Source organism: Azospirillum oleiclasticum, from assembly GCF_013423485.1.
GTDB classification, from domain to species: Bacteria; Pseudomonadota; Alphaproteobacteria; order Azospirillales; family Azospirillaceae; genus Azospirillum; species Azospirillum oleiclasticum.
Window position 1 is genome coordinate 1 of the sequence record NZ_JABFFR010000033.1, and the last position, 56,350, is coordinate 56,350.

The 56,350-nt window shown below is 68.9% G+C and carries 52 protein-coding genes (1 of these 52 cut by a window edge); 30 read left to right on the forward strand and 22 right to left on the reverse strand.

From position 1 onward, the window contains the following. Positions 1-745 (reverse strand): PAS domain-containing protein (locus tag HL658_RS27635; RefSeq protein WP_246337958.1); only part of this gene is annotated, 745 nt, incomplete at its 3' end. A gap of 349 nt (positions 746-1,094) precedes the next feature. After that, positions 1,095-2,045 (reverse strand): aldo/keto reductase, encoded by a 951-nt coding sequence (locus HL658_RS27640; RefSeq protein ID WP_180285719.1) that lies wholly within the window; start codon positions 2,043-2,045, stop codon positions 1,095-1,097. A 134-nt stretch (positions 2,046-2,179) separates the two neighbouring features. On the opposite strand from HL658_RS27640, the gene HL658_RS27645 reads away from it, so the two are divergent. Further along, the gene (locus tag HL658_RS27645; RefSeq protein WP_180285718.1) at positions 2,180-3,205 is read left to right on the forward strand and encodes an LLM class flavin-dependent oxidoreductase; all 1,026 of its coding nucleotides are present in this window, start codon (positions 2,180-2,182) and stop codon (positions 3,203-3,205) included. A gap of 127 nt (positions 3,206-3,332) precedes the next feature. Here HL658_RS27645 and HL658_RS27650 read toward each other — a convergent pair whose 3' ends face one another. The 3 genes from HL658_RS27650 to HL658_RS27660 form a co-directional block, all read right to left on the reverse strand. Then, on the reverse strand, positions 3,333-4,181 hold the full coding sequence (locus tag HL658_RS27650; RefSeq protein ID WP_180285717.1) for a ParB/RepB/Spo0J family partition protein: 849 nt from the start codon (positions 4,179-4,181) through the stop codon (positions 3,333-3,335). Further along, a complete protein-coding gene (locus tag HL658_RS27655; protein WP_180285716.1) occupies positions 4,171-5,193 on the reverse strand; it encodes an AAA family ATPase in 1,023 nt (340 codons plus the stop codon). Before HL658_RS27655 ends, HL658_RS27650 begins: the two co-directional genes overlap by 11 nt. A gap of 114 nt (positions 5,194-5,307) precedes the next feature. Then, on the reverse strand, positions 5,308-5,844 hold the full coding sequence (locus HL658_RS27660; protein ID WP_180285715.1) for a winged helix-turn-helix transcriptional regulator: 537 nt from the start codon (positions 5,842-5,844) through the stop codon (positions 5,308-5,310). A gap of 103 nt (positions 5,845-5,947) precedes the next feature. On the opposite strand from HL658_RS27660, the gene HL658_RS27665 reads away from it, so the two are divergent. From HL658_RS27665 to HL658_RS27690, 6 genes are all read left to right on the forward strand, one after another. Continuing rightward, the gene (locus tag HL658_RS27665) at positions 5,948-6,601 is read left to right on the forward strand and encodes a glutathione S-transferase family protein (protein WP_180285714.1); all 654 of its coding nucleotides are present in this window, start codon (positions 5,948-5,950) and stop codon (positions 6,599-6,601) included. Positions 6,602-6,905: 304 nt separating this feature from the next. Next, positions 6,906-7,838 carry a replication protein RepA gene (locus HL658_RS27670; protein ID WP_180285713.1) on the forward strand — a complete coding sequence of 311 codons (933 nt, stop codon included), beginning with the start codon at positions 6,906-6,908 and terminating at the stop codon, positions 7,836-7,838. A gap of 77 nt (positions 7,839-7,915) precedes the next feature. Continuing rightward, the gene (locus HL658_RS27675; RefSeq protein ID WP_180285712.1) at positions 7,916-8,185 is read left to right on the forward strand and encodes a hypothetical protein; all 270 of its coding nucleotides are present in this window, start codon (positions 7,916-7,918) and stop codon (positions 8,183-8,185) included. 59 nt (positions 8,186-8,244) lie between these two features. Next, positions 8,245-9,663, forward strand: coding sequence for an alanine/glycine:cation symporter family protein (locus HL658_RS27680; protein WP_180285711.1), 1,419 nt, complete (start codon positions 8,245-8,247; stop codon positions 9,661-9,663). 97 nt (positions 9,664-9,760) lie between these two features. Continuing rightward, the gene (locus tag HL658_RS27685) at positions 9,761-10,279 is read left to right on the forward strand and encodes an RNA polymerase sigma factor (RefSeq protein ID WP_180285710.1); all 519 of its coding nucleotides are present in this window, start codon (positions 9,761-9,763) and stop codon (positions 10,277-10,279) included. Then, positions 10,280-11,062, forward strand: a complete 783-nt coding sequence (locus tag HL658_RS27690) for an anti-sigma factor family protein (RefSeq protein ID WP_180285709.1) — start codon at positions 10,280-10,282, stop codon at positions 11,060-11,062. Between the two features lie 4 nt (positions 11,063-11,066). Here the strand turns inward: HL658_RS27690 and HL658_RS27695 are convergent, their stop codons facing one another. The 6 genes from HL658_RS27695 to HL658_RS27720 all read right to left on the reverse strand — a co-directional run bounded on the left by HL658_RS27695 (position 11,067) and on the right by HL658_RS27720 (position 18,189). Beyond that, positions 11,067-11,579, reverse strand: coding sequence for an OsmC family protein (locus HL658_RS27695; protein ID WP_180285708.1), 513 nt, complete (start codon positions 11,577-11,579; stop codon positions 11,067-11,069). Positions 11,580-11,611: 32 nt separating this feature from the next. After that, the gene (locus HL658_RS27700) at positions 11,612-12,409 is read right to left on the reverse strand and encodes an ABC transporter ATP-binding protein (RefSeq protein ID WP_196242385.1); all 798 of its coding nucleotides are present in this window, start codon (positions 12,407-12,409) and stop codon (positions 11,612-11,614) included. Then, positions 12,387-13,226 carry an ABC transporter permease gene (locus HL658_RS27705; RefSeq protein ID WP_180285706.1) on the reverse strand — a complete coding sequence of 280 codons (840 nt, stop codon included), beginning with the start codon at positions 13,224-13,226 and terminating at the stop codon, positions 12,387-12,389. The genes HL658_RS27700 and HL658_RS27705 overlap by 23 nt, the downstream gene beginning before the upstream one ends. Positions 13,227-13,233: 7 nt before the next feature. Beyond that, positions 13,234-14,220: an aliphatic sulfonate ABC transporter substrate-binding protein gene (locus HL658_RS27710; RefSeq protein ID WP_180285705.1), complete on the reverse strand. Its 987-nt coding sequence runs from the start codon at positions 14,218-14,220 to the stop codon at positions 13,234-13,236. A 297-nt stretch (positions 14,221-14,517) separates the two neighbouring features. Beyond that, the gene (locus HL658_RS27715) at positions 14,518-15,243 is read right to left on the reverse strand and encodes a substrate-binding periplasmic protein (RefSeq protein ID WP_180285704.1); all 726 of its coding nucleotides are present in this window, start codon (positions 15,241-15,243) and stop codon (positions 14,518-14,520) included. A gap of 444 nt (positions 15,244-15,687) precedes the next feature. Then, positions 15,688-18,189: a carbohydrate-binding domain-containing protein gene (locus HL658_RS27720; protein WP_246337979.1), complete on the reverse strand. Its 2,502-nt coding sequence runs from the start codon at positions 18,187-18,189 to the stop codon at positions 15,688-15,690. A gap of 362 nt (positions 18,190-18,551) precedes the next feature. Between HL658_RS27720 and HL658_RS27725 the strand changes: the two genes are divergently transcribed. The 7 genes from HL658_RS27725 (at position 18,552) to HL658_RS27755 (ending at position 26,766) form a co-directional block, all read left to right on the forward strand. Beyond that, positions 18,552-19,658, forward strand: coding sequence for an ABC transporter ATP-binding protein (locus tag HL658_RS27725; RefSeq protein WP_180285702.1), 1,107 nt, complete (start codon positions 18,552-18,554; stop codon positions 19,656-19,658). 29 nt (positions 19,659-19,687) lie between these two features. After that, entirely contained in the window at positions 19,688-20,734 is a 1,047-nt protein-coding gene (locus HL658_RS27730) for an ABC transporter substrate-binding protein (RefSeq protein WP_180285701.1), read from the forward strand. Beyond that, positions 20,719-21,987 carry an ABC transporter permease gene (locus HL658_RS27735; RefSeq protein ID WP_343055373.1) on the forward strand — a complete coding sequence of 423 codons (1,269 nt, stop codon included), beginning with the start codon at positions 20,719-20,721 and terminating at the stop codon, positions 21,985-21,987. Before HL658_RS27730 ends, HL658_RS27735 begins: the two co-directional genes overlap by 16 nt. Beyond that, complete coding sequence (locus tag HL658_RS27740) at positions 21,984-22,811, forward strand: ABC transporter permease (RefSeq protein ID WP_180285699.1); 828 nt, start codon at positions 21,984-21,986, stop codon at positions 22,809-22,811. Before HL658_RS27735 ends, HL658_RS27740 begins: the two co-directional genes overlap by 4 nt. A 111-nt stretch (positions 22,812-22,922) precedes the next feature. Next, positions 22,923-24,128 (forward strand): acyl-CoA dehydrogenase, encoded by a 1,206-nt coding sequence (locus HL658_RS27745; RefSeq protein WP_180285698.1) that lies wholly within the window; start codon positions 22,923-22,925, stop codon positions 24,126-24,128. Positions 24,129-24,133: 5 nt separating this feature from the next. Then, on the forward strand, positions 24,134-25,357 hold the full coding sequence (locus HL658_RS27750; protein ID WP_180285697.1) for a CoA transferase: 1,224 nt from the start codon (positions 24,134-24,136) through the stop codon (positions 25,355-25,357). Next, positions 25,354-26,766 (forward strand): MFS transporter, encoded by a 1,413-nt coding sequence (locus HL658_RS27755; protein ID WP_211109865.1) that lies wholly within the window; start codon positions 25,354-25,356, stop codon positions 26,764-26,766. Before HL658_RS27750 ends, HL658_RS27755 begins: the two co-directional genes overlap by 4 nt. Before the next feature lie 58 nt (positions 26,767-26,824). On the opposite strand, the gene HL658_RS27760 is transcribed toward HL658_RS27755, so the two are convergent. Both HL658_RS27760 and HL658_RS27765 read right to left on the reverse strand, forming a co-directional pair. Next, positions 26,825-27,049 carry a hypothetical protein gene (locus HL658_RS27760; RefSeq protein WP_180285696.1) on the reverse strand — a complete coding sequence of 75 codons (225 nt, stop codon included), beginning with the start codon at positions 27,047-27,049 and terminating at the stop codon, positions 26,825-26,827. Positions 27,050-27,192: 143 nt separating this feature from the next. Beyond that, positions 27,193-28,056 carry a LysR substrate-binding domain-containing protein gene (locus HL658_RS27765; RefSeq protein ID WP_211109866.1) on the reverse strand — a complete coding sequence of 288 codons (864 nt, stop codon included), beginning with the start codon at positions 28,054-28,056 and terminating at the stop codon, positions 27,193-27,195. A 107-nt stretch (positions 28,057-28,163) separates the two neighbouring features. Between HL658_RS27765 and HL658_RS27770 the strand changes: the two genes are divergently transcribed. Further along, entirely contained in the window at positions 28,164-29,063 is a 900-nt protein-coding gene (locus HL658_RS27770) for a DMT family transporter (protein ID WP_180285694.1), read from the forward strand. 64 nt (positions 29,064-29,127) lie between these two features. Next, positions 29,128-29,580: a hydrogenase maturation protease gene (locus tag HL658_RS27775; protein WP_180285693.1), complete on the forward strand. Its 453-nt coding sequence runs from the start codon at positions 29,128-29,130 to the stop codon at positions 29,578-29,580. Here HL658_RS27775 and HL658_RS27780 read toward each other — a convergent pair. After that, positions 29,561-30,490, reverse strand: a complete 930-nt coding sequence (locus HL658_RS27780) for an NAD-dependent epimerase/dehydratase family protein (protein ID WP_180285692.1) — start codon at positions 30,488-30,490, stop codon at positions 29,561-29,563. The genes HL658_RS27775 and HL658_RS27780 overlap by 20 nt on opposite strands. Positions 30,491-30,872: 382 nt before the next feature. Between HL658_RS27780 and HL658_RS27785 the strand changes: the two genes are divergently transcribed. Next, a complete protein-coding gene (locus HL658_RS27785; protein WP_180285691.1) occupies positions 30,873-31,106 on the forward strand; it encodes a hypothetical protein in 234 nt (77 codons plus the stop codon). A 49-nt stretch (positions 31,107-31,155) separates the two neighbouring features. On the opposite strand, the gene HL658_RS27790 is transcribed toward HL658_RS27785, so the two are convergent. After that, the gene (locus HL658_RS27790) at positions 31,156-31,995 is read right to left on the reverse strand and encodes a substrate-binding periplasmic protein (RefSeq protein ID WP_180285690.1); all 840 of its coding nucleotides are present in this window, start codon (positions 31,993-31,995) and stop codon (positions 31,156-31,158) included. Between the two features lie 414 nt (positions 31,996-32,409). On the opposite strand from HL658_RS27790, the gene lptF reads away from it, so the two are divergent. From lptF to HL658_RS27805, 3 genes are all read left to right on the forward strand, one after another. Beyond that, positions 32,410-33,528, forward strand: coding sequence for an LPS export ABC transporter permease LptF (gene lptF / locus HL658_RS27795; RefSeq protein ID WP_180285689.1), 1,119 nt, complete (start codon positions 32,410-32,412; stop codon positions 33,526-33,528). A 13-nt stretch (positions 33,529-33,541) separates the two neighbouring features. Next, complete coding sequence (locus HL658_RS27800) at positions 33,542-34,546, forward strand: glycosyltransferase family 9 protein (protein ID WP_180285688.1); 1,005 nt, start codon at positions 33,542-33,544, stop codon at positions 34,544-34,546. Between the two features lie 85 nt (positions 34,547-34,631). Further along, a complete protein-coding gene (locus HL658_RS27805) occupies positions 34,632-35,114 on the forward strand; it encodes a flagellar biosynthesis regulator FlaF (protein WP_180285687.1) in 483 nt (160 codons plus the stop codon). Between the two features lie 68 nt (positions 35,115-35,182). Here HL658_RS27805 and HL658_RS27810 read toward each other — a convergent pair whose 3' ends face one another. The 4 genes from HL658_RS27810 to HL658_RS27825 form a co-directional block, all read right to left on the reverse strand. Next, a complete protein-coding gene (locus HL658_RS27810; RefSeq protein WP_180285686.1) occupies positions 35,183-37,252 on the reverse strand; it encodes a flagellin in 2,070 nt (689 codons plus the stop codon). Further along, a complete protein-coding gene (gene flgK, locus HL658_RS27815; RefSeq protein WP_180285685.1) occupies positions 37,249-38,658 on the reverse strand; it encodes a flagellar hook-associated protein FlgK in 1,410 nt (469 codons plus the stop codon). The genes HL658_RS27810 and flgK overlap by 4 nt, the downstream gene beginning before the upstream one ends. Positions 38,659-38,732: 74 nt before the next feature. Further along, positions 38,733-41,474, reverse strand: a complete 2,742-nt coding sequence (locus HL658_RS27820) for a flagellar hook-basal body complex protein (RefSeq protein WP_180285684.1) — start codon at positions 41,472-41,474, stop codon at positions 38,733-38,735. A 139-nt stretch (positions 41,475-41,613) separates the two neighbouring features. Continuing rightward, on the reverse strand, positions 41,614-43,056 hold the full coding sequence (locus HL658_RS27825; protein ID WP_180285683.1) for a tetratricopeptide repeat protein: 1,443 nt from the start codon (positions 43,054-43,056) through the stop codon (positions 41,614-41,616). A 64-nt stretch (positions 43,057-43,120) separates the two neighbouring features. On the opposite strand from HL658_RS27825, the gene HL658_RS27830 reads away from it, so the two are divergent. The 6 genes from HL658_RS27830 to HL658_RS27855 all read left to right on the forward strand — a co-directional run bounded on the left by HL658_RS27830 (position 43,121) and on the right by HL658_RS27855 (position 47,985). Next, the gene (locus HL658_RS27830; RefSeq protein WP_180285682.1) at positions 43,121-43,453 is read left to right on the forward strand and encodes a DUF1491 family protein; all 333 of its coding nucleotides are present in this window, start codon (positions 43,121-43,123) and stop codon (positions 43,451-43,453) included. A gap of 140 nt (positions 43,454-43,593) precedes the next feature. After that, positions 43,594-44,220, forward strand: coding sequence for a PepSY-associated TM helix domain-containing protein (locus tag HL658_RS27835; protein ID WP_180285681.1), 627 nt, complete (start codon positions 43,594-43,596; stop codon positions 44,218-44,220). Between the two features lie 12 nt (positions 44,221-44,232). Then, complete coding sequence (locus tag HL658_RS27840; RefSeq protein WP_180285680.1) at positions 44,233-44,739, forward strand: DUF2271 domain-containing protein; 507 nt, start codon at positions 44,233-44,235, stop codon at positions 44,737-44,739. Positions 44,740-44,759: 20 nt separating this feature from the next. Further along, positions 44,760-45,566, forward strand: a complete 807-nt coding sequence (locus HL658_RS27845) for a DUF4198 domain-containing protein (RefSeq protein WP_180285679.1) — start codon at positions 44,760-44,762, stop codon at positions 45,564-45,566. Next, entirely contained in the window at positions 45,563-46,588 is a 1,026-nt protein-coding gene (locus tag HL658_RS27850; RefSeq protein WP_211109867.1) for an FAD:protein FMN transferase, read from the forward strand. The genes HL658_RS27845 and HL658_RS27850 overlap by 4 nt, the downstream gene beginning before the upstream one ends. Further along, positions 46,585-47,985: a sulfite reductase subunit alpha gene (locus HL658_RS27855; protein WP_180285678.1), complete on the forward strand. Its 1,401-nt coding sequence runs from the start codon at positions 46,585-46,587 to the stop codon at positions 47,983-47,985. The genes HL658_RS27850 and HL658_RS27855 overlap by 4 nt, the downstream gene beginning before the upstream one ends. 1 nt (position 47,986) lies before the next feature. Here HL658_RS27855 and HL658_RS27860 read toward each other — a convergent pair whose 3' ends face one another. Next, on the reverse strand, positions 47,987-48,616 hold the full coding sequence (locus tag HL658_RS27860; RefSeq protein ID WP_180285677.1) for an MBL fold metallo-hydrolase: 630 nt from the start codon (positions 48,614-48,616) through the stop codon (positions 47,987-47,989). Positions 48,617-48,827: 211 nt separating this feature from the next. On the opposite strand from HL658_RS27860, the gene HL658_RS27865 reads away from it, so the two are divergent. After that, positions 48,828-49,931, forward strand: coding sequence for a coiled-coil domain-containing protein (locus HL658_RS27865; protein WP_180285676.1), 1,104 nt, complete (start codon positions 48,828-48,830; stop codon positions 49,929-49,931). Between the two features lie 105 nt (positions 49,932-50,036). On the opposite strand, the gene HL658_RS27870 is transcribed toward HL658_RS27865, so the two are convergent. Continuing rightward, a complete protein-coding gene (locus tag HL658_RS27870; protein WP_180285675.1) occupies positions 50,037-51,605 on the reverse strand; it encodes a lipopolysaccharide biosynthesis protein in 1,569 nt (522 codons plus the stop codon). Between the two features lie 9 nt (positions 51,606-51,614). After that, the gene (locus HL658_RS37375) at positions 51,615-52,688 is read right to left on the reverse strand and encodes a nitroreductase family protein (RefSeq protein ID WP_246337960.1); all 1,074 of its coding nucleotides are present in this window, start codon (positions 52,686-52,688) and stop codon (positions 51,615-51,617) included. A 328-nt stretch (positions 52,689-53,016) separates the two neighbouring features. Here HL658_RS37375 and HL658_RS27880 point away from each other — a divergent pair, with 328 nt between their 5' ends. The 3 genes from HL658_RS27880 to wecC all read left to right on the forward strand — a co-directional run. Then, complete coding sequence (locus HL658_RS27880; RefSeq protein WP_180285674.1) at positions 53,017-54,327, forward strand: polysaccharide pyruvyl transferase family protein; 1,311 nt, start codon at positions 53,017-53,019, stop codon at positions 54,325-54,327. Between the two features lie 305 nt (positions 54,328-54,632). Beyond that, positions 54,633-55,769, forward strand: a complete 1,137-nt coding sequence (wecB, locus tag HL658_RS27885) for a non-hydrolyzing UDP-N-acetylglucosamine 2-epimerase (RefSeq protein ID WP_180285673.1) — start codon at positions 54,633-54,635, stop codon at positions 55,767-55,769. After that, a protein-coding gene (gene wecC, locus HL658_RS27890) for a UDP-N-acetyl-D-mannosamine dehydrogenase (protein WP_180285672.1) crosses the window boundary here: on the forward strand, positions 55,753-56,350 show its 5' portion. 653 nt of this gene lie beyond the right edge of the window; 598 of the gene's 1,251 nt are visible here — the first part of the coding sequence; it begins with the start codon at positions 55,753-55,755; its stop codon lies off the right edge, out of view. Before wecB ends, wecC begins: the two co-directional genes overlap by 17 nt.

Below are 56,350 nucleotides of genomic sequence, written 5' to 3' on the forward strand. Positions count from 1 at the left end.
CAAGCCGGTATGAACTTTCCGGACAGACTCTCAGCAACCGCATCTGATCCGTCACGTCCGACGCGTATTTGACCACCTTCGTGATCGTGCCGTTCTCGTCGAAGATCGGGTTGTAGGAACCTTCGATCCAGACCGTCCGGCCGTTCTTGCCGACCCGCTTGAACTGTGCCGCCTGGTATTCACCACGGCGCAGGCGATCCCAGAACTCCCTGTACTCGCGGCTTTCGCGGTACTCAGGCTCGACGAACATGCTGTGGTGCCGGCCCTGGACCTCGGCCAGCGAATACCCCATCGAGCGCAGGAAATTGTCGTTGGCGGTCAGGATCGTCCCGTCCGGTTTGAATTCGATCACCGCCTGCGACCGGCCGATGGCCGTGAACTGGGCGGCATAGTCGTGGTTGAGCAGACGTTCGCGGGCATCGGCCCACTCCACGACGAAGCCATTGCGGCGCTGCCCATCCTTGATCGGGGTGACGAGCAGGTCGAACACGCGGCTGCCCACCCGAATGGTGGCGCGGTGCGGCCGATCCAGCGCCGCCAGCATGGCGCGCTGGTGCGCCGGGTTCTTATGGAACACATCGATGCTGCTGCCGACGAGGGTGGCGACGCTGAAGTGGGGCAGCTCCTTGCGAAGCTCGGCCTCCGCCTCCTTCATCAGGGCGGCGGTGGAAGGGTTTATGTAGGTGATCACCATATCCTTGTCGGCGATCATCACATTGGTCCGCAACGCGTCAAGCGCCGCCAAGCGTGCCGCCTCCGCACCCTTCCTCTTTCTTTGCCCAAACATGTCAGCCGCTCGCCGTTTTCCCGCACCTACGCACAGACATTGCAGGGGACAATCTTTACCGATCCCTAAAGAGAGCCATAAATCTGCTGCCATTCCATTGCTTTTTTTGGGTCATTATATTGTCGATTGCAGAGATGCGCCGACCGGTATTAGAAATTTCGGCCCTTCTCTCTTGTTTTTTTGTTGTCACATGCAAGCCACTTACGGACAGGACGGGAATTGGAAGATGATTTTCTCTGAAACGTTGCGTCAGCGGGGTGGACTGCTCGGCCTTGCCGACACCACGTGACCACGGACGGGCTCAGCATCACGCGCTCGCGCTGTCGAGCCAGCGGACCGCGTCGTCATCGAGCCGCAGACGGGCCGCCGTCGTCAGGTCACGAAGCTGCTCGACGCTGGTGGCGCTGGCGATGGGTGCGGTCAGGCCGGGACGGCCGATCAGCCAGGCGAGTGCCGCCTGTGCCGGCGTGGCCTCGTACCGCCCGGCCACCTCGTCGAGTGCCGCCAGGATGTTGCGGCCGCGGTCGTTCAGGTACTTGCCCACGACACCGCCGCCACGGGTGCTCTTGCCAGCATCGTCCGCCGACCGGTACTTGCCGGTGAGAAAGCCGCTGGCGAGCGAGTAGTAGCTGATCACGCCGATGCCGGCGTCCCGGCACAGAGGTTCCAACCGCGCCTCATAGCCATGCCGGTCGTACAGATTGTATTCGGGCTGCAGGCTTTCATAGCGCGGCAGGCCCGTGCGGGCGCTCGTGTCCAGTGCCTCGCGCAGCCGCTCCGGTGTCAGGTTGGAGGCGCCGATGGCACGCACCTTGCCCTGATCCATCAGATCCTTGTAGGCACCCAACGTGTCCTCGAACGGCGTTTCGGGATCGTCCCAGTGAGACTGGTACAGATCAATCACATCGGTCTGGAGCCGACGCAGGGAGTCCTCCACCGCCCGTCGGATGTAAACGGGGGAGAGACCCTTGCGGCCCGGCCCCATCTCCGATCCGACCTTCGTCGCGATGACCACCTTGTCGCGGCTGCCCCGGCTCTTCAGCCAGGTGCCGATGATCGTTTCCGACTCGCCGCCCTGGTTCCCCGGTGCCCAGCGGGAATAGGCATCGGCGGTGTCGATGAAGTTGAACCCCTCATCCAGGAAAGCGTCCAGGAGCCGGTGGGAGGTCGCCTCGTCGGCGGTCCAACCGAACACATTGCCGCCGAAGCAGAGGGGGGCCACACTCAGGCCGGATCGTCCCAGTTGACGCTGTTCCATCACGCTGATCTCCGTTCGGGTCCCGAAATGTTGACAGGTGCCATGCGCGGCCATGGCCGTGCACCGCGGCATCGTCAGACACATATGCATCGTTCGACACTGGCCCCAAGACCGCCATAGGGGATACAAAGCCGATGACGAGCCTCGCCGACACACCCGTTTCGGTCCTCGACCTATCGCCGCTGGTTGAGGGCGGCACACCCGCCGACTCCTACCGCAACACACGGGATTTGGCGCAGCATGCGGAGCGCTGGGGCTTCAACCGCTATTGGCTGGCCGAGCACCACAATCTGCCGGGTGTGGCGAGTTCCGCCACCGCGGTGCTGATCGGCCATGTTGCGGCCGCCACCAGCCGCATCCGCGTGGGCTCTGGCGGGGTGATGCTGCCGAACCACGCGCCGCTGATCGTGGCGGAACAGTTCGGCACGCTGGAATCCCTGTTTCCCGGACGCATCGACCTGGGTCTTGGACGCGCGCCGGGTACCGATCAGGTCACCGCCTATGCGCTGCGCCGTGACCTCGGCACCACGGGGGACGAGTTTCCGGAGCTGCTGACGGAGCTGCGCGGGTTCCTGCAACCGGCAACAGCCGGGCAGGGTGTCGTCGCCATTCCCGGAGCGGGGCTGGACATACCCATCTGGCTGCTGGGCTCCGGCGGCTTCAGCGCCCAGCTTGCCGGCCGGCTCGGCCTTCCCTTCTCCTTTGCACGCCAGTTCTCGCCGGGCAACACGCTGCCGGCGCTCGACCTGTATCGCCGCGCCTTCCGGGCCGTGGGGTCGCTCACGGCCCCCTACGCCATGGTCGGCATCAACGTGGTGGCCGCGGATACCGATGCGGAGGCGTGGCGGCTCTTCACCACCCACCAGCAGAGCTTCCTGAATCTCGCGCGCGGTCGCCCCAGCCGCCTGCCGCCGCCGGTGGACAGCATGGACGCGGTGTGGTCCGAACGCGAGAAGCGGGAGGTGGCGAGCCGGCTGGCGGGCTCAATCGTCGGCAGCCCCCGGACCGTCCGCGCCGGTCTGGAAGCGCTGCTGACTGAAACTGACGCGAATGAACTGATGATCAACGCCATGATCTTCGACCATCGGGCGCGGCTGCGGTCCTACGAGATTGTCGGAGAGATCATGGCCGCAGCACGGACAGGGGATGTGGCATCTTGAGAGGCGGTCCCACGCTGTCGCGCGACAGCGTGGGACCGCGCGCTTGCGACGTCGAAAGCGTTCTAGGATTGAGCAATTCAGGCGTTAGTTCTATTTTTGATTGCTCCCGACGTCGCAAGTCCGGCGATCACCCCAACAACTCGTCGATTTCACGGCGGAGCGCGCGCAAGCGCTCCCGATGCTCCTCCGCCATGTTGTCCTTGAGCTGCCGCATGGCCGCCACGTCCTTGCCGATGCGGGCGAGACTGATGCCCAGCAGGCGCATCGGTTCGACCGTGGGCCGCAGCCGCGGCTTGGAGGCGCGCACCTCCTTCACCGTCATGCCCTGCCGGGCCTTCGCCCACAGGGTGCGCTGCTCGGCCTGCCCTTCGACCGAGGCGATCTCGTACAGCACCGATTTGCTGACGGCACCGGGCTCACGCTGATACTGCTCGATGACGTCCGCCGGCAGGCTTAGCACACTGAGGCGACGCGAGGTATCGGTGTCCGACAGGCCGACGACGGCGCCCGCCTCCGCCTGCGTGTAGCCGTGCGCCTGGATGAGGCGTTCCAACCCGCGTGCCAGGTCGACGGCGTCGAGATCCACGCGCTGTACATTCTCGATCAGCGCGATCTCGTCGGCGCGGCCCTTTGTGATGATGGCGGCGATGGTGCGGCGACCGAGCATCTGATGCGCGCGCAGCCGACGCTCACCGGCCACCAACCGGTAGCGGCCCTTCTCTTCGGTGCTTTGCACGAGGATGGGCTGCTGCAGCCCGTGCGTCTCGATCGACGCCGCCAGCGAGCGCAACGACTCCTCGTCGAAGACGGTGCGGGGCTGGTCCGGATTGACGGCGATGGCATCCAGATCGACCTCGACCAACCGCGGCAGCACGCCGGACAGGCCGAACATGCGGTCGGTCTCGCTGGCGCCACCGGTCTCCTTGGCCTGGAGCACGTTGGCGACGGTGCTGCGGGTCAGCTTCCTAGGCGGCATGGACGGTCTCCGTCAGTCGGCCGGTGGCCTTCAGAAGGGCGGCGGCGATGGCGGCGTAGCTCTCGGCACCCGGCGCTCCGATGTCGGCGTCCAGCGTGATCACGTTGGCCCCCGCGGCCTGGGCGTAGATCGTGGCGCGCGGCACCGGCGGGAAGACGGTGTTCTCCGCACCCCACAGGCGGGTGATGTCGTCCATGGACGACCGGTCCTGCGACAGCCGCCCGTTGAACATGGTGGGCAGGATGCCCAGCACCTCAAGCCGCGGGTTCAGGCGCCGGCGGATCTTGGCGACGGTCTCCAGGAAGGCGGACACACCGAGAATCGCGTGCGGCTCCGTCTGGCAGGGCACCAGCACAAAATCCGCAGCGGTCAGCGCGTTGATCGTAACGGCGCCCAGATTGGGCGCGCAGTCGATGACGATGAAGTCGTAGCCCGTGCGCACCGGGTCCAGCATCTCCGCAAGCGCCGTCTGCGCGTTGGTCAGATTGCCGGGCAGTTCGGTGTCCGCGCTCGCCAGCGCGATGCTGGAGGGGACGAGGTCCAGCCCGCCGACGCTGGTGTTCCGGATCACGTCGGTGAGCGCCGCCTTGCCCATGAGCGCGTGGTAGAGGACGCGACCGCTGTTGGTCAGCTCCACCACCTCCGCCTGCCCGACCCCGACATGGGTGGTGGCGTTGCCCTGTGGATCGGCGTCCACCAGCAGCACGCGGCTGCCGGTGCGGGCGAGCACATAGGCGATGTTGATGCTGGTCGCCGTCTTGGCGGTGCCGCCCTTCTGGAGCCCGACCGCCACCGTCACGCCGCGGCGCGGCGGCTCCGTCGGTGTCTGCTCGATGGACAGCAGCAGCAGCCGGCCGAGGATCTCGCGCGGAATGACCTCCTTGCCGGTCTCCCACTTGCTCAGCCGCTGCTTGTCGTATTTCCGCCCGGTCATCTCATTGACCAGAGCCGCCATCTGGCTCTGGGTCAGGCCGCGCCGCTCGCGCAGCATCCGCAAATCCTCGCCGGTCACCGCCCCCTCCACGGTCGTAAGTAGCGGATACGCTACCAAGTCGATACGACCGTCGCAACGGCTATCTACCGCGGTGCCGTGACGCGGGGAGGGGGCAAGACGGCTCTGCGTCCGTTACCGCGCCTCATCGCAAGACTCCACACCCTCATGGTTGGCCGTCCGTTCCTGCTCCGCCACCACCGCTTCGTAGGCGCGCTGCAATCCGGCCAGGACGGACGGGCCGGAGGGCGAGTCACCCAGATGGATGCTGCGCAATTCCGCCATCAGCCGTCCCCACAGAGGCGGGCCACCCTCCTCCAGTATCTGCGCGCGGATGGACAGCTCCGGCGTTGCCGGTGTGTGGCGGCGGCCCCAGGCGGCTATCTGCACCAGCAGAGGCACCAGCTCGATGGCCGGCGCGGTCAGGCTGTAGATCGCCTTCTGCTGGTGGGTGGGATCGTCGCTGCGTGTCAGCAGCCCGGCGGCGAGGAGCCGTTTCAGCCGGTCCGCCAGGATGTTGGAGGCGATCCGCTCCTCCGACCGGGTCAGCAGCTCGCGGTAATGCCGCCGGTTGCCGAACATGACATCCCGGATGACGATCAGGCTCCAACGGTCGCCGAGCGTCTCCAGCGTCAGGTTGATCGGACACCCGGAGCGGTGCGCGTTGTCCATGCCAGCACCATCCATCATCGAACCGGTTGCAAATTAGGACCGGTTCCTGCACGCTTCAACCGCTTGCATTGCGCAATCGGTATAGGGAAGGGGAGGAACGAGCTTGGAACCCACGCTGTTTGGCCATCCATTCGCGGCCTATTGCCAAAAGGTCCTGATCGCCTTCTACGAGGCCGAGGCACCCTTCCGCTTCCGCGTCCTGACCGATCCGGACACGGCGGCGGAGTTCCGGTCGCTGTGGCCGGTGCAACGCATGCCGATCCTGATCGAGGACGGCCGCACGTTGATGGAGTCCACGGTGATCATCGAGCATCTGGCGCTGACGCGCCCGGCCGCCCGACCGCTGCTTCCGGCGGATCCGCATGACGCGTTGGCGGTGCGAACGATGGACCGGATCTTCGACAACTACATCATGACCCCGATGCAGGCGATCGTCTTCGACCGACTGCGCGAGGAGGGCAACCGCGATCCCTATGGCGTGGCGCAGGCACGACGCCTGCTCGACACCACCTACGCCTGGCTGGACGACACCCTCGCCGGGAAGAGTTGGGCGGCAGGGGAGGGGTTCAGCCTTGCCGACTGCGCCGCGGCACCGTCGCTGTTCTACGCCGACTGGGTGCATCCGATCGATCCCGGCCTGGAACGCCTGCGCGGCTATCGCCAACGCCTGCTGGAACGCTCGTCCTTCGCCCACGTGGTGGACGAGGCGCGGCCATACCGCACGCTGTTCCCAGGCGGTGCGCCCGATCGCGACTGACCGCCACGGGGCAAGCCCATCGCAAGACTCCACGCCGTCCCGAGTCTCTCGCCGATTCGCGTGGAGTCTTGCGATAGCGCCCCTCCGCCGGCCCATGTCCACAAGGGCGGACGTGGCATCTGGCGATGGAAGCTTGGTATCCTGCGATGGCGGAAGCGAGTCGGGAGCGCTTTCCCCGTGGCATCTGGCGAGCAAGCAACTAGAAAGAATCCAACTAACCATCCACTAGCACGCTCGCAAGATTCCAAGTGGACGCCCCCGTCATCTTCCGACACCATCGCCGCGACGATGGGAGATCGCAGCGATGGCAAACATCCACCAGCTGATCGTGCAGCACGGACACCGGCAGGCCCGAGACATGGTCGGCGCTGATGAACGGCGCTATGTCGACCTTGCGGCGGAATGGCTTGCCAACGAGAATCAGGGGCTGGGTATTACCTATTCCGGCTTCTGCCTCACCTGTCTGCCTCACAAGAAGCTTCCCGACGACCAGCATTGGGAACGGCCGGGACCCAAGGTGACGCTGCTCGTCGAGCCCGGACGACTGCGCGACCAGGACGGCAAGACCAAGCTCTACGGCGTTCCCTATGGCTCCCGGGCCCGGCTGATCCTGCTTTATCTCCAGACCCGTGCGGTGCAGTCCGGCAGCCCAGAGGTGGAGCTCGGCCGGTCCATGCGCGACTGGATGAGCCGAATGGGCGTGCCGATCGGTGGCACCAGCTACCGAGAGGTGCGCGACCAGGCCAACCGCATCTCCGCCTGCCATCTGACCTTCCTGTGGGATTCGGAGAAGCAGACCAAGTTCGCCAAGGACAGCATCGTCGACGGTGGCATCCAGCTCTATGAAACCGACGATGACCAGCAGCTTCGGCTGTGGGTCGACACCGTACGGCTCAGTGATCGCTTCTTCAAGGCACTGCGCGAGCACCCTGTGCCGGTGTCGGAGGCGGCGATCAAGCTGATCTCCAACCAGTCGCTGTCGCTCGACGTCTACATCTGGCTCGCCTACCGCCTGCATGTCCTGCAGAAGCCGACGGCGGTGTCCTGGCTGTCGCTGCACCAGCAGTTCGGCTTCGCCTACAAGAACGTCTTCCACTTCAAGCCGCGCTTCATCGAGGCCTTGAAAATGGCGACCATGGTCTATGAGCAGGCACGGGTCGAGGTGGACCAGTCCGGCGTGGTCCTGCACCCCTCGGCCCCGCCGGTCCCGGAACGGAGCATTGGCATCTTGCGATAGGCGTCCATCGCAGGATGCCACAGGAGCGGAAGGCGGAGACGGCTGACCGAGATTGAACCAGAAGGGCCGGAGGTCGGTTGTACCGGGTGATCGCCGATCGGCTCCATCCGTACCCCATGAGCCCTCCCGAATCGATTGAGGCCAAGCCCGACACGCCTCAGCCCGACAGTGCCGACCAGCGCACCCAGCTGCGCTGCCCACCGCACCGTTTTCGCTGCCGAACCGGCTTGGCGGGTCTGGCCAGCGGGGTGGGGTCCAAGAAGCTGTTGGAAGGCGTGGTGCCGGTGTGGGTGATCTGGGCGGTGGATGGCTTTTTGAAGCGCGACCGGAGCCGTTGCAGGCGCTGATGCGTTGCCTCCGGTGTGGCGGCGATCCCGCCCGCCCTGGCATACGCGCGAGGTGACGAATGGACGCGATCATCGATTTCCTGAACACCGTCTTCTGGGGCTACGTCCTGATCTACGGGCTGCTGGCCGTGGGGGTGTACTTCACCATCCGCCTGAAGCTGCTGCAGATCATCCACTTCCCGGAGATGATCCGGGCGGTGCTCGGCTCCAGAACGACAGACAGGGCCGGCATCACGCCTTTCCAGGCGCTGTGCACCAGCCTCGCGTCGCGCGTCGGCACCGGCAACATCGCCGGTGTGGCCGTGGCGCTGCATCTCGGCGGACCGGGGGCGATCTTCTGGATGTGGGTGGTGGCGGTGCTCGGCATGGCGACGGCCTTCGCCGAGAGCACGCTCGCCCAGCTCTACAAGGTGCGGGACGAGGAGGGGCGCTACCGCGGCGGTCCGGCCTTCTACATGGCGAAGGGGCTGAAGGCGCGTTGGGCCGGGGTGCTGTTCTCGGTGTGCCTGATCGTGACGTTCGGGCTCGCCTTCAACGCGGTGCAGGCCAACTCCATCGCCGATGCCATGGACGGGGCGTTCGGCGCATCGAAGCTGTGGACCGGGGTGGTGCTGGCGGCGCTCTCCGGCGTCATCATCTTCGGCGGCATTCCGACCATCGCGCGGGTGGCGGAAGTCGTCGTACCGTTCATGGCCGTCGCATATCTTTCCGTGGCGTTGTACGCCGTCGCCGTGAACATCGCGGAGGTGCCGGGGCTGTTGGCGACGATCGTCGGCAGCGCGTTCGGGTTCGGATCGGCGGCCGGCGGCGTTGCCGGGTCCGTCACCGCGGCGATGCTGAATGGGGTGAAGCGCGGTCTCTTCTCCAACGAGGCCGGCATGGGATCGGCCCCGAACATCGCCGCGGTCGCCGCACCCGACCCGCACCACCCGGTCAGCCAGGGTTTCGTGCAGTCGCTCGGTGTGTTCATCGACACGCTGCTGATCTGCACCGCGACGGCGCTGCTGATCCTGCTGTCGGGCCAGCTCGACCCGGCGTCGGACCTGACGGGCACCCAGCTCACCCAGGCGGCGATGGAGCACCACATCGGCTGGGCGGGTCCGTATTTCGTGGCGCTCGCCATCTTCTTCTTCGCCTTCACCTCGATCATCGGCAACTACGCCTACGCCGAGAACGCGCTGATGTTCCTGGGTGTCGGCGGCCGGAGCGGCCGGATGGTGCTTCGCCTCGGCGTGCTGCTGATGGTCGTGTGGGGCGCACACGAGTCCCTCGCCACCGTCTTCAACGCCGCCGACGCCTCCATGGGGCTGATGGCGACGGTTAATCTGGTGGCCATCCTGGCGTTGTCCGGCCTCGTCGCCCGGCTGACCCGCGACTATCTGGACCAGCGACGCGCCGGGCGCAGCCCGGTCTTCCTCGCGAGCACGATGCCGGAGCTGAAAGGGCAGATCGATCAGGAGATCTGGAGCCGGCCCTGACGGCGCATGATTTTACCGCCGTCGTGGAATATGCGGCGCCGGTCGGCGTCTACCCGTCATATCCTGATGTTGCGGACGGGGGGACGGGCGGCGGAACATGGATGGGGCGGCACCGACGGCGGGTGAGATCGCGGCGATGGTCCCGCGGCTGCGGCGTTACGCCGTGGCGCTGGTGGGCTCCATCCCGGATGCCGACGACCTCGTCCAGGACGTGATGGAACGCGCGCTGGCGAGCCGGGAGGCGCTGCGCGACCCGTCCCGCCTCTACGCGTGGCTGCTGGCGATCCTGCACAACCTGCACGCAAGCGGCCACCGTCGACGGCGCCGCCGCGGGCCGGAGGTGCCGGTCGAGGATCTGGCCGACGCGCTGGCGCTCAGCACCGCGCCGACCGACCGCTCGGCGGTGCGCGATCTGGTGCGCGCCATGGCCCGGCTGCCGGAGGACCAGCGGCGGATCCTGCTGCTCAGCGCGCTGGAGGGGTTGAGTTACCGGGACCTGTCGGAGGTGCTGGAGATACCCATGGGAACGGTCATGTCCCGCCTCGCCCGCGCCCGCGAACGGCTGCGGGTGATGATGGAGGGGGGCGAGCAGCAGGTGGTTCGGAGGATCCGGTAGATGACTGCGTCGGACAACGACTTCGACGACGGCAGCGACGGCCCGGTCACGGAGGCGGAGTTGCACGCCTGGATGGATGGCGAGCTGCCCCCCGGCCGGCGCGCCGCCGTGGAGCGCCATCTGGCCGGGCATCCGGAGGACGCCGCAAGGTTGGGGAGCTACCGTCGCGCGGCGGATCTGATCGCCGACGCCTACGCCCCGCTGGCGACGATGCCCGCGCCCGAGGCGCCGCGCCGCCCAAAGTGGAGCTGGCGGCCGGCCGCCGCGGCGGCGGCGGCGCTGCTGCTGTTCGTGGCCGGCGGGGCGACCGGCTGGGCGGTTCGCGGCGGCGGCCCCGCGGCCGTGGTCGACTCCAACACCCAGGTGGCTCGCGAGGCGGCGGCGGCGCACAGCGTTTTCGCCACCGAGGTGCGGCACCCGGTGGAGGTGGCGGCCGACCAGGAGACCCACCTCGTCACCTGGCTGTCGCGGCGGCTGGGCGAAAAGCTGACGGCACCCCAACTGGCGCCGCTGGGGTTCGAGCTGATGGGCGGGCGTCTGCTGTCGGTGGAGCAGGGGCCGGCGGCCCAACTCATGTACCAGGACCGCAACGGGCGGCGGCTGACCGTCTATCTGCGCCGCTGCCCGGTGTCGTCCGACACCGCCTTCCGCATCGCGGAGGTCGGGCGGGTGACCGCGCTCTACTGGCACGAGCGCGGCGTGACCTGGGCGATTGCCGGCGATGTGGACCGCGGCCTGCTGCAGGACGCCGCGCACCGGGTGTACGCGGCGTTCAACTCCTGAGCGCTCAGCCCCGCGCCGTCTCGATCGCCAGCGTCAGCGGCGGCGGATTGGCCAGCGTCTGGTAGACGACGCAGTAACGCTCGGTCAGCTTGGTCAGCAGGGCGATGCGCTCCTCCGGCTCGTCGGTCTCGAGGTCGAAACGCAGGCGGATGGAGCGGAAGCCGACCGGCGCGTCCTTCGCCACGCCCAGCGTGCCGCGGAAATCCAGATCACCCTCGGCCGAGACGCTGCCACCGTTCAGGCGGAACTCCAGAGCGGTGGCGACGGCTTTCAGCGTCACGCCGGCGCAAGCCACCAGCGCCTCCAGCAGCATGTCGCCGGAGCAGGCCTGGGTGCCGGTGCCGCCGGTGGCCGGGTGCAGGCCCGCTTCCACCAGCGCGCGGCCGGTGTCCACCTTGCAGGCGATGCCCTCCGCCAGGTCGCCCTTGGCGCGCAGGGTCACCACGGCCGAGTCCGGATCCTGCTTGTACTGGTCCTTCAGCGGTGCCTGGATGGCCTTGAGCTGCTGGACGTCCATACCTGTTTCCTCCCCTTATCCTATGCCCGTCGTCAGATGGCGGCGGCGGGGAAGGCCTCCTCGCCGCGCCGGTGGTCGCGGAAGGAGCGGCTCAGCTCCCCCAGCAGCCGGTGTTTCCAGTCCTCGAACAGCGGGTCGGTCCGCTCGCGCGGCCGGGGCAGCGCGGGCGTCGCGACGGTCTGGATGCGTCCGGGACCGGGCTGCATCACCACGACACGGTCGGACAGCACCAGCGCCTCCTCGATGTCGTGGGTCACCAGCACCATGGTCGGCCGTTCGTACGACCACAGCTCCAGCAGGTGATCCTGCAGGTCGTAGCGTGTCAAGGCGTCCAGCGCGCTGAAGGGCTCGTCCAACAGCAACACGGACGGCCGCCCGACCAGCGCGCGGGCAAGGGCGGCGCGCTGCGCCATGCCACCCGACAGCTCGCGCGGCCAGCAGCGGGCGAAGTCGGCCAAGCCGACACGCTGCAGCGCCTCGTCCACCCGCGCCGTCTGCTCGGTCTTGGGCAGGTGGCGGATGCCGAAGGCGACGTTGTCCCGGATGGACAGCCAGGGCATCAGCCGCGGCTCCTGGAAGACGAAGCCGATCTCCTCCCGCGGGCTGGCGATGTCGGTGCCGTTCAGGGTTACGCGCCCGGCGGTCGGCGGCTCCAGACCGGACAGCACGCGCAGCAGCGTGCTCTTGCCGCAGCCCGACCCGCCGACCACGCCCAGGATCTCGCCGGGCCGCACCCGCAGCTCGATCCCGGACAGCGCCAGCAGGCCGTTGGGGTAGCGCTTGGACAGGTTTTCGACCGTCAGCACGTCACGCCTCCGTCTTGAAACCATCCTGCCAGCGCAGCAGGGGCCGGGAGGCGGCGGCCAGCAGGCCGTCGGTGATCTTGCCCAGCACCGCGAAGCCGAGGATGGCGGCCAGGATGGTGGCGGGGTTGCCGGTCATCTGCCCGTCCACCAGCAGGAAGCCCAGCCCCTCGCTGGCGCCCATGAACTCCGCCGCCACCACGAACATCCAGCCGAGCCCCAGCCCGGCGCGCAGCGCCAGCACATAGCTGGGCAGGGTGGCCGGCAGCAGCACCCGCCACACGAGTTGCGGCCCGGAGAGCCGGAACATACGCCCGACCTCCACCAGCTTGCGGTCGACGTCCATGATGGCGCCGGACAGCGCCAGATAGATCGGGAAGAAGACGCCGACCGCGATCAGGATCACCTTCGACGTCTCGAAGATGCCGAACCACAGGATGAACAGCGGCACCCAGGCGATGGAGGGGATGCTGCGCAGCGCCTGGAGCGTCGGGTCGAACAGCCGGCGGGCGACGGTCAGGTATCCCGTCAACGCCCCCAGCAGCGTGCCCGCCAGCACCCCACACAGGAAGCCGGCCCCCACCCGCCACAGCGTCGCCAGCACATGGGTGACCAGATCGCCCGATGCGTACAGGGCGTACAGGGTGGCGAGCACACGGCTCGGCGGGGGCAGCAGGCGGCCATCGCCCCAACCGGTGGCGACCGCCGCCTCCCATCCCAGCGCCAGCACCGCCGGGACGATCAGCCCGACGGCGCGGCCCAGTCCCGGACGCCGGCGAGGACCGCCCGCCAGGGAGGGGAGGGCGTCCGCCGTCGGCTCGTAAAGGCGTTCCGTGGCGGTCATGGTCCGCTCACTGCCCCAGCGCCTTGGTGAAGGAGGCATCGAACAGGCTGGCCGCGACCGCTTTCACATCGACAGTGGCGGCGAGCACGCCCGCCTCCTGCAGCGCCAGCCCCGCCTCGATGATCGTGCGCTCCTGAGCCGGGCCAATGGCGGCGTGGGTCAGGTCGGTGCGTTCGAGCTGGCGGGCGATGACGGTGTCCGGCTGCTTGGCCGCGGCGGCCAGGATCTTGCGCAGCTCCGCCGGGTTGGCCAGCGCGTGCTTGCGGGCGCGCTCGTAGACGGCGAGGACGCGGGTCACCAGGGCCGGATTCTCGGCCGCGAAGGCCTCGCGCACGTTCAGGATGCCCCAGGTGTTGGCATCGGGGTTGCGGTAGAACAGCTTGGCGCCGTTCTCCAGCTCCGCCTGCGCCATCATCGGGTCGAGGCCCGCCCAGGCGTCCACGTCGCCCTTCTCCAGCGCCAGCCGTCCGTCCTGGTGCTGGAGCAGCACCAGCTTGGCGTCCTTGTCGGTCAGCCCGGCCCCGGCGAGCGCGCGGACCAGGAAGATGTGCGGGTCGGTGCCGCGGGTGACGGCGATGCGCTTGCCCTTCAGGTCGGCGACCTTGGTGATGCCGCTGTCCCCGCGCGTCACCAGCGCCGTCCATTCCGGCTTGGAGTAGACGTACACCGACTTGATGGGGTTGCCGTTGACCTTCGCCACCAGCGCCGCCGCCCCGGCGGTCGACCCGAAATCGAGGCCGCGGGCGTTGAGGAACTCCAGCGCCTTGTTGGAGCCGAGGCTGAGCACCCAGCGCACGCCGATGCCGTCCTTCTTCAACTCCTCCTCCAGCCAGCCGTTCTCCTTCAGCAGCAGGCTGACCGGGTTGTAGTAGGCGTAGTCGAGCCGGATCTCCGACGGCTTGTCGGCGGCCGAAACGGGGAAGGGCAGGGACGAGGCCAGGGGTGCGGCGACGGCGGCGGCGAGGACGGCGCGGCGCGAGACCTGGAACGACATGCGTAACCTCCTGTGTTCCCGCCCTTTCATTGATGGGCGGGTTGACGTGGACCGGAGGCGGGCAAAAAACACCCGCCACAGCCGTGCGACTGGGCGGGTAGACCCATACGCTTAGCTGAATTTTTTACGCGCCCGCAAGCTGTTGGCTCAAATCGGCGCTGTGGGGTTAGTTTATGTTTTACATGGAGACTCGTCAATCAATGAAAAAACACAAAAAATACTCGTTATAATCGGCGGCGCATGGAATGGATGGAGGGTGCCGGCCCGCCGTACGCGGCGAACCATCGGGGTCCGCAGTCACTCCAGATAGCTGTCGATGATCCGCTGCGCCGTGCCATCGGCGACCAGTGTCAAGACGGCGGTCCGCAGCCTGTCCACGATCAGCGGGTCGCACTTCGGCGAGCAGGCGAGATAGATGTCGTTGGCGTCGATCGGCTTGCCGATCACCAAAGCCTCCGTACGGCCGGACTGCCTCCATTTCCACCGCGTCTCGGGCGTCCCGTTGTACCAGGCGTCGAGACCGTCCGCGCGCAGAAGATCGACCTCCCTCTGGCCGATCCTGACGGAGCGCATCCTGCCGGGCGGGAAGCCGTTGGCCTTGAGGAGCTCCTCCTGCGCGCTGCCCTGACCGACGATGACGCTGTTCAGCTCGGCTTTTGCCTGCTCATAGCTGTCGATGGACTTTCCGATCGCCGCGAAGGTTCTCTCGAGGCGGTAGATCGGCGCGATCCAGGTGTAGTTGGCCTCGCGCGCCGGAGTTCTCGAGAGAGGAATGATCAGTTGGTTCGTCCCTTCGGTCACTTCCTGCTGCCCACGCTTCCACGGAACGAAGACAAACTCGGCCGTGTATCCCGCGCGCTTCATCGCGTCGATGGTGATCTCGGCCACGAAACCGCTTTGCTTCGCATTGTCCATGGTCATCGGCGGCGCATCGACGCTGTAGACTTTCAGCGTCTCGGCGTGGGCGACGCTGGCGGCGGCAGCCGCGGCAAGAGCAAAGAAACCGAGAGCCCGGGTATCCATGAGCCGTTTCCTCCTCTGCCCCGTTGTGGGCGGTGTCCGTTCCTTGTCCTTGATGGTTTGTTGAAGACAATCCCACCGCATGACCGCCGCGGTCTGAAGTCTTCCGACAGGCGGTCACCATTATGAACGCCTGCAAGCGGATTTGCTCCAGCACGGACACTGCACGATGTCTGGTCAATGCTCAACAAATCCCATGAAAATCTAAAGCAAAAGAAGAGCTTCGGTCAACATCAAATATGACAATGGAGTTTCAATTATAAATAAACAATCGTTCTTCATGAGGGTCGTTTTGCGGCCGGAAGAAAGAAAGGCTCGGGTTGGGAGTGATAAGATTCTTTCGGAATGGCCGGCCAGAACTCCCGAAGGGCATGGTGGGGGGCGCGCGACATGCGGGCAGCCCCCCTCCCGCTGTCCGGCGAGGAGAGGGGCCGGCCAGCGGGACCCCTATGCGTCCATTAGATCGAAGTGCAGCACGCCGTTGTGCGGCATCAACTCCGACGAGCCGAGTTTGGTGGTGTAACCGTCCCGCTCGTACAGGGACGCGGCGCCGTCGTAGCTGCGGCCGTTGACCACCACCCGGTCGATGTAGAGGTTGCGGTCGGCCGCCGCGCTTCCGCCGTAGTCGTCGTTCAGGAAGCGGATGTCCAGCGCGTCGGGGGAGCTGTTGCCGGTAACGGTGAAGGTGAACTCCTGCCACCCGTCGTCGCGCTGCGTGCCGACGGCGGTGTCCTTGCCGACCTGCACGCCGTCCACCGTCAGCCGGAACAGGGGGTTGCCGTTCCACGAGTCGGCCGCCGCCCGCACCGTGATGGTGGAACTGCCGGATCCCGTGCCACCCGTCCCGGTGCCGCCGCCGGTGGTGACGCCGGCGAACTGGAAGTCGTCGGCTGCGAACTGCGACACGCGGGTGCCGAGGAACAGCACCGTATCGCCGCCGGGCAGGGTCAGCAGCGTGTCGTCGCCCTTCTGGCTCATCCCCGTCTTCACCTGGGAGAAGGAGGACCAGCCGTAATCCTCCAGCCGTGCCACATCGCCAGACCCGCTGCCGGGGGCGAAATCCTCGATCGTGTCGTGGCCGGTGCCCTTCTGGAAGACGAAGCTGTCCTTGCCGCCACCGCCGATCAGCCAGTCGTCGCCGGCCTTGCCGTTCAGCGTGTCGCCGGAGCCGTTGCTTTCCAGGCGATTGTCGAGGGCGTTGCCGGTGACGGTCTGGGCGTAGCCGCCGATCAGCGCGAGGTTCTCGACGTTGGCCGGCAGGGTGTAGGTCTTCGACCAGCTATCGACGCTGTCGATGCCCTGCCCGGATTTTTCGACGATCACATCCTGCGGGCGGTCGACCACATAGGTGTCGTGGCCCTTGCCGCCGGTCATGGTGTCGGTGCCGCCACCGCCGTTGATGTAGTCGTTGACGTCGCCACCCTTGATCACGTCGTTGCCGCCGCCGCCGGAACGGGAGTACTGGATGGGCGTCGGCGCCTCGGGCGGCTCGTCGGGACGCCAAGCGGGGGCCGGGGCCGGGGGCGAGCCGCCGAAGGCGAAGTCGTCGGCGGCGAAGTCGGCGACCTTGTGGTTGGCGAACACCACGACGTCGCCGCCGGGAAGCGCCAGCACGGTGTCGCCGCCATACTGCTCCAGCGCCGCCTTCACCTGGTCGAAGCTGCGGATGCTGAAGCTGTCCAGCCGCAGCACGTCGCCGCTGCCCGGGCCGGCCTTGAAGTCGGCGATGGTGTCGCGGCCGCCGCCGGGGCGCATGATGAAGGTGTCGTTGCCGACCCCGCCCATCAGCCGGTCGTTCCCCTCGCGGCCGTCCAGCGTGTCGTTGCCGGTGCCGCCGACGATGCGGTTGTCGAGTTCGTTGCCGATACCGGTCTGATTGCCGTTGGACAGCAGGGTCAGGTTCTCGACATGGTCCGGCAGGGTGGTGGTGGCGAGCTTGGAGCGGATCTCGTCCTTGCCCTCGCCGGCGCTCTCGATCACCCGGTCGCCGCTGTTGTCGACATAGTAGGTGTCGTCACCGCCGTAGCCACGCATGCTGTCGGCCCCGGCCTTGCCGTCCAGCCGCTCGCCGCGCGAATTGCCGTAAAGACTGTCGTTGCCGGATCCCCCAAGACGGATGTTCTTGGGCGCACCACCGAACTCGTCCCGGTATTCCGCCCCGGTGGCCGGGTTGTGCCCGTCGCTGAGCTTGCCGGGGAAATCCTGGTAGGAGTTCCAGTAGGTGTGGTACGCGACGTCGTACCGGGCGAACCAGTCCGCCGCCTTCTCGACGTACGCCCCGGCGCCGTCGCTCATCATGCCCCATTCGGAATAGGCGGTCGGCTTGCCGTGCGCGGCGGCGAAGTCCTGGTGCCACTGCAGGCCATAATTCTGCGTGACCATCTTCGACCACGCGTTCTCGGGGTTCTTCGAATCCCAGGCGGTGTTGTAGTAGAAATCCATGCCGATCACATCGACATAGGCGTCACCAGGATAGGCCTTCTCCGGGTTCATGCCGAGGTCGCCGATGTTGGGCGCCCATTCGAACGTGAAGCGGTCGGAGACGGTGCGGAAGGCGTCCACGAATTCACGGAAGGCGCCGACATAGGCCTCCTCCTTGCCCGCGGCCTTCCACGGGAACCATTGTCCGTTGAACTCCCACCCCGTGCGGATGTGGATCTCGCCGTCGGGCTGCGACGCGGCCAGGGACTTGGCGACCTGCTTGTAATACTCATTGTAGGCACCGGTCGCCGCCGTTGCCAGGCTGGCGCCGTTGACCACCAGCGGGACCGACCACAACACTGTCTTGTCGGTGTTGGACCATAGTTTTTCCGCCCAATCCGCACTGCCGACGAAATCCTTCCAGTCGGCACGTCCAATATACCCGAGCACCGCATCCGCGGGCGATTTGAGCCAGGAGTCGAATTTGCTGAGCTCGCTCAGTGAATTGCCGACGTAGACGCCGATCATGGTCACGGGCTGCCCCTCCATGTTGTGCGCGGAAGTCTTGCCGGGAGCCGGTCTTCTTCCGCACCGGGTTCACATCAAATGTCAGATCCGAAATATCGGGTTAACGCACGTTGCGCGTGTGATAGATTTGGGAAAAATGCCGTATTTCTCTGGTACGCGTGCGTTATGTGGTTGAATTCTACCTATTTTCGAAAACGCGTCGACGCCATCATGGTTAATCTTTGGTTGCGTTCTACCGGATGGAGTGGCCGGCGTTCCCGCATAGGCGCAATGGTCTTGTTCGCCTCGTTGAACGCGTGCTACGGTCCGCAGGATCAGCGGAGGCGAGGCTGGAGTCCTGCTTCCCCTGTCAGGGAGCGGGCATGGCGGTCGGTGACGGGACGGCAGCGTTGGTGCGCTTCATCGGGGTCCAGAAGACCTACGATGGCACTCATCTGGTTGTGAAGAACCTGGACCTCGACATTCGCCGCGGCGAATTCCTGACACTCCTCGGACCCAGCGGGTCGGGCAAGACGACGACCCTGATGATGCTGGCCGGCTTCGAAGTGCCGACAGCCGGTCAGATCGTGCTGGACGGCCGCTCCATCAACACGCTGCCGCCGCACCGCCGCAACATCGGCATGGTCTTCCAGAACTACGCGCTGTTCCCGCACATGACGGTGGCGGAGAACGTCGCCTTCCCGCTCGGCGTGCGCAAGGTGCCGAAGGCGGAGATCGCGGATCGCGTGGCGAATGCGCTGGCCATGGTGCAGCTCGACCAGCTCGGCAACCGCCGGCCGGGGCAGCTGTCCGGCGGCCAGCAGCAGCGGGTGGCGCTCGCCCGCGCGCTGGTCTTCAACCCGCAGCTCGTGCTGATGGACGAGCCGCTGGGCGCGCTCGACAAGCGCCTCCGCGAGCACATGCAGCTCGAGATCAAGCACATCCACGAGACGACCGGCATCACCGTGGTCTACGTCACCCATGACCAGGGGGAGGCGCTGACCATGTCCGACCGCATCGCCGTGTTCAACGACGGCATCATCCAGCAGATCGACCGTCCCGACGCTCTGTACGAGAGCCCGGCCAACCGCTTCGTCGCCAACTTCATCGGCGAGAACAACACGCTGGACGGCACGGTGGAGGCGGTGGAGCGGGGTCTCTGCCGCGTGCGTCTCGCCGCCGGCGGGGCGGTCACCGCGCAGGCCGTACGCGTCGAGACGGTGGGTGCGCGAACGGTGCTGTCCGTGCGTCCGGAGCGCGTGTCGATCCTCACCGGAGCCGATGCGGACGACGGAACCCTCAACCGGCTCCCCGCCACGGTGCGGGAGACGATCTACCTCGGCGACCACGCGCTGGCGGTGCTGGCGGTGCCCGGCAACGAGGAGTTCATGGTGAAGCTGCCGGCCGGCGCCCAGGCCGGCCTGGATCCCGGACGGGCGGTCGCCGTCGCCTTCCGTCCGGAGGATTGCCGGGCGCTCGACCCGGCCTGACGGAACGACAACGAAGAAGGATCAGGGACATGACCACGAACAGGATGGCGTTCGGACTGGCGGCGACACTGGTGGCCGGCGTGGTGTGGGCGGCGCCCGCCGCCGCGCGCGACCTCACGGTGGTGTCGTGGGGCGGTGCGTACCAGGACGTGCAGAAGAAGGTCTATTTCGAGCCGTTCAAGGCCACCGGCACCCCGATGAACGACGAGTCGTGGGATGGTGGCATCGGCGTGCTGCGCGCCAAGGTGCAGGGCGGCGCCTCCACCTGGGACGTGGTGCAGGTGGAGAGCGAGGAGCTGGCGCTGGGCTGCGAGGAGGGCCTGTTCGAGCAGCTCGCCTACGCCCGCATCGGCGGTGAGCAGCAGTACATCGCGGAGGCGGTCAACCCCTGCGGCGTCGGCGCGATCATCTACAATTTCGTGCTCGGCTACGACAAGGACAAGCTGAAGACGGCGCCCAAGGGCTGGGCCGACTTCTTCGACACCAAGACCTATCCGGGCAAGCGCGCGCTGCGCCAGGGGCCGAAGACCACGCTGGAAATCGCGCTGATCGGCGACGGCGTGGCGCCCAAGGACGTCTACAAGGTGCTGGCGACCGAGGCGGGCGTGGAGCGCGCCTTCAAGAAGCTCGACAGCATCAAGAACGATCTGGTCTGGTGGAAGGCCGGCGCCCAGCCGCCGCAGCTCCTCGCTTCGGGCGAGGTCGCCATGACCTCCGTCTACAACGGCCGCATCGACGCCGCCAACAAGACCGACAAGAAGAACTTCGGCATGGTGTGGAACGGCTCGCTGTTCACCATCGACAGCTGGGTGATCCTGAAGGGCAGCCCGAACGCCGAGGCCGCCTACAAGTTCCTCAACTTCGTCGGCAAGCCGGAGAACCAGGCGAAGCTGTCGCAGGGCATCGCCTACGGCACCTCCAGCAAGAAGGCGGCGGAGCTGGTGCCGGCCAAGGTGCTGGCGGATCTGCCGACGGCGCCGGACAACATGAAGAACGCCATCGAGATCAGCACCACCTTCTGGCTTGAGAACATCGACCGCCTGACCGAGCGCTTCAACAAGTGGGCGGCGAAGTGACGGCGCTGCCCGTTGCCGCCGGCCCCGCCGGACCTTCGCTGAAGGTCCGGCTGCGGCGGGCGGAGCGGGCGCGGCAGTGGCGGGCCTTCGCCCTGGTCGGCCCGCTGCTGCTGTTCCTGGCCTTCACCTTCCTGATTCCGCTGGCCGGCATGCTCTGGCGCAGCGTCGATGACTGGGAGGTTCCGCAGGTGCTCCCGCGCACCGCCGCCGCCATCGGCGGCTGGGACGGGGCCGGGCTGCCGGCGGAGCCGGTCTACGCGGCGCTGGCGGAGGACCTGATGCAGGCCTACCGCGAGCGCAGCACGGCGGTGGCCGCCAAGCGGCTGAACTACGCGCAGCAGGGCTTCCGGACGCTGCTGATGTCCACCGCCCGGCAGCTCAAGGCCATGCCGCCGGACGGCGGTGCGCGCGACGCGCTGGCCGCCATCGACCCGGCCTGGACGGAGCGTTCGACCTGGGCCGCCATCCGCGGCGCCCGCGGTCCCGCCACCGACTTCTACCTGCTGGCGGCGCTCGACCTGAGGCGCGATCTGGACGGGGCCGTCGTGTCCGCCCCGGAGGACCAGTCGATCTACCGAGACGTCTTCCTGCGCACCTTCACCATCGGTGCCGGGGTGACGGCGCTGTGCCTGATCCTGGGCTTTCCGGTCGCCTATCTGCTGGCGAACCTGCCGGCGCGGCAGTCCAACCTGCTGATGATCTTCGTCCTGCTGTCCTTCTGGACCTCGTTGCTGGTGCGCACCTGCGCCTGGATCGTGCTGTTGCAGAGCAACGGCATCGTCAACGACGCGCTGCGCTGGGTGGGGCTGATCGACGAGCCGCTGCGGATGATCTACAACCGCGTCGGCGTGTATGTGGCGATGACGCATGTGCTCATGCCCTTCATGATCCTGCCGCTCTACAGCGTGATGAAGGGGATTCCGCCGGCCTACATGCGGGCCGCCGCCAGCCTGGGCGCGCCGCCGGCCGTGGCCTTCGTCCGGGTGTATCTGCCGCAGACGCTGCCGGGCATCGCGGCGGGCAGCCTGCTCGTGTTCATCCTGGGCATCGGCTACTACATCACGCCGGCGCTGGTCGGCGGGGCCGGCGACCAGATGATCAGCTCGCTGATCGCCTTCTACACCACGGACACGGTGAACTGGGGCCTCGCCTCGGCCCTGGGGGCGGTCCTGCTGGTGGCGACCAGTGTGCTGGGCGTGGTCTATGGCCGGCTGGTGCAGGCCGGTGCCACCAGCGGGGGGCTCAAGTCATGAGCAACCACGCGCCCCGCACCACCGGCCAGCGTTTCGCCTGGGGCGCCACCGTGGTGGTGTCGGCGCTGGTCTTCGCCTTCCTGGTGGCGCCGATCCTGGCGATCGTGCCGCTGTCCTTCAGCTCTGGCTCCTTCCTCACCTACCCGCTGCCGGGCTTCTCCTTGCGCTGGTATCAGGATTTCCTGCAGTCCGACCGCTGGATGCTGTCGGTGAAGAACAGCTTCATCATCGGCATCGCCTCCACCCTGCTGGCGATGCTTCTCGGCACCCTGGCGGCCCTGGGGCTGTCCACCTGGAAGAGCCGCTGGAAGGCGGTGGTGCTGGCGGTGGTGCTGTCGCCCATGGTGGTGCCGGTGGTGATCACCGGTGTCGGCCTCTACTTCTTCTTCGCGCCGCTCGGGCTGACCGGCAATTATTGGGGGCTGATCCTGGCGCACACTGCGTTGGCGACGCCCTTCGTGGTGGTGACCGTCTCCGCCACGCTCCAGGGCTTCGACATGAACCTCGTGCGCGCCGCCGCTTCGCTCGGCGCGTCGCCGGTGGTGGCGTTCCGCCGGGTGACGCTGCCGCTGATCCTGCCGGGCATGGCGTCCGGCGGCCTGTTCGCCTTCGCCACCTCCTTCGACGAGGTGGTGACCGTGCTGTTCCTGGCCGGGCCCGAGCAACGCACCCTGCCGCGCGAGATGTTCGCCGGCATCCGCGAGAACATCAGCCCCACCATCACCGCCGTGGCGGTGATCCTGACGGCGCTGTCCATCATCCTGCTCGTGGTGATGGAGGCGCTGCGGCGGCGGACGGAGCGGCTGCGCGGAAACGCTCCGTAGAGCTGCGCCGGAGCCTGTTCCAGGTCGGCTCCGGCTTCTGTATGCTGCGCGTCTTTCCGGGTACCCGTGGTTCGGCGCCCGGTCCGAGAGAGAATGGATGGAGCGTTGGAGATGGCAGCGAAGACCGGAGCCGCGTCGGCGAAGCTCGGCACCTTCACCTGGGAGGACCCGTTCCTGCTCGACGAGCAGCTTACGGACGAGGAGCGCATGGTGCGCGACAGCGCCCGCGACTACTGCCAGGAGAAGCTGCTTCCCCGTGTGCTGGAGGCCAACCGGCACGAGATTTTCCACCGCGAGATCATGAACGAGATGGGGGAGCTGGGCTTCCTCGGCGCGACCATCGACGGCTATGGCTGCGCGGGCGTGAACTACGTCAGCTACGGCCTGATTGCGCGCGAGGTCGAGCGTGTCGACAGTGGCTACCGCTCCGCCATGTCGGTGCAGTCCTCGCTGGTCATGCACCCCATCTACGCCTACGGCACCGAGGCGACGCGCGAGCGCTACCTGCCGAAGCTGGCGACCGGCGAATGGGTGGGCTGCTTCGGCCTGACCGAGCCGGACGCCGGTTCCGACCCGTCCAGCATGAAGACCCGCGCCCGCAAGGTGGACGGCGGCTATCTGCTGTCGGGCGCCAAGCAGTGGATCACCAATTCCCCCATCGCCGACGTGTTCGTGGTGTGGGCCAAGGACGACGCCGGGGACATCCGCGGCTTCGTGCTGGAAAAGGGCATGAAGGGCCTGACCGCCCCGAAGATCGAGGGCAAGTTCAGCTTGCGCGCCTCGATCACCGGCGGCATCGCCATGGACGAGGTCTTCGTACCGGAAGAGAACCGCTTCCCGGAGATCAAGGGCCTGCCCGGCCCCTTCGGCTGCCTGAACCGGGCGCGCTACGGCATCGCCTGGGGTGCCTTGGGTGCTGCGGAGTTCTGCTTCCACGCCGCCCGGCAATACACGCTGGACCGCAAGATGTTCGGCCGTCCGCTCGCCGCCACCCAGCTCATGCAGAAGAAGATGGCGGACATGGAGACGGAGATCGCCATCGGCCTGCAATCCTGCCTGCGCGTCGGCCACCTGATGGACGAAGGCAAGGCGGCCCCCGAGGCCATCTCCCTGATCAAGCGCAACTCCTGCGGCAAGGCGCTGGACATCGCGCGGGTCGCCCGCGACATGCATGGCGGCAACGGCATAGCCGACGAGTATCACGTCATCCGCCACGTGATGAACCTGGAGGCGGTGAACACCTACGAGGGCACGCACGACATCCACGCGCTGATCCTCGGCCGCGCCATCACCGGCCTCCAGGCCTTCACGGGCTGACCATCGTGGCCGGACCCCTGTCGCACGTGCGCGTGCTGGAACTCAGCCGCGTGCTCGCCGGCCCCTGGGCCGCCCAGACCCTGGCCGACCTCGGCGCCGAGGTGATCAAGGTCGAGCGGCCGGGGGCGGGGGACGACACCCGAGCCTGGGGGCCGCCCTGGGCTGGCGATCCGAATGCCGGTGAGCCGCGGGAAAGCGCCTATTTCCTGTCCGCCAACCGCGGCAAGCGCTCCGTCACCATCGATTTCGAGCGGCCGGAGGGGCAGGCGCTCGTCCGCCGGTTGGCCGCCGAAAGCGATGTGGTGATCGAGAACTTCAAGGTCGGCGGGCTGGTCAAATACGGGCTCGACTACGACAGCCTGAAGGCGGTGAACCCGCGGCTGGTCTACTGCTCCATCACCGGCTTCGGGCAGACCGGGCCGTACCGGTCGCGCGCCGGCTACGACTTCATGATCCAGGGGCTGGGCGGGCTGATGAGCATCACCGGCCAGCCGGACGGGGAGCCGGGCGGCGGCCCGGTCAAGGTCGGCGTGGCGGTGACGGACATCTTCACCGGCCTGTACGCCACCATCGGCGTGCTGGGGGCGCTGGCCCACCGCGACCGCACCGGCGAGGGGCAGTGGGTGGATCTGGCGCTGCTCGACGTGCAGGTGGCGGTGCTGGCCAACCAGGCGATGAACCACCTCGTGTCCGGCATGCCGCCGGTGCGCATGGGCAACGCGCACCCGAACATCGTGCCCTACCAGGCCTTCGCCACGGCGGACGGGCACATCATCCTGGCGGTCGGCAACGACGGCCAGTTCGCCAAGTTCTGCGCCGTCGCCGGACAGCCGGAACTGGCGGCCGACCCCCGCTACGCCACCAACCCGGAGCGGGTGCGCCACCGCGCCGAACTGGTGCCGCGGCTTCAGGAGATCATCAAGGCCCGGCCGAGCCGCGACTGGCTTGTGGGGCTGGAGGCGGTGGGCGTGCCCTGCGGCCCGATCAACGACCTCGCCGCCGTGTTCGAGGATCCGCAGGTGATCGCCCGCGGGCTGCGCCGCGACCTGCCGCACCCGACCGCGGGGACCGTGCCCACGGTCGCCAGCCCGATCCGCTACAGCGGCACGCCCATCGCGCACGAGACGGCACCCCCGACGCTGGGCCAGCACACCGACGAAGTGCTGGGCGGGTTGCTGGGGCTGGACGCCGACACCCTGGCTTCCCTCAAGGCCGCCGGCGTCCTGTGAGCGCCCCACCCGCGAGTGGCCGGCCGGAGGGCTGGGGCGCCCTGCTCGGCGGGCGCAACGGAGCGCGCGCCGTGATTCTGGCCGGCGGCGTGGCGCTGCACGCCGTCAACGTGTTCATCGTCACCACCATCCTGCCGTCGGTCGTCGCCGACATCGGCGGGCTGGACCTCTACGCCTGGAACACGACGCTGTTCGTGGTGGCGTCCATCGTCGGAGCGGCGCTGTGCGCCCGGCTTCTGCACGGGGTCGGACCGCGCGGCGCCTACGCCGTCGCGGCGCTGCTGTTCGCGGCCGGAACCACCGTCTGCGCGGCGGCGCCTGCCATGCCGGTGATGCTGATGGGGCGGCTGGCGCAGGGGCTGGGCGGCGGATTCCTGTTCGGCCTGTCCTACGCGATGATCCGCATCGTCTTCGCGGAGCCGCTGTGGCCGCGCGCCATCGCGTTGACCTCCGCCATGTGGGGTGTCGCGACGCTGATCGGCCCGGCCGTCGGCGGCGTGTTCGCCGAGATGGGGGCGTGGCGGGCCGCCTTCTGGTCGATGGTGCCGGTGACGCTGGCCTTCGCGGTGCTGGCGTTCCTGATGCTGCCGGCCGGCAGCAAAGGGGAGGGCGGGCGCCGGGCGCCGCCGCTGGCGCAGCTCGCCCTGCTGACGCTGGCGGTGCTGGCCCTCTCCGTCGGCAGCCTGCGGCCGGACCCGCTGTGGAACGCCGGCGGGGTGGCGGTCGCGGGGCTTCTGATCGCCGCTCTGGTGGTCATCGACGGGCGGCTGGGCAGCCGTCTGCTGCCGACCGGATCCTACCGGCCGACGACCCGGCTGGGCCGGCTGTTCGGCAGCATGTGCCTGTTGTCGGTCGCCGTCACCTCGACGGAGACCTTCGTGCCGCTGTTCCTCCAGGTGCTGCACGGCCGGTCGCCGTTGGTGGCCGGCTATCTGGCGGCGCTGATGGCGGTGGGCTGGACCGGCGGCTCCATCGCCAGCTCCGGCCTGCACGGCGGCGCCGAGCGGCCGGTGCTGCTGCTGGGGCCGGTGGTGTCGCTGGCCGGCATGCTGGTGCTGGCCGCGCTGATTCCCGGCTCCGGCGGGCCGGCGGCGCTGGCGGCGATCTGCGTGGCGCTGACCGCGGTCGGGGCCGGGGTGGGCATGGGCTGGCCGCACCTGCTCACCGGGGTGCTGCGGGCAGCGCCGGCGGGGGAAACGGATCTGACCTCCGCGGCGATCACCACGGTGCAGCTCGTGGCGACGGCGCTGGGTGCGGCTCTGGCGGGGATGGTGGTCAACATGGCCGGGCTGACGGAGCCGGGCGGGATCGGGGGGACCGCGTCGGCGGCCCTGTGGCTGTTCCTGGTCTTCGCGGCGGCGCCGGTTCTGGCGCTGCTTGCGGCCCGCCGCCTGACGCAGGGCGGCTGATGCGGGGCGGGTAACGCCGGGCCGGCGCATTCGGCGCTGGCCCGGTTCCCGATCACGCTCAGGCGGAGAAGTGCCCGGCGCGGCGCAGGTCAACGACCCGGCAGCCGGTCATCACCTCCTGCACGATGGTCTGCACACCGGCACCGTCCCGGTCCCAGCTCAGCCCGCCTTCGTGGACGAGGCGGCGGGCGATCCCGTCCGCGGTGTGGCGGGCCTTCTCCTCGAGGATTTCAGCGGTGCGCCATGCGATTCTTGCGGTGCGCGGGCCCTCGGCGATGGTCATCGTTCGGCACTCCCGTTGTTTCTGGTCCAACCAAATGTCTCTTTCTTGCCCTTTCCGCGAGTTTTTCGCAACTGCAACATAACGTCACAGGTGGGACACAGGTTCCCACCGTCGGCTTTGCCATTCGTCGTGCACCGTGGCGATCAGCCCCACACCGGTTTCGGGAGCGACTCGATCAGCGTGGTGGCGACCAGCTCGACAGCGTCGTTGCGCATCCCCTCGCCCAGCAGCAGGGCCAGTTCCGTCTCCGGCAAGGGCGGCAAACCGTCGTTTTCGCCCAGAATGCAACCATCCTTGGGCAGGGCGCTGCGCGCCAGAACGCTGACCCCCAGCCCGCCGGAGACGGCCGCCTGGATGCCGGCGAGGTTGGGGCTGCAGTAGGCCACCCGCCAGGCGCGGCCCGCCTTCTCCAGCTCGTGGATGGCGCGGTTGCGGTACAGGCAGCCCTGCGGGAAGACGACCAGCGGGATCGGGTCCTGGAAATGCACCGCCTCTTCCTCCGGGCCCACCCAGCACAGCGGTTCGCGCCACGTCATGCGGGCGCCGGTCCGGCCCGGCTCCTGCTTCACCAGGGCGATGTCCAGCTCCCCCGTCTCCAGATCGGCGCGCAGCCGCACCGACAGGTCGCAGCGCACGTCCAGCCGGATCGCCCGGTTGCGCCGTGCGAAGGCGGACAGCACCCGCGGCAGCCGCTCCACCGCGTAATCCTCCGGCACGCCGAGCCGCACCACCTCCGCCACCGGACGGCCGGCGAGGATCGAGCGCGCCTCGTCGTTCAGCGCCAGCATGCGCCGGGCGTAGCCCAGAAGCCGCTCCCCGTCGTCGGTCAGCATGATGGAGCGGCTGTTGCGGTCGAGCAGGACCAGGCCCAGATCGTCCTCCAGCCGCCGCACTTGTTGGCTGACGGTGGACTGGGTGCGGTGCACGCGCTCGCCGGCGCGGGTGAAGCCGCCCGCCTCCACCACCGACACGAAGGTCCGCAGCAGGCCCAGGTCCATCTCGCGCATCGTCGATCCATCCATTCCGTGAATGGAAAGCATTATAGCATTCCATTTCCCAATGGTCAGCGCCCCGCGTAGCCTGATCCCCACGAACATCGGCGGGAGGCTTTCCCATGGCGCACATCGACGCGATCCCCCGGCCGGCGGCGGCCCCATCCTCGGCCCCGCTCGGCCTCGTCGTCCCCTTCTGCCTGACCTGGAGTTCCGCCTTCGCGGTGGGGAAGCTGGGGCTGGCGGATTGCCCGCCGCTGCTGCTGCTTGCCATACGCTTCCTGCTGGCCGGCGTGATCCTGGTGGCGGTGGCGGCGGCCATGGGGCAGCTCCGCGGTCTGTCGGCGCGCGGCTGGGCGGTGCTGGCGGGGTTGGGCGTGCTCAACCACGCGCTTTACCTGGGGCTCAGCTTCAGCGGGATGACGCTGGTGTCGTCGGGGCTGACGGCCATCGTGGTCAGCAGCACGCCGGTGCTGGTAGCCGCCGTGGCGAGCGTGGCGCTGAACGAGCCGATGACGGCGCGCAAGGCGCTGGGCCTGACGCTTGGGGTGGTCGGCGTCGCCATCGTGGTGCGCGGGCGGCTGGGCACCGGGGCCGACGACCCGGCCGGAATCGGGCTGGTGCTGGGTGCGCTCGCGTCGCTGACGGCCGGGACGCTGCTGTTCAAGCGCTACGCCCCGAAGACCGGCCTGGCGGCTGGCGGCGGAATCCAGGTGCTGGCCGGCGGGCTGGCGCTGGTGCCGGCCAGCCTGCTGGTGGAGGGCGCGCCGGCGATCCGCCCGACCGCGGAGTTCGCCCTGTCGCTCGCCTACCTCGTGCTCGTGGTGTCGATCGGCGCGCACCTGCTGTGGTTCCGCATCCTGCAGCGGACCACGGCGACGGAGGCCAGCGCCTATCACTTCCTGATGCCGCCGCTGGGCCTGCTGTTCGGCTGGATGATCCTGGGAGAGGCGGTGCAGGTCTGGGACCTTCTGGGCATCATTCCCGTCGCGGCCGGCATCCGGCTGGTGACGCGGCCATAGGTGGTGCCCCCGCCGCCGATCCATGCTTCATTGCCACCTCGCAGGATGCCACGGGAGAAGATCGATGCGGCGGGTGCTCGTTCTGGGGATCGGCAACCGGTTCCGGTCGGACGATGGGGTGGGACCGGCAGTGGTGGACCGGCTCCGCGCGCTGGGCATCCCGGCGGAGGAGCGGAGCGGAGAGGGGGCGGAGCTGATCGATGCGTGGCAGGGCCACGACACGGTGATCGTGGTGGACGCCTGCCGGTCGGATGCGGCCCCCGGCACCGTGCTGCGCATCGACGCGGCGGCGGAGCCGCTGCCGGCCGGGCTCTTCCATTACTCCAGCCACCTGTTCGGGCTGGCGGAGGCGGTGGAGACCGCGCGTGCGCTCGGCCGGCTGCCGCGGCGGTTGATCGTCTTCGGCATCGAGGGCGCCGCCTTCGGCTTCGGCGACAGCCTGTCCCCCGCGGTCGAAACCGCGGCGGGGGAGGTGGTGCGGCGCGTGGCGGCGGAGGTCAGGGCATCCGGCCCGTGAGGGTGGCGCTCAACCCGTCCAGCAGCCCGACCCGGCAGGTCATGCCGAAAGCGGCGCGCGCCTTGGCCGGATCGCCGATGGACACGCGGATGTCGCCGGCCCGCGCCGGCTGGTGGTGGCGCGGCACGCGGCGGCGCGACAGCTCCTCCAGCACGTCGAGCAGCATCAGCAGCGAGGTCGGCCGTCCCGTGCACAGGTTGTAGACCGCCGCCGCCGGCGCCGGCCGCTCCATCGCGGCGGTGAGGAACCGCACCACATCGCCGACGAAGACGAAGTCACGCACCTGCTCGCCATCGCCGTGGATGTCCACCGGGCACCCGTCGAGCAGCCGGCGGGCGAAGATGGAGATGACACCGGAGTAGGGGGAATGCGGGTCCTGCCGCGGCCCATAGACGTTGAAGAAACGGAAACCGGTGGTGCGCACTCCGTGGATCTGCCACGCGACGCGGGCGTGCATCTCGCAGCCGAGCTTGTCGACGCCATAGGCCGACAGGGGTCGGAGCTCCGAATCCTCGCCCAGCGGCACCGACGGGCTGTCGCCATAGACCGCCGCTGAGGAGGCGTAGACCACCGGCACGGGCCCGCCGTCACGCGCGGTGCGCGCCGCGTCGAACACCACAACCGCCCCCGTCTGGTTGGTGCGGTGGGTCGCCGTCCACTGCTCCTTGGATTTCTGCACCGACGCCACCGCGGCGAGGTGGAAGATCCCATCGACCCCCCGCGCTGCGTCCTGCACCGCCTCGGGGTCGGCCACGTCACCGACGATCAGGCGCGCCGCCTTCGGGCGGTTGGCGATGCGGCCGGTGGACAGGTCGTCGAGGATGGTGACCCGATGCCCGTCCGCGAGCAGCCGGTCGGTGAGGTGCGAGCCGATGAAGCCGCAGCCGCCGGTGACCAGGTAATGCGCCATGGAGCCGTCCCCCTCCGGTTGAGCACCGGCGCAGTCTCGGCGATGCACGATGCGCCGTGCAGCCCGGCATCGGAGTTAGCCGGCGGCGCGGCTGTCCTTGTCCGCCCGCACCGGCGGTCGGCCGGGCGGGATGCCCCGGTGGCGACGTCCGTGCCTGCGGGATGGATTCGGCCGTCCGGACGGGCATCATCCGTCCGCGACAGCGGTGGGAATCGCTGCGTTGCGGAAAATGTCGTTTCCGGACAGGCGGCTCCACCGGTCCCACAGGCTTATGCACCAGCTTATCCACGCTTCTGTGGATAAATCGCGTCAAGCCCGTTCCGACGGGCTCCGGAGCAGGGCGGTGTTGCCCCGCCCGGCCATTTTTCATAAACTCCGCGCCATGGACGAGACCAGACGAACCGGCAGCCGTGACGACCTTCCCATCCGTTCCGACGGTGCGGGGGCGCGGACTCCCGCGGTCGGCGCCACGGGGTTGCGCGGGCGGGCGGACCCGGCGGCCGGGCACCGGCAGCGGATGCCCACCTTGCGGCAATTGGCCGCCCTGGTCGTCAACGGCATGCTCACCCTGCCGCGCAACTACCGGCGCGGCATGTTCCTCGACCTGATCGTCTGACGATCGGACATCGGGCGCCGTGCACCGGCGGCCCGATACCCGGCCCGTCTCACTTCGCCTTGGCGACGCAGGCGGCTTCCATCGGCGCGATGGGAACCGACAGGAAGCGGGCGCGGATCGTGGTGAAGCTGCAATCGGCGATCATCGACTTCAGCGCGGCGTCCATCTTCTCCAGCAACGCGGTGTCGCCCTTCGGCACCGCCCAGCTGCTGCCGCGCTCGGCCTCGGGCACGCTCGGATCGCCGGTCCACACGGTGAAGTTGGCGAGCTGCCAGTCCTTGCCGTCCGGCGTGTCGATCAGCGAGCTGGTCCAGTTCAGGTTCGCACCGAACACCATGTCCAGCCGCCCATTCAGCAAATCCAGCTTCATCTGGTCGGGGTTGGTGTAGAGCGCCGGCTGCAGGTGCGGGTAGGTGGTGGCGACATATTTCGCCTGCGGGGTGCCGCTCTGCACGCCGACGCGGGCGTCCTTCAGTCCGCCCTTGCCGAAATCGTAGCTCTTGCCCTTCTTGTACACGAAGGCGTCGTGGTTGAAGATGATGGGGATGGTGAAGTTCATCCGCGCCTTGCGCTCCGGCAGCGGGGTGAGCTGGGAGCCGAGCGCCCCGATCTTGCCCTGCAGCAGCGACGGGATCAGCGCCTGGAAGTCCATCACCGCGAACTCGCACTCCACGCCCATGCGCTTGCACGCCTCGCGCATCAGCTCCGGCTCGATGCCGGTCAGCGCGCCCGACGGTTCCACCATGCTGAAGGGCGGATAGGTCCCCTCGTTGCCGACGATCAGCTTTTCCGCGGCGGCGGCCGGCGTGATGGCGGTCCCCATGGTCACGGCGGCCGTGGTGAAGGCCGCCAGGGCGATCCCGGCCAGACCCGTTGCTGTGATCCTCATTCTCCCGTTCCCCTGCCTTGCGTAGCGGCGGGCGCCACCCGAGGCGCCGCTTCGTCCCAAGGTCATAGAATGCGCGTCAAGTTGTCAAACAATGTAGAATGATCAAAAAATTGGCATGGACGCACAAGTTATTGCCATGTCCTTTGTCTTGAAGCGTTCGGATTGCCCTTTGTTTGATCGTTGTCTCGCATCAAAGGGTGGTTTGAAAGATTCATAACTTGCAGGCTGCGGCATTCCGGGTTTGTGCGGTGCGGTTCCGACGTCGGGAGCATATTTTAGGAGAGTTTTTCAGAAGAAATGCAATTATTGCCAGATCCTGGTGTCGGATCCCGACTCAGGACCGCATGGCCCTTGACCGCCGGCTGTGGGATGATCAGCTTGCGGCTCGCACCCTGTCCGGGATTCCGCCGCGTGATGAACCGACTGCAACGCTACCTGTTCCGCTCGCTCGCCGTCGCGACGCTCTACTCCACGGCGGGCCTGACGCTCACCATCTGGCTCAGCCAGTCGCTCAAGCTGATCGAGCTGGTGGTGGAGGCGGGGGCGCCGCTGCGGCTGTTCCTGTGGCTGCTGCTGCTGACCGTGCCGACCTTCCTGGGCATCGTGCTGCCCATCGCGCTGGTGGGCGCCATCCTGTTCACCTACAACAAGCTGACCATGGACAGCGAGCTGGTGGTGATGCGCGCCGCCGGTGTCGGTCCCGCGGCGCTGGCGAAGCCGGCGGTGCTGCTGGCCGGCATCGTCATGGTGGCGGTCTACGCGCTCAACCTCTACATCACGCCGGCGGCGCACCAGGAGCTGGTGCGCATGGAGTATTCGGTGCGCCAGGACTACACCCAGCTCTTCCTGCGCGAGGGGGTGTTCAACGAGATCGGCGACCGCATGTCGGTCTATGTGCGCGAGCGTGACGCGGAGGGCAATCTGCGCGGCGTGATGATCCACGACGCACGGGTGCCGGAAAGGCCGATCACCATCATGGGCGACCGGGCGGTCATGATCAGTGGCGGGGCGGGCGCCCGCTTCGTGGTGTTCGACGGCAACCGGCAGGAGATGGACCGCGCCACCGGCCGCCTTTCCCAGCTTCTGTTCGAGCGCTACGCCGTGGATTTGAAGGTGCTGACCGACAAGGCGCAGGAGCGTTTCCCCGACGCCCGCGAGCGCTCGACGGCCGATCTGCTGAACCCGCCCACCGACGTGGTGGAGGACAAGCGGATGGCGCACCAGCTCGTCGCCGAGTTGCACCACCGCCTGTCGTCGCCGCTGCTGGCGCTCAGCTTCGCGCTGATCGGGCTGGCCTGCCTCCTGTCGGGCGAATTCAACCGGCGCGGCCAGGCGCAGCGGATCACCGCGGCCGTGCTGCTGGTGATCATGGTGCAGGCGGCATCGCTCGGCTTCACCAGCCTGTCGAGCAAGGTGATCGCCTTCGTTCCCCTGATGTACGCGGTCCCGCTGTTGGCGCTGGTGCCGGCGCTGTGGGTGCTGGCGCGCGGGCTGCGCACGACGGCACCGCGCGTTCCGGCCGCGGCGCGCTGACGGGCTGGGCGCCGTGCGCATCCTCTTCATCACGTCGAACCGGCTGGGGGACGCGGTGCTCTCCACCGGGCTGCTCGCCCATCTGGTGGAGCGGCACCGGGACGCGCGCGTCACCGTGGCCTGCGGCCCGCTGCCGGCTCCCCTGTTCCGGGCCGTGCCCGGTCTGGAGCGCCTGATCCCGTTGCCCAAGCGTCGGTATGCGCGCCACTGGGTCGGACTGTGGGCGGCCTGTACCGGCACCCGCTGGGATCTGGTGGTCGATCTGCGCAACTCCGCGGTCAGCCGGCTGCTGTGGACGCGCCGTCTGGCGGTGCACAGCCGGCCGGTGCCGGGGTTGCACAAGGTCGAGGAGCTCGCCCGCGTGCTCGGGCTGGCGGTGCCGCCCGCGCCACGGCTGTGGCTGGACGAGGCCGCGCGGGCAGCCGCGGTGCGCCTGCTGCCCACCGGGCCGGAGCCGCTGCTGGCCATCGGCCCGACCGCCAATTGGCTGGGCAAGGAGTGGCCGGCGGATCGATTCGCAGCGCTCGCCGGACGTCTGACCGCCGCCGGTGCGCCGCTGGCCGGGGCGGGCGTGGCGGTGCTCGCCGCCGGAGCCGAGCGCGACCGTGCCGCACCGCTTCTGGCCGCGCTGGGTCCGCGCGCCATCGATCTCGGCGGCCGCACCGACCCGCTGGAGGCCGCCGCCTGCCTGGAGCGCGCAGCGCTGTTCGTCGGCAACGACAGCGGCCTGATGCACATCGCCGCCGCCGTCGGCACGCCGACGCTGGGCCTGTTCGGCCCCGGCTATCCGGAGACCTACGGTCCCTGGGGACCGCGTGCCCGCGCGGTCACCGGGACGGTGCCGCGGGTGGAACTGCTGGCTCGGCTGAAGCGCGATCCGCGCGCGTCGGATCTGATGGACGGCATCGCCGTGGACCACGTGGAGGCCGCTGCGCGCGCGCTGCTGGGCGCAACGCTACCTCGTGACCAATCTCGGGCGGACGAAGCTCCGGTTGCCGGAGCCGGTGCCCCGCGTTGACAAAGCCGGCTCGATCCCCCACAATTCGTGGTATCCGTCCCGGTGTGTCGAGTGCTCGGACGGATGTCTCGATCGAGGGTTCCGAATGAAGCCGACACCGAAATACGCGAGCCGCCCGACCTCCGACGATCCACGCGACGTCGAAGCCTGGGCGCTGGCCGAAGCGGCGCGGCGCCTGATCGACGCCAGTCGCGATCCCGGCAATCCCGACGCGCTCCAGGCGGCGCTCCAGCTCAACCAGCGGCTCTGGACCATCTTCCAAGCTTCGATCACCGAGGACGACTGTGTGCTCCCGCCGGAACTGCGCACCAACATCGCCGCGCTGTCCCTGCTGGTGGACCGCGAGACGATGGCGCGGCTGGCCGATCTCGACGCGACCAAGCTCGATACCCTCATCAGCATCAACCGCAACGTGTCGGGTGGGCTGGGCGTGAAGCTCGACGGCGCTCCCACCGCGGCGCCTGTCGCACCGCAGCCCGTGGTCCAGGCCGTGCCGCAGCCGCCGCGTCCCGCCGTGAGCGGGGAGGCGCCGCAGCCGCCGCGGGAATCCCTGCGCATCTCCATCTGACCGCAGGCCACGAACGACGACGGGCGCCCCGGAATGCCGGGGCGCCCGTCGTCGTTCGTGGCCTGCGGTCAGGCGATGTAGTTCAGCAGCGACAGCTTCTGCGTCTGGCCGATGACGGTGTAGGCCGCCTCCTGCGCGTTCATGGCGGTGCGCAGGCGGGCGGAGACCTCGGTCTCGTCGATGCCTTCGATCTTGGCGATGCGCTCGACCACGTTGTTGTTGGCCTCCTTGTGCATCGTCTTTTTTTGCTCCAGCGTCGACAGGTCCGACGCGACCTTGGCGTGCACGGAGCGCAGCTCGTCCTTGGCCTGCGACATCAGCTCGAGCGAGCGGGTGACGTAGGTGTCGTAGTCGCCGGGGTTGGCGGCGGCGGCGCGCGCCATGCGGAAGGCACTGACCAGTGTTTGGAAAGCGGGATCGGTGCTGACCACGCCGTAGGTGATGCTGAGCCCGTCGTCGGCCGTGACCTTCGCCTTGTCCCAGGCCTTCACGTTCTCGTTCCAGCCGCCGTAGTCGGTGTCGTAGAAGGGCAGGTTGGGCTGGCCCACATAGGGCACGTCGGACACCATGTCGGCCATCGGCGGCAGGTCGGCGACGGTCACCGTGTTCGCCAGCGTGCCGTTGGTGACCTTCATCGCCGTGCTGAACACCGACGTCCGCGTCGGGTTGCCGTTGGCGTCCACATGGGTCGCCGGCAGCGGATTGTCGCTGGTGAGGACGATGCTCGGGCCGGATCCCAGCGCGTCGAGCGTCACCGGCGGGGCCGGGCTGAGGGCGGCGAACTGCTGGCGCAGCCGGTCGGCGACGTTGCTGACGGAGGTCACGGCACCCGACTGGAAGTCCGCCGCCGTCACCGTGTAGCTGACCTTGTATTCCTGGTAGGGGGGCAGGTCCTCCGGAACGTCGGGATATTCGCTATAGTACTTCCGGTTGTAGATGTCTTCCGGATCGCCGACGGCGACCGTCATCTCGAAGGTGTCGCCGATGTCCACGCCGGCGCCGTTCAGCGTGACCTGATCCACCTGCTGCAGCAGCAGGGTCGGCGCGGTCGTGGTGGTCGGGTCGTCGGTGCTGTTGTCGACGATGGTGCGGTTGTCCACGCGCGCCGACACGGTGAAGGACTGTTTCGGATCCTGCGAGATCAGGTTGATCACGCCGTTGTCCGTGGTCACGGTGACCGGCAGGGCGGGGGAGGCGGCGTTGATGGTGCTGGTCAGCTGGGTGGCGATGGCGGAGATGTTGTAGGGGCCGCCGGCCGGAACGGTGTAGCTGAACACCTGGTTGTTGACCGTCACCTCGTAATAGTCGCCCTCGTCGGCGATCGCGCCGTTGAGGGTCACCGCGCTGTGCTGGCGCTGCGACAGCAGATCGTCCACCGGCTCAGTCCCATAGCGCGATCCGGCGAACAGGAAGCGGTCGCCGAAGCGCTCGTTCAGGTACTGGCGGATGTCGCGCATGGCGCCTTCCACCCGGTCCAGCGTCTGCGTGGCCTGCGGGAAGTCCACGGTGAAGGTGCTGCTGGAGGCCGAGGCCAGCGATTCGATGTTCAGGTTGACCACCGCACCGTTGCCCGGCCCGCCGGACATGGTGAAGTTGTACCCCTTGCCGTCGTCGGGCGGCACCGTGCGCAGGTTGATGGTGCGGGTGGTGCGCCCGCCCAGCCCGTCGGTCACGGTGATGTCGTAGCTGCCGTTGCCGGCGGTCTGCGACGGGATGGCGGTGACCGTGAAGCGGGAGTTCTGCTTGAAGGTGGAAGTGTCGGCGTTGACCGTCACCTTCATTCCGTCGGGGTTGGCGTTGTGGACGGCGGTGATGCTGGGCGGACCCGGCTGGAAGGGCAGCAGGTTGTTGGTCTGCCAGTCCGAGGCGATCTTCTCCAGCGCGTTCAAGGTGGTGTCCGTGGCCTTCAGCCGCGGCATTGCGGTGTCGATGCCCTGGATGTAGTTCTCGCGCTTCACCAGCTCGGACCGCAGGTCGAGGAGCTGCTGCGTGTCGGCGCCGAAGGCCCGCAGGTCCGTGGATTTCTTGCCCGTCGTCAGCTGGCGGGTCAGGTCGTCCACGTTGGTCTGCGTGTTCGTCAGGGTGCGCACCGTGCCCATGTAGCGGGCGTAGGTGCCGATCTGCGAGATCGTGCTCATTTGACGATCGCCTCCAGCGTGTCATACATCGTGGTAGCCACTTGCATGACCCGTGCCGAAGCCGCGTAGCTGGTCTGGAGCTGCTGGAGAAGGGCGATCTCCTCGTCGATGTTGACGCCGGTGGTGTTGTGGAACCGCTCGGTGAGCAGGTCGCGCGAGGCCTTGGTGGTGTCGGCGTTGTCCTGCGCGGTCTTGCCGATGGTCATCCAGTTGCCGGTGATGGCCGAGGCGGCGCCGACGTAGGAGGTATCCGTGGCGGTCAGGCCGTCGGCGGTCAGCGTGCGGCCGACCTTGTTCATCGCCACCACCATCTCGCCGATGGCGGCGTTCTTGACGGATTTGGAGTTGTCGAGCAGAGAGGGGTGCACGGCGAGCGTGAAGCGGTCGGTGCCGATGAAGAAATGCTCCGGCAGCTCGCCGTCCTTGGTCGGGCCCGCGTTGTCGTAGGCATCGGCGAAGCTGGTCGGCTCGCCCGGCTTGGTCTTGGCCACGAACATGTTGGCGTAGGCATCGAGCTGCGAGCGCAGCTTGCGGATGACCTCGGCCGACGGGTCGCTGCTGACCGGCTTCGGCGGATCCATGACGGAGCCATCGCGCCTCATGTCGAACAGGGCGCCGATCTTGCCGGTCTTCAGATGGTCGGTGACCGACTGGACTTTATTGCCGTCCGACAGGTTGATATTGCCGCCGTCGAAGGAAAATTGTGCCGCCTGGGCATCGACCAGGGCGAGGCCGGACTGGGTGAAGAGCGCCACCCGCCCGTCGGGGCGCTCGACCGTGCGCACGCCCACATATTCGTTGATCTGGCGGATCAGCTGGTCGCGCTTGTCGGCCACCTCGTTGGCGGCGGCACCCTGGGTCTGCAGCGAGACGATGTCGCGGTTGATCCGGTCGACCTGCGTCAGCAGCTGGTTCACCTCGTTGACGGAGGTCTCCAGGTTCCGGCCCATCTCGCGGTTCAGGTCCTCCACCCCCTGCGAGACGCGCTGGATCTCGCGGGCGAAGGTGTCGGCCGCCTGCACGAACTGGTAGGAGGCGACCTCGCTCTCGGGCGAGGTTTCCAGCGTCTTCAACGCGTTGGAGAAGTCGGCGGCGTAGCTGTTCAGCGTCGGGTTGCCGGACGACGTTCCCATCAGGTCGCCGAGCTTCTGCATGTAGTTGCTGCGCGTCTGCATGCCGCTGTCGCGGGCGGTCAGGTCCTGCACCTGGGCCTGCAGCGCGCTGTCGGTCTCCCGCCGGTACTGGGCGGTGACGACGAAGCCGCTGTAGTCGATCGTCTGCGACAGCGTGTGCCGCGAGCGCGTCGGGTCGTCGGAGCGGGCGATGTTGTCCGAGACCACCTTCACGTTGGCCTGGACGGTGCGCAACCCCGCGGTCGCGCTGTTCAAGGCGCCGAAGATCGACATGGTCAGGGACCTTTCCTGGGGGGGATGCGGGGCGCTTCAGGCAGCGCCCCGTCCTGTCATCGGCCGGGCGGCGGCTAGCGCTTCAGGCCCAGCACTTCCTGAAGCATTTCGTCGGAGGTCGTGACGATCTTGGTGTTGGCGGAATAGGTCCGCTGCGTCACGATCAGCTTGGTGAACTCGTCGGCGATATCGACGTTGGAGCCTTCCACCGTGTTGGAGATCACCTGGCCCGAGCCGTTCTGGCCAGCGTCGTTGAAGTTCGGCTTGCCCGCTTCCGCGGTCTCAAGGAACACGCCGCCGGCGTCGCGCTGCAGCGCGTTGGGGTTGTTGAAGGTGACCACCGGCACGCGGGCTACCGTCTTGCTGCGACCGTTGTCGTAGTTCACCAGCACCTCGCCGTTCTCGCCGAACACCACGTCCTTGAACTGGCCGCGGGGCACGCCGTCCTGCACGAACTGCAAGACGTTGATCTCGCTGCCGGCGTACTGCGTCACGCCGCCCGGCCGCTGGAACTGGCCGAGGTTCAGCGTGATCTGCTGCTCGCCGAAGCCGTAGTTCACCGTGAAGGTGATGGTCGCTTCCGAGCCTTCGTTCTGGTTGGCCGCGGTGATCGCCGTGCCGGTGCCGGCAAAGGCGGTGGAGATGCGGGTCAGCGTGCCGACCGTCTCCGGCGTGGTGCCGAAGGTCAGCCCGATGTGCGCCGGCGTCTCGCCGACCACGGCGGTCTGCTGAACCGAGAACTGCTGGGCCGTGGCGTTGGAGATGTTGGAGGTTACATCGCCAGCGACGGTAACGCCGCTGATCACGAGGCCATTCGTGCCGGAGACCGCGGCCGAGTAGGTGGCCGGGATCGTGCCATCCGCTGCCGCCGCGTTGATCGCGGACGCGAAGTAGGCCATCACTTCGGCCGGAGTGTCATACTGCTCATAGTTGCCGGCTGTGACCGGGAGCTCGAAGGGTTCGCCGGCCACCTCAATTCTGTAGGTGTCGCCCACATCGATCTGGGTCGAACCACCAAGCGTCACCGTAGCGGTCGGCACTGTTGTCACGGTATCGAAGGTGTTGGTGACCGCGGGCGTCGATGCGGTCTTGGCGGTGAGTTGGATGACGCCGCCGGACGAGCTGGCCGTGACCGGCAGCGAGGTGTTGGAGTTGATGGAGTTGGCCAGCGCGGCGGTGATCTCCGCCATGGTCATCTCGCTGCCGGTGGTGGTGTAGGTGACCGGTGTGCCGTTGACCTGCAGCGTGTAGATGGCGCCCACGTCGCCGGGCGTTCCGGTCAGCGTCACTGTTTGCTGCTGCCGCACGCCGGCCACGTTCGTCTGCGTGGTTGAGACGGTCAGCGTGTTGTTGCCCGCCGCCACGTTGTCAACCGAGATCTCCGGATTCAGCGTCTGCGGCAGCACGGCTGCCGGGAAGCTGGCGCCGGCCGCATCCATCTGGAAGGTGATGACACTGCCGGTGGAGGAGGCCGTGGCCAGCGTGGTCATCTGGTTGAACTTGTTGGCCAGCGCCTCGGTGACGCCGGACATGTTCACGAAGCTGGCGTAGTTGGCGGCGGTAACGGTGACGCTGGCGGTGATCTTGCCCTCCGTGCCGCCGGTGTCCACCGTCACGCTGAACACGTCGCCGATGTCGATCTGGGTCTGTGGGAAGCTGTAGCGCCAGGATTCGCCGGTGGAGGTGGTTGCCGCCGTCTGGGTGCCGGTCGACACCGTGTTGTTGGTGGCCGTGCCCTGGTCGACTGTCTTGGTCACGCGGAAGGGCGTACCGGCGTTGCGCGCGGTCAGCGAGATGATGGCGCCGTCCACCGTCGCGATCACCGGCGGCGACGGCGAGGCGGAGTTGATCTGGTTGGCGATCGCCCCGGCCAGGCCGGAATAGGTGCGGATCGAGGCGACGTTGTCCTTGGTGATCTTCAGCGAATAGTCGGTGCCGTCTACGTTGACCGTGTAGGTCTCGCCGATGCGCAGCCGGTCCACACCATTGTCGTTATTGCCGCCCACCGTGATCGTCGTCACCTGCGGGATCGCCGTCTGGCCGGGGATGTTCTGGCCCAGCCCGATGGCGACCGGGTTGCCGGTGAAGCTGCCGGCCACCGGCTGGGCGCTGCTGCCCGGCGCCTCGACGGTCAGGCGCCAGTCGTTGGACGACTGCTGGCGCCAGTTCAGGTTGACCGTGCGGGCGTTGCCCTGGGTGTCGAACACCTGGATGCTGGAAGTCGGGATGCGCACGCCCGGCGTCGGGTTGGCCGGCAGGTTGGCGGCGTAGTCGATGCTCTTGGTCGCCTCCGGCCGGTCGATCAGGGTGTTGACCTGGATCGGCTGGATGACGTCCTTGTTGAGCTGGTTGGTCAGCGGATCGACCGTCCACCCGTTCAGCGCGAAGCCCGCGCTGTTCACCAGATAGCGGTTCTGGTCCAGCTCGAAGTCGCCGGCACGGGTGTAGTAGACGTTGTCGGCGTTCAGCGTGCCTGTCTGCGTCTGCACCGTCTCGCCCACCTGTCCGGGGCCGTTCAGCCCGCTCGACAGTTTGGACACGCTGAAGAAGCCCGCACCCTGGATCGCGACGTTGGTCGGGCTCTGCACCTGGGTCAGGCTGCCCTGGATGTTGTTGGCGAAGATCGGCTGCGCCATCACGCCGCCCGGCGAGTGGATGCGCGAGTTGGACTGGAGCACCAGCGTCTCGAACGCCGAATTCACACGCTTGTACCCGATGGTCTGGGCGTTCGCGATGTTGTCGGAGATGTGGCCAAGGGCGCGAGCCTGCGCGTTGAGGCCTGTGACGGCGGTCGTCAGCGAACCGTAGATGCTCATGGCCGCGGTGCTCCACTCCAGAGGGCAAGATCAGTTGCCTGGGTAGAAGCAACGTGCGTGCCAAGTCGTCGAGCGGTCGGACGGGCGGTTTGCGGCAGGGGGCAGGACCCGGATTTGCCCGTCGGGGGGAATCTTTGTCCTAGCGGCCGTTGCCGCGGGTCGCTTCTTGCCGGGCGGCCATCGCCCGCAGCGCGGCGGCCACCGACTCCATCGCCGTGTCCCAGTCGCCCGGCCGGTCCTGCCGGAACAGGCGCAGCGACCGGTACCAGGGACTGTCCGTCCGGTCGAGCAGCCAGCGCCAGTCGGGCGCGTAGGGCAGCAGCAGCCAGCAGGGCCGCCCCAGCGCCCCGGCCACATGCGCGACCGCCGTGTCCACCGTGACCAGCAGGTCGAGCCCGGCGAGGATGGCCGCCGTGTCGGCGAAGTCGCGCACCCCATCGATCAGGTCGGTGACCCCCGCGGGCAGCGCGGCGCGCGCCTCCCCCGTCTGAAGGCTGAGGAAGCGTATCCCCGGCACCGACAGCAGGGGCGCCAAGCGCGACACCGGCAGCGAGCGGTTGTGGTCGTTGACGTGGCGCGGGTTCCCGGCCCACACCAGCCCGACGCGCAGGCCGGGCCCCACCGGCAGCCGCCCGCTCCAGCGCGCCACCTCGGCCGGATCGGCCCGCAGATAGGCGTCGGCCGGCGGCATGCGGTCGAGGGTGGTGCCGAAGGCCGCTGGCAGGCTCATGAGCGGGCAGTGGGTGTCATGCTCCGGCAGCGGGTCGCCATGGCGGACCACCGTCACCCCCGGCCACAGCCCGTCGAACAGGCGTGTCAGGTGCGGGTGCACCTCCAACAGGACCCGGCCACCGCGCGCCGCCACCAGCGGCGCGTAGCGGGCGAACTGGATGCTGTCGCCGAAGCCCTGCTCGGTGTGCAGCAGGATGCGGCGTCCCTCCAGGGGCGTGCCGTCCCAGCGCGGCGCGGCGAAGCGCTTCCAGCGCCACTCCAACTCCGCGAAGCCCCGCTCCAGGTCGCCCTGGACCAGCCGCGACACCGCGAGCGCCAGATGGGCCTCGGCATGGTCCGGCCGGACCCGCAGGACGGCGGCGAAGCAGGATTCCGCCTGCGGGAAATGGCGGGCGTCGCGCAGGACGGTGCCAAGATTGACCACCGTCTCCGCCCGGTCGGGGCGCAGCCGGTGGGCGCGGGTCAACCACCCATAGGCGCCGGCGTGATCGGCCAGCGTGTGCAGCACCGCCCCCAGCGAGTCGGCGGCGTCGCCCTGCGCGGGATCGAGCACCAGCGCCGCGCGCAGGATCGGCGGCGCCGCCTCCACCCGCCCGGCCAGCCGCAGGGCGCCGGCCAGATGCGCCAGCACCGCCGCCGAGCCGGGTGCCAGGAGCCGTGCCCTCGTCAGCCGGCGCACCGCCGTCGGCCCGTCGCCCGCCTGCGCCGCCACCACGCCCAGCAGGTGCAGGGCGGTGGGTTGCGCCGGATCGTCGGCGAGCAGCCGCCGGTAGGCAGCGCCCGCGGCGTCCAGCCGGCCGGCCATGTGAAGGTTGACGGCGGCGTCGAGAGGGGTCAGCTCTGTTCCCATCCGTCTTGTCTACACGCGCCGCCCCTTTCGGGCGAGCGCTGCGTTTCGGGAGTGCCGCACCATCATGGACGATCGTTTGCCCACCGGCCTCTGGGTGATGGCGCATGTCCGGGCGGCGGACACCCAGGGCATCCCGATGACCATCGCCCGCAAGGGCGATCCCAGCCGCGGGACGGTGATGGTGAAGGTCAACCGCCTCGATCGGACCTTCACGGTCCTGGTGCAGACCCGCCGCGACGAGCGGCTGGTGTGGACCCGCGGCACCGGGGCGGAGCCGGTGGACGAGCCGGCCGCGGACGCCTACATCGCCCGCCAGCTCCGCTACGACCCCGATCTGTGGGTGGTGGAGGTGGAGGACCGCCAGGGACGGCACTGGTTCGACGGACCGGTGCTGTAGCGCGACGGCGGGTTACACTCCGTTACACAGCCAATATTGCGAATGCCTCTCATTGCCAATATGCTGCGCCCCGGACGATGAACGGTGCGTTGCGGCAGGGCACGACCTCGGCATGTTCGCACAACAACGAAACGACGGGTATGACGAAGACGCCGGATCAGGGGCGCCGGGGGTTCTGGCTCAAGCATCTGCATCGGTGGCACTGGATCAGTTCGGCGCTCTGCCTGATCGGGATGATGCTGTTCGCGGTCACCGGCATCACCCTCAACCATGCCGGCTCGATCGAGGCGAAGCCGCGGGTAACCACCCAGCGCGCGACCCTGCCGACCGACCTGACGGCGTTGCTGGAGGCGCCACCGCCGGCCGGGAGCACAGCACTGCCCGGCGCCGTCGCCGACTGGATCGGGCGGACGCTGGCGGTGGACACCGCCGGCCACGACGCCGAGTGGTCGGCCGACGAGGTCTATGTCCCGCTGCCGCGGCCGGGCGGCGACGCGTGGCTGAGCATCGATCGCGCGGGCGGGGAAATCGAGTACGAGCGCACCGACCGCGGCTGGATCTCCTACCTCAACGATCTTCACAAGGGGCGCAACACCGGTGCGGCGTGGTCGTGGTTCATCGACCTCTTCGCCGGCGCCTGCCTCGTCTTCTGCGTCACCGGGCTGTTCCTGCTGCATCTGCACGCGGGTAACCGCCCGACCACATGGCCGGTGGTCGGGCTGGGTCTGGTGATGCCGCTTCTGTTGGCCGTCCTGTTCATCCATTGAGGGGCTTAGTCCATGCGCACCTGGGTGCCGGTCGCCGTGACCGGCCTGTTGACCGGTCCGGCCGCCGCGGCCGACATGACGGTCAAGGTCGAGATCCCCACGCTGTCCGTGGCGGAATACCACAAGCCCTATGTCGCCGTGTGGGTCGAGAAGCCCGACCAGAGCGTCGTCGGCAACCTTGCGGTCTGGTACAGCCTCAAAATGCGCGACAACGAGGGCGTCAAGTGGCTGAAGGACCTGCGCCAATGGTGGCGGCGCAGCGGCCGGTCGCTGGAGATGCCGGTTGACGGCATATCCGGCGCCACCCGCGCCCCCGGCCTGCACGAGGTCGACACCAAGGCGCTGCCGCTCGCGTCCCTGCCGCCCGGCGAGTACGCCCTGGTGGTGGAGGCCGCGCGCGAGGTGGGTGGGCGCGAGCTGCTGCGCGTGCCCTTCCAGTGGCCCCCGGCCAAGCCCGTGACCGGCACGGCGAAGGGCGAGAGCGAACTGGGCACCGTCACCATCGACCTGAAACCCTGATGAACAGCGGGACCGCCCCCATGCCGAAAAAGATCGCCGCGCTGGCCCTGGCCCTCACGGTCGCCCTGCCGCTGACGGCCGAGGCGCACCGCGCCTGGATGCTGCCCTCCGCCACCGTGCTGTCGGGCAAGGACCCGTGGGTCACGGTCGATGCCGCCGTCTCCAACGACCTGTTCTATTTCGAGCATTTCCCGCTCCAGCTCGACGGGCTGGCGGTGATGGCGCCCGATGGCTCGCCGGTCAAGACGGAGAACGCCAGCACCGGCCGCTACCGCAGCACCTTCGACGTGCACCTGACCCAGCCCGGCACCTACAAGATGGCGGTGGCCGGCGACAACCTGTTCGCCAGCTACAAGCTGGATGGCCAGCAGAAGCGCTGGCGGGGCACGCCGGACAAGCTGGCGGACATCCCGGCCAACGCGACCGACCTGAAGATCCGCCATTCGCAGCGCCGGCTGGAGGTCTTCGTGACCGCCGGCAAGCCCTCCGACGGCGTGCTGAAGCCGACCGGCAAGGGGCTGGAGCTGGTGCCGGTCACCCACCCCAACGACCTGTTCGCCGGTGAATCGGCGCGCTTCACCCTGCTGCTCGATGGCAGGCCCGCCTCCGGCATCGAGGTGGAGGTGGTGCCCGGCGGCAACCGCTACCGCACCAAGCTCAACGACATGACAGTCAAGACCGACGACACGGGAGGCTTCGCGGTCACCTGGCCGGAACCCGGCATGTACTGGCTGAGCGCCGACGTCACCGACACGAACCCCTCCGTCCCGCAGGCGTCCGAGCGCACCGCCAGCTACACCGTCACGCTGGAAGTGCTGCCGCAGTGACCGTCACGGCCGCGCCCGCCCGCCGCGTCCTCATCCCGCCGACGCTGGACGACCCCGGCCTGCGGCCGGGCGTGCGGCCGGTGCACGCGCTGTCCGGGCGGACCATGGGGACGACGTGGTCGGTCAAGCTGGTGCCGCCGCCGGGCATGCATGTGCCGGACCTGCGCGACGGCATCCAGGCCCGCCTCGATCGCGTGGTGGCGGAGATGAGCCACTGGGACCCCGCCTCCGACCTCGGCCGCTTCAACCGGGCGTCCGCCGGACGCTGGCAGGAGCTGCCGGAGGATTTCGCGGCGGTGCTGGACTGCGCCCTGGCCGTGGCGCGCGACAGCGGCGGGGCCTACGACCCCACCGTCGGGCCGCTGGTGGACCTCTGGGGCTTCGGCCCCGACGGCCCCCGCGACCGTACCCCCGATCCCGCCGCGGTGGAGGAGGCGTTGGCCCGCTGCGGCTGGCAGCGCCTCGAACTGGACCGGGATAGCCGGCGCGTATACCAGCCGGGCGGGCTGCGCCTCGACCTGTCGTCAATCGCCAAGGGTTTCGGCGTGGACGTGGTGGCGCTGCACCTGGAGGCGCTGGGCATCGACAGCCACCTTGTCGAGGTCGGCGGGGAGCTGCGCGGCCGGGGCGTGAAGCCGGACGGCATGCCCTGGTGGGTGGCGCTGGAAACCCCGCCCGACGCGGCGGTCGGCGGTGCGGGGGCGGCCGTGGTCGCCCTGCACGGCCTGTCGGTCGCCACCTCCGGCGACTATCGACGCTTCTTCGAGGCGGGCGGGGTGCGCTACGCCCACACACTCGACCCGCGGGCAGGGCGGCCGGTGGCGAACCGTCTGGCGTCCGTCACCGTGCTTCACCCCTCCTGCATGTGGGCCGACGCCTTCGCCACCGCGCTGACGGTGCTGGGGCCGGAAGAGGGCATGGCCTTCGCCGGGGACCGGGACCTCGCGGCGCTGTTCCTGATCCGCACGGAGACGGGGCTGGAGGAGCGGCTGACCCCGGCGTTGATGGCGATGCTGGAATGATCGACCTCTCGCTCGACCCCGCCGGGACGCGGACGGCGCTCGCCGCGGCGATCCTGCTCGGCTACACCGCCTTCTGCGGGCTGGTCTACGGCCACCACCGGCGCGCGCGGGTGCGGCTGGCGGCGCTGGCCGGTCCGCCGCTGGAATCCGGGACGGAAGGGGGGGCGCAAACGGTGCTCGTCGCCTACGCCAGCCAGACCGGTTTCGCCGAGCGGCTGGCCCTGCGCACCGCCGGGGCGCTGCGCGGGAGCGGCACGCCGGTGTGCGTCGCGCCGCTGGGCGCCCTGACGGCCGAGGCGCTGGCCGGCTGCTCGCGGGCCCTGTTCATCGTCAGCACCACCGGCGAGGGCGACCCACCCGACGGCGCCGCGCGCTTCGCCCGCCGCGTCATGGGCGGGACGGCCGACCTGCGTGGCCTGCGTTACGCGGTGCTGGCGCTGGGCGACCGCGACTATGCGCGGTACTGCGCCTTCGGCCGGGCACTCGACGCGTGGCTCCACCATCAGGGGGCGACGGCGCTGTTCGACCGGGTGGAGGTGGACGACGGCGACGATGGCGCCCTGCGCCACTGGCAGCACAACCTGACCTTTGCCGGCGGGCGCGCCGACATGGCCGACTGGAGCACGCCGGATTACGGCCGCTGGCGGCTGGCCGCGCGCCGGCACCTGAATCCGGGCAGCCCCGGCGCCCCGGTTTTCCATGTGGTGCTGACCCCGTTGGACGGGCCGCAAGCGTGGAAGGCCGGCGACATCGCCGAGATCGGCCCGCGCGACCCCGCGGATCCCAGGCGCAAGCTCCCCCACCGCGAATACTCCATCGCCTCGACCCCCGAGGATGGCGGCATCGAGCTTCTGGTGCGGCAGGTGCGCGGCCCCGACGGGCGGCTCGGCATCGGCTCGGGCTGGCTGACCGAGCACGCCGCCGTCGGGGCGGAGATCGCGCTGCGGGTGCGGGAGAACCGCGGCTTCCACGGGCCGGCCGACGACCGGCCGCTGATCCTGATCGGCAACGGCACCGGCATCGCCGGCCTGCGCGCCCATCTGCGGGAGCGCGCGCGGGCCGGGCACCGGCGCAACTGGCTGCTGTTCGGCGAGCGCAGCCCCCGGCACGACCGCCCCTTCGCCGCCGAGATCGCCCGCTGGCATGCGGACAGTGTGCTGGAGCGGCTGGACCTAGCCTTCTCCCGCGACCCCGCCGATCCCGCCTATGTGCAGGACCGGTTGGCCGCAGCGGGGCCCGAGGTCGCGCGCTGGGTGGCCGAGGGTGCCGCGATCTACGTCTGCGGCAGCCTCCAGGGCATGGCGTCGGGCGTCGCCGAGGCGCTGACCGCGATCCTCGGCGAGGCGATGCTGGAGACCATGGCTGCCGAGGGTCGCTACCGCCGCGATGTTTACTGACTCACCGCAGGAACGGGTTGTAGAGCCGCTCGTCGCCGATGGTGGACATCGGGCCATGGCCGGGGATGAATTCGACCTCGTCGCCGAGCGGCAACAGCTTGGTGGTGATGGAGCGGATCAGGTCGGCGTGGCTGCCGCGCGGGAAGTCGGTGCGCCCGACCGAGCCGGCGAACAGCACGTCGCCGACCACGGCCAGCTTCGACGCCCGGTGGACGAACACCACATGGCCCGGCGTGTGGCCGGGGCAGTGCAGCACCTCCAGCGTCTGGTTGCCGACGGTCACCGTGTCCCCCTCCTCCAGCCAGCGGCCGGGGGTGAAGGTGCGGACCGGCGGGAAGCCGAACATCTGGCTCTGCATCGGCAGCCCGTCGATGAGGAACTGGTCCTCCCGCTGCGGCCCCTCGATGGGCAGCCCCAGCTTTTCCGCCAGGGGGGCCACGGCGCCGACATGGTCGATGTGGGCGTGGGTGACCAGGATCTTCTCCACCGTGACGCCGTTGGCGGCGATGGCGCGCTCGATCAGGGGAATGTCGCCGCCGGGATCGACCACGGCGCCGCGCATCGTCTCCGGGCACCAGAGGAGCGAGCAGTTCTGCTGGAACGGGGTCACCGGGACGATGGCGTAGCGCATGCGCGGATCCTGTCTTCGGGCATGGAAGGCGGCCGTCAGCCTAGGGACGGCGGCCGGTCCGGGCAAGCGCTTCCGCCGGTCTCGGTACCGCAGGCGCGGGTGCGGAAAAAATCAGCACGTATCCATACGATTTAATCCGTATCCGCAATATAGTTCCTGTCGCGGCGATGATCGAATGGCCGCACCCTCGCCACCCAGATGAGTTCACAAGATGATGAACGACAGCAACGCACCGGGTCCGGTGGAAAACCGGGCGCGGGTCTGGAAGTACACGGCGCTCGGCACCAGCGCCGTCGCGATCATCGCCATCATCGTCGGGATCACCCAGGCGAACCACGCAAGCGACCTGGAGCGGCAGCTCGCCGACACCCAGGCGCAGATGCAGGCCCTGGGCAACGACCGCAACGCCGCCATGGAGCGTGGCCGCGGCCTTGAGCAGCAGCTGGCGGCCGCGACCCAGGCGCGCCAGCAGGCCGAAGCGTCGGTCGCCGACCTCAACACCAAGATGCGGCAGGCGCAGGAGCAGGCGTCGGAACAGCTCGCCTCCGTGACGCAGGAACGTGACCAGGGTGTCGCCCGGCTGCAGTCGCTGACGCAGGAGCGCGACGGCCTGAAGGAGCAGGTCACCGGCGCCCAGCAGCGCGTGTCCGCGATGGAGGGCGAGCGCGAGCAGGCGCGCAACGAGCTGACCGCCTTGCAGCAGCGGGTCGAGCAGGAGCAGCTCCTGCGCCAGACCACCGACCAGCAGCGGGCGGTGATCGCCGACCTGGAGAAGCAGGTGCAGACGCTCCAGGACCGGCGGGCCGGGATCGGCGAGGAGATCCAGAAGGCGACGGCCGACCTGGCGCGCATCAACCAGGAGACCACCACCGCCGCCGAAAGCCTGCAGCGCACCGTCGCTTCCAACGGCGAGATGACGGCGCAGGCGGCCCAGCTCCAGCAGCAGCTTGCGGCGGCGCAGAAGTCGGTGAGCGAGGGCACCAGCCGTGTCACCGCGCTGACCGACGAGATGAACCGCCTGACCGAGCGCATCAACGGCGCCCGCCAGGAGGAGGCGCAGCTCAGCACCCGCCTCGCCGCACTCAACGCCGAGATCGCGGAGAAGAGCCAACAGGCCGCCACCTACAGCCAGCAACTCGCCGAGGCGCAGGCGGCGCTCGCCCAGGCCCGCCAGTCCCTCGGCAGCGCCGTCGGCCAGGGCGGCAGCGCCAATCAGAACGCCCCGGCCGGCTCCGGCGCCTCCCAGCCGCAGGCGCAGCCGGAAGGCCAGCCGGCGGAGCAGCCGCAGCAGCCGGCGCAGCAGCAGAGCCAGTAACGTTCACCGCGCGAACACCGAAACGCCCGCCGGAGCGATCCGGCGGGCGTTTCGCTTTTCATCCTTTCGTCGTGTTCCACGCCTTCGCAGGGATGACGGGTATCGTCAACCGGCGACCACCGGTTCCCGCGGCTTCCGCCGAAGTCCGGTCAGGCGGGCGATGGCGTCGCGCTCGAAGGGTGTGAACGGCCATGCGACCAGAACCAGCAGGCCGAACAGCAGCACCGGCCCGCCGATGGCGAGCGCCTGCAACGCCATGGCGCCGAGATCGGGCATGGCGGCGCCGAGGTCCGGCATGATGGTGAGGGTCACCGCCATCGTGACCGCCGTACACAGCCCCAGCCGCACATAGCCCGACGTGTCGAACCGGTAGGGGAAGCCGCGCCGCGCCAGCGCCAGGATGATCACGGCGTGCGACAGGATCTCGCCCACCAGCAGCGCCGCCACCAGCCCGACCGGCCCGGCCCCGGCGACCAGCAGCACCGCACCCAGCGGCAGCGCCACCACACTCGCCAGCGACCCCACGGAGGTCAGCTCCGGCACGTTGAGGATGTTGGTCAGCAGCGACAGAACCACCCGATGGCTCTGCGCCACCAGGAAGGCGACGAAGCCGGCGGCCACCAGCCACTGGTCGGCGAACTTGCCGTCCGACAGCAGCGACAGCAGCGCGTCGCCGCCGGACACCGTCAGCACCAGCAGCGGCAGCAGCACCAGCAGGTTGCCCTTGTAGAGGAGCTGCACATGGTCGAGCAGCCGGTCGAATCGGCCGTCGACGCTGTAGGCGGCCACGATCTTCGGCCGCGCCAGCGTGATCAGGATGGTGATTGGCAGGTAGCGCCGGATCTGCTCCGCCAGCGTGCGGCAGAAGCCGAAGCCGGCCATCGCCGCCGGCCCCGCCATGGCCGCCCCGACGAGCAGCAGCGTGTTGGCCCCGGCGAGGCTGGAGACGAGCTGGGCCACATAGTTGTGACCGGCGATGGCGGCCATGTCGCGGATGGGCGCCGGCGTCCAGCCCTCCACGCGTTCATGGCCCTGCGTGCGCCGCGCCATGATCCAGGCGGTCTGCGCCAGCGTCGCCAGGAAGGCCGCGGCGGACGCCCAGATCTCCGCGATCACCACCTCGTGCAGGACCAGCCCGTCCTGCATCCAGGCGAAGACCAGCCCGGCAAAGATCACGCCACGGAGCGCGGCGTTGGCCTGGGAATGACCGGGCATCAGCATGGGGTCGAAGATCTCCCCGCGCACGGCGCGGGCGAAGCCTTCCATCAGCACGACGAGGAGGTAGATCGCGAACTCGTCCTCATGGCCGCCGATGCCGAACCACTCCGCCACCTCGTGCGCGACGCCCAGCAGCAGCCCGGCGCACAGGCCCAGGGTCACCAGCCGCACCGCCAGATAGCCGGCGATCAGCCGGCGCATGTCGCGGCTGGAGCCGTGGATGCGGTATTCCGGCACATAGCGCGCGGTCACCCAGTCCAGCCCCAGCCCGGTGTAGGTGATGGACAGCGCCAGCACCGACAGCAGGATGGTGTAGACGCCGAACTCGGCGACGCCCAGGCCGCGGGCGATCAGCACCATGGCCGCCAGCGTCAGCGCCGCCGACACAACCCGTCCGCACATCATCGAGACGAAGCCGCGCCGCAGCACCTTCAGGGAGTAGAGATCGACCCTCACCGCCGCACCTCACCGGACCACCAGCACGTCCGACAGCGGCTTGCGGGCGGAGAACGCCACGCGCAACCGTTCGGGCAGATGGCCGACGGCCACCATCATGATCACCAGTTCGCTGTCGGGGATGCCGGCGGCGGCGCGCATGGCGGCGTCCGTCTCGCGCGTGACGCTCCAGTTCAGCATGCAGGCGCCGAGCCCCAGCGCGTGCAGCGCGTGCACCAGCGACATGGCGAACAGCCCGCCGTCGATCCAGCCCTGGTAACGTTCGCCGACGCTGGTGAAATGCTGGAGATCGGCGGTGACCACGAGGAGCTGCGCGGCCCCATCGCCGAAGCCGCGGTTGCCGTTCTGGAAGGACAGGAGGCGGCGCCGCTGCTCCGGATCGGTGAAGGCGTAGGCCTTCCAGGGCTGGCGGTTGCAGACGGACGGCGTGCGCTGCGCCATGCGCACGGCGCGCTCGACGAGGTCCAGCCCCACCGGCTCGCCGGAGAAGTGGCGCACGCTGTGGCGGCTGCCGAAGAAGGCTTCCGGGTCGGTGGGAAGGGTGGCCAGCACCGCCGCCCGCTCCACCGCGCGCGTGCCGCCGCAGGGCTCGTCGGCCGGCGGGGCGGCGCCGAGCGTGGCGAAGCGGGCGAGTGCGGCGTCCACCTCCGCGTGGGCGATTCCGTGGCCGCGGTTGAAGGCCTGGTACTCGGCCAGCGTGGCGATGCCCGACCTTGCGGCGTCGTCCGCGCCGAAGCGGCGGAGCTGCTGGTCGAGCAGCGTGATCAGTGTCCGCACCGCGTCCGCCCCGAAGCCGGGGCGCGGGGCGGGCAGGGCGAGGCCCTTCTCGATCCGGTGGTAGTTGAGCGTGACGAGCGCGGAGAGCTGCTCCCGGCTCAGCTCCGCCCTGGCCAGCGACGACCAGCGCCGGTAGCGGCCGGCGTCGTACAGCAGGTTGGCGACGAGCTGGCGCACGGCACGCGCGCCGCGGGCGGCGGCGGCCAGCCGCCGCACCGCACCGTCCGGCATCACGCGCGACAGCGCCGCGCGCTTCCAGGAGACCGGTGGGGGGAGCGCCAGGCTGGTCACGGCGTCTTGCGACATGGTCCCTCTCGGGCTTGGGATGCGGGGGACGCACCCGCGGCGGTAGCGCCGCGGGGGAACAGGCGGGTCATGATACGCGGTGCGCTCCGCCGCCCCTCACCGGCTTCGGGATTAACGCGCGCGATCATCCGGGGTAGCGGCGGGGCGTGAGGCAAGCTCAACCGGAAGCGCCGGAACGGCGCGGCCGCGCCGGTCGAGTGCGGCGGCGGTAGATGGGACGCACCACGCGGACAAAGGGTGATGACGCCTCCGCGTCCTATCATTGGGGGTGCGCGCGCCATACTTCATGGGCCCCACCAACCGACCGATGACAGCGGGCGAGGCGGCGATGGCGTTGCGCATCTATTTCACGGGACACCGTTCCTTCTGCAACCATGGCTGCGAGGCCCTGGTGCGCTCGGCCGTGTCGCTCTACCGGCAGGCACTGGGAGCGGCGGAGTTCCTCGTGCCGTCCGCCGACCCGGCGGAGGACACCCGCTTCTGGCCGGACGCCACCGACCATGGCGTGCGCTTCGTGCCGGTGGTCGACCCCTGGCCCGGCCACCGCTGGTGGGAGCGCGCGGTGCGCCGCGTGCCCGGCTGGGGCCGCCTGCCCTGGCCGCCGGGCCCGCTGGCCCCCGGGACCCGCGCGGCGCTGGACGAGGCGGACCTGCTGATCTCCACCGGAGGCGACAACTATTCGCTCGACTACGGTCTGGTGTCGCTCTTCACCATGATCGGCACCGACGGGGCGGCCATGGACCGCGGCGTTCCGGCGGTGCTGTGGGGGGCCTCCGTCGGGCCGTTCGACGCCGCACCACACGTGTTGTCGGCGGTGCGCCGCCACCTCGCCCGGTTCGACGCGCTGGTGGTGCGGGAGACGGCGACGCTGGACTACCTGAAGGCCCAGGGGCTGGACGCGCGCCTGTCGCTCGCCACCGACCCCGCCTTCCTGATGACGCCGGAGGAGACGTCGCTCATGCCCTTCTGGCCGCGGGAGACCGGGCAGGGCACGGTGGCGCTCAACATCAGCCCGATCATCCTGCGCCGCCATGCCGGTGCTGGCGGCCGGAACCTCGAGGACGAGATGGTCGCCTTCGCGCTCGACCTCGCGTCGCGCGGTTACGGCGTGCTGTTCGTGCCGCATGTGGTGGGTCAGTCCGGCAGCGGGCTGAAGTGCGACCACGCGTTGATGGCGCGGCTGCTGGAGCGCACCGGCACCGCCGGCGGCCGGATCGCCCTGCTGCCCCGGCGCTTCAACGCACCGCAGATCAAGCACGCGCTGGCGCGCTGCCGCTTCGTGATCGGCGCCCGCACCCATTGCACCATCGGCGCGCTGTCCAGCGGCGTGCCCACCCTGTCCATCGCCTATTCGGTCAAGGCGACCGGCATCAACCGCGACCTGTTCGGCGACGAACGCTACGTGCTGGACGGTGCCTCGCTGAGCAGGACATCGCTGGACGCCGGGCTGACCCGCCTGGTCGCGGACGAGGGCGTCATCCGTGCCACTCTGGCCGCCCGCAAGCCCGACTGGAGCGCGTCGCTGGAACGCGCCGTGGCCACTGTGCGGGCGGCGGTGGAGGCACGCGGCGGCGCACCCTTCGGACAGCGCTACCCCCTTCGTGCCGCGGCCGGCCCGTCCGGCATCGCCTGCGACTGAACGCGTGTATCCGGTGGCGGCCCGGTCATCTGTCCGCGGCTGCCCCGGAGAACCACGGAACCATCCAACGAACCTTGAGGAGCCAAAAGAAACATTGATCGCAAATCGGCAAGACGACACATTGCTATCGAAGCGCAAAGTTAAATCATACAATTCAAAGTAATAATCGCCCTGCATTTCGAGTTCTTTATTCGGCCAACATCACGCGATGCGACGGCGGTTGTAACCGCTGTCGGGAAGATCGACGTCACGGTGAACCGTCGGCGCGCGAGAACTTCCTTTGCCTGACATGGGTGGAGATCTTCATGAAAGTGCTGATCGTCTTCGGCACGCGGCCGGAAGCCATCAAGATGGCGCCGCTGCTGAAGCGGATGGAGGCCACGCCCGGCCTGACGCCGGTGGTCTGCGTCACCGCGCAGCACCGGCAGATGCTGGACCAGGTGCTGGAGCTCTTCGACATCCGCCCCGACTACGACCTCGACCTGATGAAGGACGGGCAGGGGCTCTCCTACGTCACGAGCGCCGTTCTCAACGGGCTGCGGCCGGTGATCGAGGATTGCCGTCCCGACCGCATCCTCGTCCAGGGCGACACCACCACCACCATGGCGGCGGCGCTGGCCGGTTTCTACGCCCGCGTGCCGGTGGGTCACATCGAGGCGGGGCTGCGCACCGGGAACATCCAGTCACCCTGGCCGGAGGAGATGAACCGGCGGCTGACCACCGTCATCGCCGACCTGCATTTCCCGCCGACCGCCCAGTCGCGCGACAACCTGCTGCGCGAGGGGGTGGCGGAGGACCGGGTGCTGGTCACCGGCAACACGGTGATCGACGCCCTGCTCTTCGCTGTGGACCGCATCGAGCGCGACGCGGACCTCCGCCGGTCGCTCGACTCGCGCTTCCCCTTCCTGGAGGAGATGGAGCGGCAGGGCCGCCGTATGATCCTCGCCACCGGCCACCGGCGGGAGAATTTCGACGGTGGGCTGGAGCGGGTGTTCACCGCCCTGTCCTGGCTGGCCGAGCGGCCGGACGTGTCGGTCGTCTTCCCCGTCCACATGAACCCGAACGTCCGCCGGGCGGCCGACGCGGTGCTGAAGGGCCTGCCCAACGTGCACCTGATCGAGCCGCAGGAGTACCTGCCCTTCGTCCAGCTGATGCGCCGCTCGCACCTGATCGTCACCGACAGCGGCGGCGTGCAGGAGGAGGCACCCTCGCTGGGCAAGCCGGTGCTGGTCACCCGCGACACCACCGAGCGGCCGGAGGCCGTGACCGCCGGCACGGTGGAGCTGGTCGGCCCCTCGGCCGAGGCGGTCGCCCGCCACGCCACCCGTCTGCTCGACGACCCCGATGCCTACGGCCGCATGAGCCGGGCGCACAACCCCTATGGCGACGGCCGCGCCAGCGACCGCATCGTTGAGAGGCTGCTCCATGAAAACCGTCAGTAAGGTCTCCGTCATCGGGCTGGGCTACATCGGCCTGCCGACCGCCGCGGTCTTCGCCGACCGCGGCGTGGAGGTGGTCGGCGTCGATGTGACCGAAAGCGTGGTCCAGCGCATCAACGCCGGCGAACCGCACTTCGTCGAGCCGAACCTGGCCGCCCTGGTGCGCCGCGTGGTGGAGGCGGGCAAGCTTCGCGCCTCGCTCACCCCGGAGCCGGCGGACGTGTTCATCGTCGCCGTGCCCACCCCGTTCCAGGACATCGAGGGCCACCATTGGCCCGATGTCAGCTACATCGAGCGCGCAGCCCGGGCCATCGCCCCGGTGCTGAAGCCGGGCAATCTGGTGATCCTCGAATCCACCTCCCCCGTCGGCACCACCGAGCGGATGTGCGGCTGGATGGCGGAGGAGCGGCCGGACCTGACCTTCCCCACCCAGAAGGGCGAGACGTCCGACATCCGCGTCGCCCATTGCCCGGAGCGCGTTCTCCCCGGCAGGATCCTGGACGAGGTGGTCAACAACGCCCGCGTCATCGGCGGCATCACCCGCAAATGCGCCCAGCAGGCGTTGCAGGTCTACAAGATCATCT

What these genes read in the sequence shown, in the direction of transcription:
- wecB (WP_180285673.1), top strand. Translation starts at nt 54,633, where the DNA reads ATGAAAGTGCTGATCGTCTTCGGCACGCGGCCGGAAGCCATCAAGATG.
- HL658_RS27705 (WP_180285706.1), bottom strand. Translation starts at nt 13,226, where the DNA reads ATGACCGCCACGGAACGCCTTTACGAGCCGACGGCGGACGCCCTCCCC.
- HL658_RS27640 (WP_180285719.1), bottom strand. Translation starts at nt 2,045, where the DNA reads ATGGAACAGCGTCAACTGGGACGATCCGGCCTGAGTGTGGCCCCCCTC.
- HL658_RS27715 (WP_180285704.1), bottom strand. Translation starts at nt 15,243, where the DNA reads ATGGATACCCGGGCTCTCGGTTTCTTTGCTCTTGCCGCGGCTGCCGCC.
- HL658_RS27645 (WP_180285718.1), top strand. Translation starts at nt 2,180, where the DNA reads ATGACGAGCCTCGCCGACACACCCGTTTCGGTCCTCGACCTATCGCCG.
- HL658_RS37375 (WP_246337960.1), bottom strand. Translation starts at nt 52,688, where the DNA reads ATGTCGCAAGACGCCGTGACCAGCCTGGCGCTCCCCCCACCGGTCTCC.
- HL658_RS27685 (WP_180285710.1), top strand. Translation starts at nt 9,761, where the DNA reads ATGGATGGGGCGGCACCGACGGCGGGTGAGATCGCGGCGATGGTCCCG.
- HL658_RS27670 (WP_180285713.1), top strand. Translation starts at nt 6,906, where the DNA reads ATGGCAAACATCCACCAGCTGATCGTGCAGCACGGACACCGGCAGGCC.
- flgK (WP_180285685.1), bottom strand. Translation starts at nt 38,658, where the DNA reads ATGTCGATCTTCGGCGCCTTGAACAGCGCGACCGCGGGGTTGCGCACC.
- HL658_RS27780 (WP_180285692.1), bottom strand. Translation starts at nt 30,490, where the DNA reads ATGGCGCATTACCTGGTCACCGGCGGCTGCGGCTTCATCGGCTCGCAC.
- HL658_RS27745 (WP_180285698.1), top strand. Translation starts at nt 22,923, where the DNA reads ATGGCAGCGAAGACCGGAGCCGCGTCGGCGAAGCTCGGCACCTTCACC.
- HL658_RS27695 (WP_180285708.1), bottom strand. Translation starts at nt 11,579, where the DNA reads ATGGACGTCCAGCAGCTCAAGGCCATCCAGGCACCGCTGAAGGACCAG.
- HL658_RS27855 (WP_180285678.1), top strand. Translation starts at nt 46,585, where the DNA reads ATGATCGACCTCTCGCTCGACCCCGCCGGGACGCGGACGGCGCTCGCC.
- HL658_RS27785 (WP_180285691.1), top strand. Translation starts at nt 30,873, where the DNA reads ATGGACGAGACCAGACGAACCGGCAGCCGTGACGACCTTCCCATCCGT.
- HL658_RS27660 (WP_180285715.1), bottom strand. Translation starts at nt 5,844, where the DNA reads ATGGACAACGCGCACCGCTCCGGGTGTCCGATCAACCTGACGCTGGAG.
- HL658_RS27880 (WP_180285674.1), top strand. Translation starts at nt 53,017, where the DNA reads ATGGCGTTGCGCATCTATTTCACGGGACACCGTTCCTTCTGCAACCAT.
- HL658_RS27790 (WP_180285690.1), bottom strand. Translation starts at nt 31,995, where the DNA reads ATGAGGATCACAGCAACGGGTCTGGCCGGGATCGCCCTGGCGGCCTTC.
- HL658_RS27805 (WP_180285687.1), top strand. Translation starts at nt 34,632, where the DNA reads ATGAAGCCGACACCGAAATACGCGAGCCGCCCGACCTCCGACGATCCA.
- HL658_RS27865 (WP_180285676.1), top strand. Translation starts at nt 48,828, where the DNA reads ATGATGAACGACAGCAACGCACCGGGTCCGGTGGAAAACCGGGCGCGG.
- HL658_RS27650 (WP_180285717.1), bottom strand. Translation starts at nt 4,181, where the DNA reads ATGCCGCCTAGGAAGCTGACCCGCAGCACCGTCGCCAACGTGCTCCAG.
- HL658_RS27765 (WP_211109866.1), bottom strand. Translation starts at nt 28,056, where the DNA reads ATGCGCGAGATGGACCTGGGCCTGCTGCGGACCTTCGTGTCGGTGGTG.
- HL658_RS27680 (WP_180285711.1), top strand. Translation starts at nt 8,245, where the DNA reads ATGGACGCGATCATCGATTTCCTGAACACCGTCTTCTGGGGCTACGTC.
- HL658_RS27860 (WP_180285677.1), bottom strand. Translation starts at nt 48,616, where the DNA reads ATGCGCTACGCCATCGTCCCGGTGACCCCGTTCCAGCAGAACTGCTCG.
- HL658_RS27720 (WP_246337979.1), bottom strand. Translation starts at nt 18,189, where the DNA reads ATGATCGGCGTCTACGTCGGCAATTCACTGAGCGAGCTCAGCAAATTC.
- HL658_RS27700 (WP_196242385.1), bottom strand. Translation starts at nt 12,409, where the DNA reads ATGGTTTCAAGACGGAGGCGTGACGTGCTGACGGTCGAAAACCTGTCC.
- HL658_RS27725 (WP_180285702.1), top strand. Translation starts at nt 18,552, where the DNA reads ATGGCGGTCGGTGACGGGACGGCAGCGTTGGTGCGCTTCATCGGGGTC.
- HL658_RS27830 (WP_180285682.1), top strand. Translation starts at nt 43,121, where the DNA reads ATGGACGATCGTTTGCCCACCGGCCTCTGGGTGATGGCGCATGTCCGG.
- HL658_RS27810 (WP_180285686.1), bottom strand. Translation starts at nt 37,252, where the DNA reads ATGAGCACGATCTCGCAGATCGGCACCTACGCCCGCTACATGGGCACG.
- HL658_RS27690 (WP_180285709.1), top strand. Translation starts at nt 10,280, where the DNA reads ATGACTGCGTCGGACAACGACTTCGACGACGGCAGCGACGGCCCGGTC.
- lptF (WP_180285689.1), top strand. Translation starts at nt 32,410, where the DNA reads ATGAACCGACTGCAACGCTACCTGTTCCGCTCGCTCGCCGTCGCGACG.
- HL658_RS27730 (WP_180285701.1), top strand. Translation starts at nt 19,688, where the DNA reads ATGACCACGAACAGGATGGCGTTCGGACTGGCGGCGACACTGGTGGCC.
- HL658_RS27845 (WP_180285679.1), top strand. Translation starts at nt 44,760, where the DNA reads ATGCCGAAAAAGATCGCCGCGCTGGCCCTGGCCCTCACGGTCGCCCTG.
- HL658_RS27835 (WP_180285681.1), top strand. Translation starts at nt 43,594, where the DNA reads ATGACGAAGACGCCGGATCAGGGGCGCCGGGGGTTCTGGCTCAAGCAT.
- HL658_RS27825 (WP_180285683.1), bottom strand. Translation starts at nt 43,056, where the DNA reads ATGGGAACAGAGCTGACCCCTCTCGACGCCGCCGTCAACCTTCACATG.
- HL658_RS27740 (WP_180285699.1), top strand. Translation starts at nt 21,984, where the DNA reads ATGAGCAACCACGCGCCCCGCACCACCGGCCAGCGTTTCGCCTGGGGC.
- HL658_RS27770 (WP_180285694.1), top strand. Translation starts at nt 28,164, where the DNA reads ATGGCGCACATCGACGCGATCCCCCGGCCGGCGGCGGCCCCATCCTCG.
- HL658_RS27820 (WP_180285684.1), bottom strand. Translation starts at nt 41,474, where the DNA reads ATGAGCATCTACGGTTCGCTGACGACCGCCGTCACAGGCCTCAACGCG.
- HL658_RS27775 (WP_180285693.1), top strand. Translation starts at nt 29,128, where the DNA reads ATGCGGCGGGTGCTCGTTCTGGGGATCGGCAACCGGTTCCGGTCGGAC.
- HL658_RS27760 (WP_180285696.1), bottom strand. Translation starts at nt 27,049, where the DNA reads ATGACCATCGCCGAGGGCCCGCGCACCGCAAGAATCGCATGGCGCACC.
- HL658_RS27710 (WP_180285705.1), bottom strand. Translation starts at nt 14,220, where the DNA reads ATGTCGTTCCAGGTCTCGCGCCGCGCCGTCCTCGCCGCCGCCGTCGCC.
- HL658_RS27840 (WP_180285680.1), top strand. Translation starts at nt 44,233, where the DNA reads ATGCGCACCTGGGTGCCGGTCGCCGTGACCGGCCTGTTGACCGGTCCG.